Below are 55,090 nucleotides of genomic sequence, written 5' to 3'. Positions count from 1 at the left end.
GGAGCAGGCCGGCGATCTGGCCGAAATGGGAGACACGCTGGCTCTCAGCTGGAACGGCAAGGGCTATGCCTTCAGTCGGCTGGACGACGACGGCGAATGGCAGCCGGTGACCGAGGAGCTGCTGGCCGCGCACGAGTGGCCGGACGGCATATCGGGCGAGGGCGCGCTGCAGGACGGCAAGCCCTGGAAGGGCGACCGGCCGTTGCTGCTGTGGCAGGACGGCCGCGCCGCGGCGCTGGCGCTCAGGCTGGATGGCGCGGGCCGGCGGCTGAGCGTGCTGCAGTCGCCGCTGGGCCGGGTGACGGTGGCGGACGGCTCATGAAGCGGCAGCAAGGCTTCACCCTGTTCGAGGTATTGGTCGCGCTCGCCATCATCGCGGTGGCGCTGGGCGCGCTGCTGCGCGCCACGGGCCTCGCCGCCGACAACGCGGAAGGCATGGAGCGCCGGATGCAGGCCAACTGGGAAGCGCAGAATCAGATCGCGATGCTGCAGGCGCTGCGGCAGTTTCCGGAGCCGGGCCAGCAGGCCGGAGAAAGCAAGGAAGACGGCGTCGAATGGCGCTGGGAGCGCGAAATCTCGCCGACGCCCAATCCCAATTTCCGCAAGGTGACGGTGCGCATCCTGGCGCCCGGCGCAGGCCATTACGTGCTGGCCGAGATGACCGGTTACCTGCGGCAGCAGGCGGGAGGCGGCGGTTGAGCGCGCGGCGGCAGGGCGGCATGACGCTGCTGGAAATCCTGGTGGCGATGAGCCTGTTGGCCATCCTGTCAGTGATGGGCTACAAGGCTTTCGGCTCGCTGCTGATCGCCCGCGAGCGGCTGATGCAGACCGGCGAGCAGTGGGTGGACGTGGCGCGCGCCTTCCGCCGCCTGGAAAGCGATCTGGGAGGCCAGCAGCCGGTGGCCAACGCGGCCGAGCAGCAGCAGGGATTGACGCTGGGCGCCAGCAGCCTGGTGCTGCAGCCGGACGGCAAGGGCCAGGCGCTGATGCTGGAGGCGGTGTCCACCCGCTACCCCAGCGGACGGGAGCGCATCGTCTACCAGAGCGGCGAGGGCGGCGTCAGTTGGTCGGCCGGAGACGCTGGCGGCGCGTCGCCCATCGTCTACGCGCTGCTGGGGCGGGACATGCGCGTCGATTGGCGGGTATTGCTCAACGACGGCAGCTGGCAGGAGGCGTGGCCGATGGGCGACGCGGCCCAGGGGCGGGTGCCCCGGGCGCTGGAGATGCGGGTGAAGATGCCGGGCAAGCAACAGGCGCGGCGGATATGGGTGCTGCCATGAGGCGGCGGCAATCCGGCATGGCCGTGATCATGGCGCTGCTGATCGTCGCGCTGGCCACTACCGCGGCCAGCCTGGTGCTGTGGCAGCAGGGGTTGTGGTGGCACCAGCTGGAGAACGACAAGAGCCGCGCCCAGTTGCGGCTGGTGGCCGACGCCGGCCTGGGCTGGGCGATGGAAATCCTGCGCTTCAACAACGGGCCGGCCGGCAACGGCGTGGTGGCGCTGTCCCAGCTGTGGGCGCAGCCGCTGCCGCAGACCGAGGCGCAGGGCGTGAAGGTGAGTGGCGCGTTGGAGGATCTGCAGGGCCGTTTCAACATCAATTCGCTGGTGCTCAATGGCCAGACCAACGTCAAGCAGCTGAAGTTCTACAAGCGGCTGCTGAGTTCGCTGGGCTTGCCGAGCAAGTTGTCCGAGCCGTTGCTGAAGGCGCTGCGCGGCGGCAAGGACGAGGACGACAAGCCGTCGGCGGATGGTGCGGCCGCGGCGCCGCAGCCCAATCGCCCGCTGCCGCGGGTAGAGATGCTGCGCTGGCTGCCGGGCTACACGCCCGAAGTGATGGAGAAGCTTTTGCCACACATCGCGGCGCTGCCGCCGTCGGTGACGCAGATCAACGTCAACACCGCGACCGGCGAGGTGCTGAAGGCGATGGTGCCCGGCTTGGGCGACGGCAATATGATGGTGTTGATGAAACAGCGCCAGACCAATTATTTCAAGGACGCCAACGATTTCAAGGCGAGGCTGCCGGGCGGCGGCGTTTCCTTGCAGGACGTGGACATCGGCGCCGGATCCTCTTATTTCCTGTTGAACAGCCGGGCCGGCTACGGCAAGGCCAGGCTGTCGATGCGGGCGATGATTTACAGCAATCAGAACATCGTCAAACTGGTTTGGCGACAAGAAGGCAACAATGGCCGCAGCCCGCAGGCGCGGCCAGGTGGAGACAAACATGACGACGCTGCGACTGTATCTGCGTCCGGGCTGGCCCGATAGCGAGCCCGGCCTGCCCTGGGCCCTGCTGAACGCCCGCGGCGAGCTCTCCGCCCAGGGAGACAGCGCGCCCGGCGGCTGGCCCAAGGCCGACCAGTGCGAGTTGGTACTGCCGGCCGGCCGCACGCTGTTCACCGACGTGAAGCTGCCTGACGCGGTCAAGCAGCCGACGCCGGCCGTGATGGGTTTCGCGCTGGAAGAGGGGCTGGCCAACGATCCCGGCGCCAACCTTTACGCGCTGGGCGAGGCGCTGGCCGGCGGCCGGCGCGCGGTGGCGGTGACCGAGGCGGCCAGTCTGCGGCGCGCGGTGGCCATGCTCAAGAATCTGGGCCGGCTGTGCGACCGCATCGTGCCTGAGGAATGCCTGCTCGCGCCGCCGCCGGCGGACGGCTGGAGCGTGACCCGCCTGGCCGACCGCTGGCTGGTGCGCGCCGCCGCGCCGTACGCTGCCAGCCTGCCGAGAAGCGGGGGACAGATGGAGCACGCCCTGTTCGCCTCGCTGCTGGCGGCGACTCAGCCGGCGCGGCTGCGCTTGCACGGGGTGGACAGCGCCGACGAGGTGCTGGCCCATCTGCCCGGTTGGCAAGGCGAAGCCGCGCGCGGCGACGCGCACGACTGGCGCAGCGGCCGCCGCCACGCGGGTTACGACTTCGCCCAGGGCGATCTGGCCGCCAACCGCTACTGGCGCGACTGGGCGCCGTCACTGAAAAAGACCGGCTGGCTGCTGGGCGGGCTGCTGATCGCGCAGATCGCGCTGACGCTGGGCCAGTCAGGTTGGTACGCGTGGCGGAAGCACAGCCTGTCGCAGCAGATCCGAGCGGCAGCCACGCCGTGGATAGGCGGCCAGGCGCAGCCGGGCAGCAGCGCGCTGGCGATGACGCGGGCAGTGGACAAGCTCAGGCTGAGCCACGGCCAGCCGGCGCGCGACGATCTGGTGGAGCTGATGGGCGCGCTGGCGGCGGTCAGCGGGCGCGAGCTGCAAGTGCGGACGCTGGAGTACGAAGCCGGCAGGCTCAAGCTGCAGGTGGGCGAGGTACCGGCGGAAAGCCTGGCGCGCTGGCGCAAGCTGCTGGCGGCGCGGCAGATCATGCTGGACGCGACGAGCAGCCAGCCAGGCAGCAAGCAACTGGTGGTGGCGCGGGAGCCGTGACGATGAAAGCCTACAAGCAACAATTTCTCGAATACTGGAGCCAGCGCAGCCCGCGCGAGCAGCGGCTGCTGGCGGCGATGGCCGCGGTGCTGGGCGCGACGCTGCTCTATCTGGCGGTATGGGAGCCGGCCAGCTCGTCCCTGCAGCGCAACCGGACGTCGGTCGCGCGGCTGCAGGCCGAGCTGGGCGCGGTGAACGCATTGGCCGACGAGGCCGCCAAGCTCAAGCGCCAACCGGCGCAATCGCCGCTGCCTGCCAAGGAGCTGATCCCGCTGCTGCAGCAGACGGCCAAGAGCCAGGGCCTGTCCGTGGCCGGACTGCAGTTCAACGCCGACGGCGATTCCGGCGTGGCTATGGAGGGCGTGGTCGGCTTCGACGACTGGGTCCGCTTTGTCGGCATCCTGGCCGCGCAGCAGCAGGTGCGGGTGGTCAACGTCAAGGCGGAGGCGCAGCCGGTGCCGGGGCAGGTGAAGATCAAGGCGCTGCTGGCGCACGCGGGGGCGGCGGCATGAGGCGGCGCATTTTGAAGTGGCTGGGATTGGCCCTGTTGTTGCTGGCCGGCCTGTTGTCGTCGCTGCCGGCGAGCTGGCTGTCCTGGCCGGTGTCGCGCTACAGCGACGGGCATTGGAGCGTCAGCGAGGCCAGGGGCACGGTTTGGGACGGCGGCGCGAAGTTGGTCTACCTCGGGCCGGCCGGCGAGGTGCGCAGCATGAGTCCGCTGGCGTGGAAATGGCAGCCCAAGGCCTTGCTGTCCGGCCTGCTGGTCTGGCATCTGGACAGCGCCGGCCAGCCGGGCATGTTGCAGCTCGGTTTCGGCAAGCAGGAGGTCAGGGGGCTGGCCTTGTCGCTGCCGGTGGCGGCGCTGGCCGATTTGTCCAAGACCTGGCAGGCGGCGCGGCTGGGCGGCGAGCTGCAGCTGAACATTCCGCAACTGGCGCGGCAGGGCAAGGATGTCAGCGGCGCGGTGCAGATCGCTTGGCGCGGCGCGTCGTCGCCGTTGACCACGGTGCTGCCGTTTGGCAGCTACCAGCTGGATGTCGCCGGCACGGGCCAGGGGCTGAACCTGAATTTGTCCACGCTGGAAGGGCCGTTGATGCTCAGCGGCCAGGGCGCGTTGCCGGTCGGTGGCGCTTTCCACATGGTCGGCACCGCTGACAGCCCGCAGGACAAGTACGACGCCTTGAAGCCTCTGATGCTGATGCTGGGCCAGCCAGCGGGTCCGACCAGCGTCAGCTGGCAGGTGAAGCCGGGCATGTGACGTTTTTTTGAAAAATGGCGTCTGTCGTATTGTGCAAGTGCAAAATGCGCGGTACTATAGAAAGGTTTAACCAAACGGGACAGGCGCAGGCGCCGAGTCCCGTTATTCACATAAGAATTTTGAAAATCCCAGGGTGTAAAACAACAAAACCGGCGCTGCCGGTTTTTGTGTAAGCGCCCGAGCAATGCAACAGGAGCCAGCCAGTGTCAAACCTCCCCGCAATCCTTGTCTTGGCTGACGGCACGCTTTTCAGAGGTAGTGCTATCGGTGCCGCCGGCCACACGGTCGGCGAGGTGGTATTCAATACCGCCATCACCGGTTACCAGGAGATCCTGACGGACCCCTCCTATACCAGGCAGATCGTCACACTCACTTATCCGCACATCGGCAATGTCGGCGCGAATTCGGAAGACACCGAATCCCGCGCCGTTTTTGCATCAGGGCTGATCATTCGCGATCTGCCGCTGTTGCACAGCAACTTCCGCGCCGAAGATTCGCTGTCCGATTACCTGAAGAAGCACAAGGTGGTGGCGATCGCCGACATCGACACCCGCAAGCTGACCCGCATCCTGCGCGAGAAGGGCGCCCAGGCCGGCTGCATCATGGCCGGCGACATCGACGAGGCCAAGGCCCTGGAACTGGCGCGCGGCTTCGGCAGCATGGCCGGCCAGGATCTGGCCAAGGTCGTCAGCTGCCAGAAACCGTACGCCTGGACCGAGAAGCAATGGAAGCTGGGCGCGGGCTACCAGGTGCAATCGTCCACCCGCTACCACGTCGTGGCCTACGACTTCGGCGTCAAGCACAACATCCTGCGCATGCTGGCCGAGCGCGGTTGCCAGCTGACCATCGTGCCGGCGCAGACGCCGGCCGCAGATGTGCTGGCGATGAATCCGCATGGCGTGTTCCTGTCCAACGGCCCCGGCGACCCGGAGCCGTGCGACTACGCGATTGCCGCGATCCGCGACATCCTGGAGACCAAACTGCCGGTGTTCGGCATCTGCCTGGGCCACCAGCTTTTGGGCCTGGCCACCGGCGCCGCCACTTCCAAGATGAAGTTCGGCCACCACGGCGCCAACCATCCGGTGCAGGATCTGGACAGCGGCCGCGTGATGATCACCAGCCAGAACCACGGCTTCCAGGTGGATGAGACCAGCCTGCCGGCCAATGTCCGCGTCACCCATCGCTCGCTGTTCGACGGCACGGTGCAGGGCATCGCGCTGACCGACCGCCCGGCGTTCTCCTTCCAGGGCCACCCGGAAGCGAGTCCGGGGCCGGAGGACGTGGCCTACCTGTTCGACCGCTTCATCGCGGCGATGGCGGAACGGCAGTAAGGCGGGGTCGAATCATGTTGGGCATTACCGACCTTACCACCTACCTGATAGGAACGCTGATCGTGATCCTGCTGCCGGGGCCGAACGCCATGTACGTGCTGTCGGTGGCGGCGCAGCGCGGCAAGCGCGCGGGTTTCGCCGCCGCCGGCGGCGTGGTCAGCGGCGACTTCATCCTGATGACGCTGGCGGCCACCGGCGCGGCCGGCCTGCTGCAGGCCAACCCGGCGCTGTTCGCGGTGGTCAAGTACATCGGCGGCGGCTATCTGGCCTGGCTGGGCGTCAATATGCTGAAGTCCGGCATCCTGGCCTGGAGCCGCGCGCGCCGAGGCGACGAGTCGCCGGCCAAGGCGTCGGCGCTGTCCGGCGGCCACCCGTACCGCAAGGCGTTGCTGATCAGCCTGATGAACCCGAAGGCCATTCTGTTCTTCGTGTCGTTCTTCGTGCAGTTCGTCGATCCGGCCTATCCGCACCCGGCTGTCACCTTCGCCGCGCTGGGCGCCATTGTCCAGTGCTGCAGCATCGCCAACCTGTCCATGCTGATCCTGTTGGGCGACAAGCTGGCCGCGGCCTTCCGCCGCCGCCGCAAGCTGACGGCGGCGCTGGGCGGCTCGGTGGGCGCGGTGTTCGTCGGGTTCGGCGCCAAGCTGGCGGCGGCCAGCCTGTAAGGTCGAAAGTAAACATGCCGCGCCGCCGGGGAGGGGGCGCGGCCGGAAAAATACAAGTCATCAAAGAGTAGAAGCCATGCCAAAGCGTACCGACATCAAAAGCATTCTGATCATTGGCGCCGGCCCGATCGTCATCGGCCAGGCCTGCGAGTTCGACTACTCCGGCGCCCAGGCCTGCAAGGCGCTGCGCGAGGAAGGCTATAAAGTCATCCTGGTCAACTCCAATCCGGCCACCATCATGACCGACCCGGACATGGCCGACGTCACCTATATCGAGCCCATCAGTTGGCCGGTGGTGGAGAAAATCATCGCCAAGGAGCGTCCGGACGCCATCCTGCCGACCATGGGCGGCCAGACCGCGCTGAACTGCGCGCTGGACCTGGCCAAGCACGGGGTGCTGGAAAAGTACAAGGTCGAGCTGATCGGCGCCACCGAAGACGCGATCGACAAGGCCGAGGACCGCGGCCGCTTCAAGGAGGCGATGGCCAAGATCGGCCTGTCCTGCCCGCTGTCCTTCGTCTGCCACACCATGGAAGAGTCGCTGGACGCGCAGACCAAGGTGGGCTTCCCGACGCTGATCCGCCCGTCGTTCACCATGGGCGGCTCCGGCGGCGGCATCGCCTACAACAAGGAAGAGTTCCTGGCGATCTGCGAGCGCGGCTTCGAAGCCTCCCCCACCCATGAGCTGCTGATCGAGCAGTCGGTGCTGGGCTGGAAGGAATACGAGATGGAAGTCGTTCGCGACAAGAACGACAACTGCATCATCATCTGTTCGATCGAAAACTTCGACCCGATGGGCGTGCACACCGGCGACTCCATCACCGTGGCGCCGGCACAGACGCTGACTGACAAGGAATACCAGATCATGCGCAACGCCTCCCTGGCGGTGCTGCGCGAGATCGGCGTGGATACCGGCGGCTCCAACGTGCAGTTCGCCACCAATCCGGCCACCGGCGAGATGATCGTCATCGAGATGAACCCGCGCGTGTCGCGTTCGTCGGCGCTGGCGTCCAAGGCCACCGGCTTCCCGATCGCCAAGATCGCGGCCAAGCTGGCGGTCGGTTTCACGCTGGACGAGCTGAAGAATGACATCACCGGCGGCGCCACCCCGGCTTCGTTCGAACCGTCGATCGACTACGTCGTCACCAAGATTCCGCGTTTCGCCTTCGAGAAATTCCCGCAGGCCGACGACCGCCTGACCACCCAGATGAAGTCGGTGGGCGAAGTGATGGCCATGGGCCGCACCTTGCAGGAATCGATGCAGAAGGCGCTGCGCGGCCTGGAAACCGGCCTGGCCGGCTTCGACTCGGTGACCTCCGACGAGGCCGCCATCCGCCACGAGCTGGGCGCGCCGGGACCGGAGCGCATCCTGTACGTGGCCGACGGCTTCCGCATCGGCATGAGCCGCGACGACATCCACGCCGTCAGCAAGATCGACCCGTGGTTCCTGGCCCAGATCGAGGACATCATCGGCGAGGAGCGGACGCTGGCGGGCCGCAAGATCGAGGACATGGACTACGCCGAACTGCGTCGCCTGAAGCGCAAGGGCTTCTCCGACCGCCGCTTGGGCGAACTGTTGGGCTCCGACCAGGCCGCCGTGCGCGCCAAGCGCTGGGCGCTGAACCTGCACCCGGTGTACAAGCGCGTCGACACCTGCGCCGCCGAGTTCGCCACCAACACCGCCTACATGTACTCCAGCTACGAGGAAGAGTGCGAGTCCAACCCGTCCGACCGCAAGAAGGTGATGGTGCTGGGCGGCGGGCCCAACCGCATCGGCCAGGGCATCGAGTTCGACTACTGCTGCGTGCATGCGGCATTGAGCCTGCGCGAATCCGGCTTCGAGACCATCATGGTCAACTGCAACCCGGAAACCGTGTCCACCGACTACGACACTTCCGACCGCCTGTACTTCGAGCCGCTGACGCTGGAAGACGTGCTGGAAATCTGCCGCATCGAGAAGCCGTTCGGCGTCATCGTCCAGTACGGCGGCCAGACCCCGCTGAAACTGGCGCGCGCGCTGGAGGCCAATGGCGTGCCCATCATCGGCACCACGCCTGATATGATCGACGCCGCCGAGGACCGCGAGCGCTTCCAGAAGCTGCTGAACGAGCTGGGCCTGAAGCAGCCGCCGAACCGCACCGCGCGCGCGCCGGCCGAAGCGATGAAGCTGGCTGACGAAATCGGCTACCCGCTGGTGGTGCGCCCGTCTTACGTATTGGGCGGCCGCGCGATGGAGATCGTCCATGAGCCGGCCGACCTGGAACGCTACATGCGCGAGGCGGTGAAGGTGTCGAACGACAGCCCGGTGCTGCTGGACCGCTTCCTCAACGACGCCATCGAAGTGGACGTCGATTGCGTGTCCGACGGCGAAACCGTGGTGATCGGCGGCATCATGCAGCACGTGGAGCAGGCCGGCGTTCACTCCGGCGATTCCGCCTGCTCGCTGCCGGCCTACAGTCTGTTCCCGGCGCTGCAGGACGAAATCCGCCGCCAGACCGAGGCGATGGCCCGCGCGCTGAACGTGGTTGGCCTGATGAACGTGCAGTTCGCCATTCAGGGCGACACCATCTACGTGCTGGAAGTGAACCCGCGGGCTTCGCGCACCGTGCCCTTCGTCTCCAAGGTGACCTCCGCGCCGCTGGCCAAGATCGCCGCCCGCGCGATGGCCGGCATCAGCCTGGTCGAGCAGGGTTTCACCAAGGAGGTGATCCCGCCGTTCTACGCGGTGAAGGAAGCCGTGTTCCCCTTCATCAAGTTCCCCGGCGTGGACACCATCCTGGGACCGGAAATGAAGTCCACCGGCGAGGTGATGGGCGTCGGCAAGACTTTCGCTGAAGCCTACGTCAAGGCGCAGCTGGGCGCGGGCGACCGCCTGCCCAAGACCGGCAAGGTGTTCCTGTCGGTGCGCGACTCCGACAAGAACGGCGCCGTCGACGTGGCGCGCGAGCTGCAGCGCCTGGGCTTCGGCGTTTGCGCGACGCGGGGCACCGCCAAGCACCTGACCGATGCCGGCCTGATCGTGCAAGTGGTCAACAAGGTGAACGAGGGCCGTCCGCACATCGTCGACATGATCAAGAACGGCGAGGTGGATCTGGTGATCAATACCGTGGACGAGCAGCGCACCGCGATCCAGGACAGCCATTCGATCCGCCGCTCCGCGCTGCAGGCGCGCGTGCCGCAGTACACCACGCTGTCCGCCGCCAAGGCGGTGTGCGTGGGCCTGAAGCACGCCGAATCCTTCGATGTGTACAGCGTGCAGCAGCTGCACGCGCAGATCGCCGGCTGAAAGGGAGTGGCCGCCGGTAGGCTTTGATGCGGAAGCGATTTGCCGTTACAATTCCGCTCAAACCCGCTCGCGCAAGCCGCCGTCCCGTACGGCGGCTTGTGCTTTTGATGAAGGCGGACAACCGCCTGTGGAGAATACTGTAATGATCAAAGTCCCGTTGACTGTACGCGGCGCCGAGCTTCTGAAGGAAGAGCTGCAACGCTTGAAGAGCGTGGAGCGCCCGTCGGTGATCGAGGCGATCGCCGAGGCTCGCTCGCATGGCGACCTGTCGGAAAATGCCGAGTACGACGCGGCCAAGGAACGCCAGGCCTTCGTGGAAGGCCGTATCGCCGAGCTGGAAGGCAAGCTGTCCAATGCCGTGATCATCGATCCGTCCGAGCTGGACGCCGACGGCCGCGTGGTATTCGGCGCCACGGTCAATCTGATGGACCTGGAAACCGAAGAGAACGTCACTTACCAGATCGTCGGCGACGACGAGGCCGACATCAAGGTGTGCAAGGTGTCGGTCAATTCTCCGATCTCGCGCGCGCTGATCGGCAAGGAAGCGGGCGACGTGGCCGAGGTGGTGGCCCCGGGCGGCATCCGCGAGTACGAAGTGCTCGACGTCAAATACATCTGATCCGGACCGCGCGGCATTGACCGCGCGTTTTTCATCGGCCGCGTCTGTTGCCGAGCATGGGGGTGGAAATGGACGGCTTGCGTGCAGTGGCCAAGACCTTGTGGATTGGCGGTTTGTGGGTGATCGGCCTGATCGTGGCGCCGGTGCTGTTCAAGTCTCTGGACGCGGCGACCGCCGGCATGGTGGCAGGCCGCTTGTTCGCGGCCATCGCCTGGGTTGGACTGGTGTGCGGGGTGTTCCTGCTGGTCGACCAGGTATGGCGCAACGGGGTGGCGGGCCTGAAACAGGGCGCGTTCTGGCTGATAGTCGGCATGCTGGCGTGCACGCTGATCAACCAGTTCGGCGTCGCGCCCATCATCGTCACCTTGAAGCAGCAGATGAACCACGCGGCGGAAGGGCTGTTCGGCGGCGGCTTCGCCACCTGGCATGCGATTTCCAGCCTGATTTACCTGGTGCAGAGCGTGCTCGGCCTCGCCTATATCTGGCGCAGCGAGTGATGGGGCAATAAAAAAGCGGTGGCCCAGCCACCGCTTTTTTTCATCCGCCAGGCGGGAGGGCTCAGCCCTTCATCGCCTGCTTGTTCTTCGGCAGCGCGATGCGTGCCTTGTCGCTGGGACGCCACAGCACCAGCAGCTTGCCGATGTGCTGCACCGGGGCGCAACCCAGTTCTTCGCAGATCTGCTCGAACATGGCGATGCGGGCTTCGCGGTCGTCGCCTTGCACGCGCACCTTGATCAGTTCGTGGGCGTCCAGGCTGATGGCGATTTCGCGCACCACGGACTCGGTCAGACCGTTGTTGCCTACCATCACCACCGGGTCGATGCCGTGCGCCAGACCCTGTAGGTACTTGCGCTGAAACGGCTTGATGTCAATTTTCATGGAAACATGGAATTCAAAGCAAAACGCGATTCTACTAGAATTTGGCTCCAGGCCCAAAGTTTGGGGCTGAAATAACCGAAAAACAACAGGATAGCGCGCCGCCCGGCGCGCATCGGCTATCCTGACGATTGAACCGACAGAAAGCACCGCCGCGTATGGCAAGAAGCAAGAGCAGCAACAGCTGGTTGCAGGAGCACGTCAACGATCCCTATGTGAACATGGCGCAAAAGGACGGCTACCGCGCCCGCGCAGCCTACAAGCTGCTGGAAATCAACGACAAGGACAAGCTGATCCGCCCCGGCACCGTGCTGGCCGACCTGGGCTCCACGCCGGGCAGCTGGTCGCAGGTGGCGGCGCGCATCGTCGGCGATTCGGGCAAGGTGTTCGCGCTGGACATCCTGGAGATGGATCCTGTGCCCGGCGTCGATTTCATCCAGGGCGACTTCCGCGAGGAAGAGGTTTTGCGCGAATTCGAGCAATTGCTGGGCGGACGCGAGCTCGATCTTGTAATTTCAGATATGGCGCCCAATATGTCAGGCATGAGCGCCATCGACCAGGCCAGGAGTTTCCTGCTATGCGAGCTGGCGTTGGAATTTGCGCGCGATCATTTGAAACCCGGCGGACATTTTCTCGTCAAAGTGTTCCAGGGAAGCGATTTCCAGTCCTATCTCAAGGCCATGCGAGAGCTGTTCGACGAGGTGGTGACGCGCAAGCCCAAGGCGTCGCGGGACCGTTCCAGTGAAATCTATCTGCTGGGCAAGGGTCGCCGCTGACATAAAAGGGCGCGCAGCGTACAATCGTAGCCATTCAATACAAGCAACCAAAAAGTCAGGGCACAGAGGAGTCCGCCACTCGTGAACAATATCGGCAAAAACATCGCCATCTGGGTGATCATCGGCTTGGTTCTGATGACCGTCTTCAATCAGTTCAACAAGCGCCAGGACACCCAGAACCAGCTCGAGTACTCGCAGTTCGTCAGCGATGTCGAGTCGGGCAAGGTGCAATCCCTGACCATCGAGGGGCATCCTCTGCGCGGCCAGTGGCTGAAGGGCAAACTGACCGACGGCACCGCGTTCTCCACTTTCGCGCCGTATGACCCGCAGCTGGTCGACGACCTGATCAAGAACAACGTGCGCTTCTCCGCCAAGCCGGAAGAAGAGCCGTCGATGCTGATGAGCATCTTCATCAGCTGGTTCCCGATGCTGCTCTTGATCGGCGTGTGGGTGTTCTTCATGCGCCAGATGCAGGGCGGCGGCAAGGGCGGCGCGTTCTCGTTCGGCAAGAGCAAGGCGCGCATGCTGGACCAGGACGCCAACACCGTGGTGTTCGCCGATGTGGCGGGCTGCGACGAGGCCAAGGAAGAGGTAAAGGAGATCGTCGATTACCTGCGCGATCCTTCCCGCTACCAGAGCCTGGGCGGCCGCATCCCGCGCGGCATCCTGCTGGCCGGCTCTCCCGGCACCGGCAAGACGCTGCTGGCCAAGGCCATCGCCGGCGAGGCCAAGGTGCCGTTCTTCAGCATCTCCGGCTCCGACTTCGTTGAAATGTTCGTCGGCGTGGGCGCGGCCCGCGTGCGCGACATGTTCGAGCAGGCGAAGAAGAACTCGCCGTGCATCATCTTCATCGATGAAATCGACGCGGTCGGCCGCCAGCGCGGCGCAGGCCTCGGCGGCGGCAACGACGAGCGCGAGCAGACGCTGAACCAGCTCTTGGTGGAGATGGACGGCTTCGACACCAATTCCACGGTGATCGTGATCGCCGCGACCAACCGTCCGGACGTGCTGGACCCGGCGCTGCAGCGCCCGGGCCGCTTCGACCGCCAGGTGATCGTGCCGCTGCCGGACATCCGCGGCCGCGAGCAGATCCTGAACGTGCACATGCGCAAGGTGCCGATCGCCGCCGACGTCAACGCCGAGGTGATCGCGCGCGGCACGCCGGGCTTCTCCGGCGCCGACCTCGCCAACCTGATCAACGAGGCCGCCCTGTTCGCCGCCCGCCGCAACAAGCGGCTGGTGGACATGGAGGACCTGGAGTCCGCCAAGGACAAGATCATGATGGGCGCAGAGCGCCGCAGCATGGTGATGACCGAGGAGGAGAAGCGCAACACCGCCTACCACGAGTCCGGCCACGCCGTCGTCGCCAAGCTGCTGCCGAAGTCCGATCCGGTGCACAAGGTCACCATCATCCCGCGCGGCCGCGCGCTGGGCGTGACCATGCAGCTGCCGGAACAGGACCGCTTCGCCTACGACCGCGGCTACCTGATGGACCGTCTGGCCATCCTGTTCGGCGGCCGCATCGCCGAAGAGCTGTTCATGAACCAGATGACCACCGGCGCCAGCAACGACTTCGAGCGCGCGACGCAGATGGCGCGCGACATGGTCACCCGCTACGGCATGTCCGACAAGCTGGGCCCGATGGTGTACGGCGAGAACGAGGGCGAAGTCTTCCTCGGCCGCTCGATCACCACCCACAAGAACCTATCGGAAGCGACGATGCAGCAGGTGGACCAGGAAATCCGCCGCATCATCGACGAGCAGTACGCGCTGGCGCGCCGCCTGCTGGAAGAGAACCGCGACAAGGTGGAGGCGATGACCGCCGCGCTGCTGGAGTACGAAACCATCGACGCCGAGCAGATCAACGACATCATGGAAGGCAAGCCGCCGCGTCCGCCGAAGCCGGGCTCCGGTTTCGCCGCCAAGGCGGATGACAAGCCGGCCGAACCGGAGGAGCCGGCAGCTTCGTCGGCCACCTCGGACCCGGCCCAGGAAGTCTGATCGCCGCATCCTCCATAACCGGGCAAGCCTTCGCGGGCTTGCCCGGTTTTCTTTCAGCTCCCCGCCGCGTCGGCCAGGGACGTCAGCAACGAGAGCCATGATGAAAACCTTGCAATGCGGGCGCTTCGCGCTCGATCTGTCCCGTCCGCTGGTGATGGGCATTCTCAACGTCACGCCGGATTCCTTCTCCGACGGTGGCCGCTTCAACCGCGTCGACGATGCGCTCGCGCGCGCCGAGGCCATGCTGGCCGAGGGCGCGGATATCCTCGACATCGGCGGCGAATCGACGCGGCCCGGCGCGCCCTTCGTCAGCCCGGAGGAAGAGATGGCGCGGGTGATGCCGGTGCTGGAGAAACTGCGCGGCATCGGCGCGCCGCTGTCGCTGGATACCCGCCGCGCCGAGGTGATGCGGGAAGCGCTGCGGCTTGGCGCGGTGGATCTGATCAACGACGTATCGGCGCTGGAGGACGAGGGCGCGCTGCCGCTAGCGGCCGCCAGCCGCGCCGCGGTGTGTCTGATGCACAAGCAGGGCAATCCGGACACGATGCAGAATCGGCCCGAGTACGCCGACGTTGTGGCCGAGGTGGCCGATTACCTGAAACGCCGTCTCCAGCAGTGCCTGGATGCCGGCATCGCCCGCGAGCGGCTGCTGGTCGATCCCGGCTTCGGCTTCGGCAAGACGCTGGAGCACAATCTGGCGCTGCTCTCGCGCTTGGACGAGATTGAGAGGACGGCTGGCGCGCCGCTGCTGGTGGGCCTGTCGCGCAAGTCCATGCTGGGCGCGATCACCGGCGAGGACGCGCCGTCGGAAAGGCTGGGCGCCAGCGTCGGCGCGGCGCTGGAGTCGGCGCGGCGCGGCGCGGCGGTGATACGCGTGCACGACGTCAAGGCGACGCGGCAGGCGCTGCAGCTGTGGCAGGCGCTGCGGGATTGTTGATTTGACGCTGGTTTTCCCCCCGGCGGTAGTGGCAAAATGGCGGGCATCGCGCCTGCCAAGGCCTTGAACCGATACAGAGAATACTGAATGAGTCGCAAATATTTCGGCACCGATGGCGTGCGCGGCGAGGTCGGCAAATTTCCGATCACGCCGGAATTCGTGATGAAGCTGGGTTACGCGGCCGGCCGCGTGCTGGTCAACCATGACAAGGACAGCCGCCCTACGGTGCTGATCGGCAAGGACACCCGGATTTCCGGCTATATGCTGGAAGCGGCGCTGCAGGCGGGCTTCACCGCCGCCGGCGTCAACGTGCTGCTGACCGGCCCGCTGCCGACGCCGGGCATCGCTTACCTGACCCGAGCGCTGCGGCTGGAAGCCGGGGTGATGATTTCCGCTTCCCACAATCCGTTCCAGGATAACGGCATCAAGTTCTTCGCCGAAGGCGGCAACAAGCTGGACGACGCGCTGGAACTGGAGATCGAGGCGATGCTGGAACAGCCGATGGCCACCAATCCGTCGCTGGAGCTGGGCCGGGCCCGCCGCATCGACGGCGCCGCCGAGCGCTACATCGAATTCTGCAAGAGCACGTTCCCCAACGAGCTCAGCCTGAAAGGCCTGAAGCTGGTGGTCGATTGCGCCAACGGCGCCACCTACCATATCGCGCCCAAGGTATTCCACGAGCTGGGCGCGGAACTGGTGGAAATCGGCTGCGAGCCCAATGGCTACAACATCAACGAAAAGGTGGGCGCCACCTATCCCAAGACGCTGCAGGTGGCGGTGCTGGAACACCAGGCCGACTTCGGCATCGCGCTGGACGGCGACGGCGACCGCCTGATCATGGTGGACGCCGCCGGCCGCATCTACGACGGCGACCAACTGATCTACGTGATCGCCAAGGCGCGCGCCGCGCGCGGCGAACTGAAGGGCGGCGTGGTCGGCACCGTGATGACCAATATGGCGATGGAGCTGGCGCTGCAAAAGCAGGATGTGCCCTTCGGCCGCGCCAAGGTCGGCGACCGCTACGTGCTCGAAATGCTGCATGCCGATGGCTGGCAGGTGGGCGGCGAAGCCTCCGGCCACATCCTGTGCCTGGACAAGCACAGCACTGGCGACGGCATCATCTCCAGCTTGCAGGTGTTGGCGGCGGTGCAGCAACTGGGCACGGGCCTGGCAGACATCTGCGCCGACTGGCAGCCTTTCCCGCAGACGTTGATCAACGTCCGTCACAACGGCTGCGACTGGAAGGGCGCTTCCGCCGCTCCGCTGGCGGAGGCGGAGGCCGCTCTGAATGGCCGCGGCCGCGTGGTGCTGCGCCCGTCCGGCACCGAGCCGGTGGTGAGGGTGATGGTGGAGGCCGACGACAAGGCGCTGGCCGACATCTGGGCCAAAGCCATCGCCTCGGCGATCGAGAAGATCGCTTCCTGATCGTTCCGCGCAGCGGGCCGACAAAAATGCCAACCTGTACAGGTTGGCATTTTTTGTGTCAAAAATTTGCTATCCGATAATAATAAACTTGAATGTCATCAATCTGTGGATAGAATTGCCGCACCTCTACTCAGGATGACAAAAAGATGAGAACAATACCCGCATTCACCCTTTCCCGCGTCGCCATCGCCGCTTCGCTGGCGTTGGCCGGCCTGCAGGCGCAGGCAGCCTGCAGCTTGCCCGACGCGCGCATCCACCAGGTTCAGGGCAACGGTCCCCAGAGCCCGATGCAGGGCAAGACCGTCGCCGTGCAGGGCGTGGTCAGCAGCCTGCTGTACGGCAAGGACGGCCCGGTGGGCTTCTTCATCCAGGAAGCGCCGCAGAACCAGGACGCCGATCCCGCAACTTCCGAGGGCATATATGTTTATACCGGCAAGCTGGCCCTGCCGACGTTGAAGGCCGGCGACGCGGTCGGCGTGCGCGGCAAGGTGCTGGAGTTCGGCCGCAAGGGCGACGCGCGCACCGAGACCCAGCTGCAGCCATCGGCCGCGGCCGATGTGCAGCTGTGCGGCTATCAGGGGGAGCTGGCGCCGATCAGCCTGCGCCTGCCGCTGAGCGGCGACGCCGCCCAGCTGGAGTCGTTGGCCGGCATGGTTGTCAAGTTCGAGCAGCCGCTATTCGTCGTCGACAGCTACAACTACGGCCGCTACGGCGAGCTGGCGCTGTCCAGCCAGGCGCGCCAGTGGGTGCCGACCCAGCTATACCGCCCCGGCAGCGCCGAGGCCCAGGCGCTGCGCGCGGCCAATCCGCGCGACCGTCTGCTGCTGGACGACGGCAAGACCTGGCAGAACGCCGACGCCTGGCTGCCGGGACCGGGCGGGCTGTCCGCCGCCAACACGCTGCGGGTGGGGGACCGCCTGGACGGCCTGACTGGCGTGGTGTCGTTCAGCAACGGCGCCTACCGCGTCCAGCCGTTGTATCTGCCGCAGGTTTCCGCTGCCAATCCCCGCGCGGCGGCGCCGGCGCGCAAGGCGGGCCAGCTGCGGGTGGCCAGTTTCAACGTGCTCAATTTCTTCAACGGCGACGGCCTGGGCGGCGGTTTCCCGACCGAGCGCGGCGCCAAGACCCGCGATGACTTCCTGCGGCAGAAGGCCAAGATAGTCAGCGCCATCCGCCAGCTGGACGCCGACGTGCTGGGCTTGATGGAGTTGGAAAACGACGGTTTCGGTCCGCAGTCGGCGGTCAAGGAACTGGTCGACGCGCTGAACGCGGGACAGGATGCTGACAAGCAGTACCGCTTCGTCGATCCCGGCCTACCCAGGATCGGCACCGACGCCATCACTACCGGCATGCTCTACCGTCCGTCGCGGGTGAAGCCCGACGGCGCGGCGCAGGCGCTGACGGTGGGCGATCCGGCCAAGAACCGCCTCAGCCTGGCGCAGACTTTCGCCGCCGACGGCAAGAAGCTGACGCTGGTGGTCAACCATCTGAAGTCCAAGGGCAGCAGCTGCGAGCAGGTCAAGGTGAACGGCGCGCCCGACGCGGATACCGGCGACGGCCAGGGCAATTGCAATCTGACCCGCGTGCAGGCGGCGCAGGACCTCGTGCGCTGGGCGAAGCAGCGCCGCGTCTCTTCCAAAGAGGGCCTGCTGGTGATGGGCGACATGAACGCCTACGCCAAGGAGGACCCGATCCGCGCCTTTGAGGACGGCGGCTTGTCCAATCTGCTGGCGCGTTTCCAGAAGGACGCCTATTCCTACGTTTACCAGGGCGAGTCCGGCAACCTCGACCATGCCTTGGCGGATGCCTCGCTGACGAAATGGGTGGCCGCCGCCGGCGAGTGGCACATCAACGCCGATGAGCCGACCGCGCTGGAATACAGCAGCGAGTTCAAGTCCGCCGCCCAGCGGCAGAATTACTACGCGCCCGACGCCTATCGTTCGTCCGATCACGATCCCTTGTATGTCGACCTGCAACTGGTGCCTATCGCCGGCGCGGATGAGATGGCTCTGGGCATGCTGGGCCTGGCGGGCCTGCTGGCCTGGCGACGCCGCAAGTGAGGCTGCCGCCGGCCAGCTTGCTGCCGGCGCTGCTGCCGCTGCTGACGCCTTGGGGCGAAACGGCGCGGCGCTGGCTGTTTGATCCGGCCGCCGGCGGCGAATGGTGGCGGGCCTTCACCGCCAGCTGGGTGCACGCCGACTGGCGGCACGCGGCGTTGAACAGCGCCAGCCTGCTGTTGCTGGCAGGCCTGGGGGGGCGGCGCGCCGCTTGGCCGCTGTGCGCGCTGGCGCTGTTGCTGCCCTGGCTGATCGCGCTGCAGCAGCTGGCCTTGCCCGAGCCGCAACCGTTTCTCGGCGCGTCGGGCGTGGTGTATGGCTGGTGGGCGGCATTGGCCTGGCTGAAACGGCGCGAAACCGCCGGCCACTGCCTGGTGACGGCGCTGTTGCTGCGCCTGGCCTGGCAGGGGCTGTGGCCTAACCTGGGGCCGGGCGGCGAGCCGGTGCTGTGGTCGGCCCATGTCGGCGGCGCCGTGCTGGCGCCGCTGCTATTGGCCGGCTTCAGCCGAGCGCGATGCGCGGCACCCGCGGCATCACCGCGCTCATCAGCTCGTAGCTGATGGTGCCGGCGGCGGCGGCCACCTTCTCGATCGGCGCGTTCGGTCCCCACAGTTCCACCCGGCTGCCGACGCCGGCCTGGGGCAGGTGGCTGATGTCCACGGTCAGCATGTCCATCGACACCCGGCCAACCAGTTGGCACGGTTGGCCGTCTATCGCCGCCGGCGCGCCGTTGGCGGCTACCCGCGGATAGCCGTCGGCGTAGCCGCAGGCGACCACGCCGATGCGCATCGGCCGGTCCGCGACGAAGCGGCGGCCGTAGCCGATCGCGTCGCCGGGCTGCAGCTGCTGCACGGCGATGATGTCGGCCGACAGCGTCATCGCGGGTTGCAGGCCGAGGTCGGAGCCGGTTTCGTTCTCGAACGGCGAGGCGCCGTACAGCACGATGCCGGGCCGGCCGATGTCGCCATGGGTGTGCGGGTGGCGCAGCAGCGCCGCGGAATTGGCGGCGCAGATTTTCAGCCCACTGGCGGCTGCCAGCGGTTCGAAACGGCTCCATTGCTCGGCCACGCCGTAGTCTTCGTCGGCGGTGGCGAAGTGGGTCATGATGGCGGTCAGCCGCGCGCCCGGCAGCGTTTGCAGCCGGGCTTGCGCTGCGGCGGCCTCCTCAGGGCGGAAGCCCAGCCGGTTCATGCCGCTGTTGACCTTCAGCCAGACCTCCACCGGTCGGTTGGCGGAACCTTTGGCCAGCCAGTCCATCTGTTCTTGTGAGTGGACGGCGCCGCTCAGGCGGTAGTCGGCCATCGCGGTGGCCTCGGCCGCGTCGAACGGACCTTCCAGCAGCGAGATTGGTTGATCGAAACCCGCCTCGCGCAGGCGTACCGCGTCTTCGATATTGAGCAGGGCAAAACCGTCGGCCAGATCGGCCAACGCCTTTGCAGTGTCCAATACGCCATGGCCGTAGGCATTCGCCTTGATCACGGCGTACAGGCTGCGGGCTTGCGAATGCTGGCGGGTGGATAGGAAATTGTGGCGGATGGCCGGGAGGGAAATCTCCAGCCGGATAGGGCGTGTCATGTCAAGAAAGTGTGTGCGAGAGGTGTGCTATTATACACCTCCGTGCATGGACATTAGCCGCCCAGCCGCTTGATTGCGATGATTTGGAACAAAGCCGGCGGACGGAATACTAGATGGATACTCTGCAGATACTTCTCGACTTTTTCGCTGGTTACGGCTACGTGGCCGTGTTTGCGGTGCTGTTGATTTGCGGTTTCGGCGTGCCGATTCCGGAGGACATCACTTTGGTGGCCGGCGGCGTGATTTCCGGCCTGGGCTACGCCAATGTGCACTATATGTTCGTGGTCGGCATGGCTGGCGTGCTGGTCGGCGACGGCATCATGTTCCTGGCCGGACGCATCTTCGGCCACAAGGTGCTGCGCTTCAAGCCCATCGCCCGCATCCTGACCAAGGAGCGCTTCGAGGCGGTGCAGGAGAAGTTCGAGAAATACGGCAACTGGGTGTTGTTCGTCGCCCGCTTCCTGCCAGGCCTGCGCTCCCCGATCTTCATCACCGCTGGCATGACCCGGCGCGTGTCCTACTGGCGTTTCCTGATGATGGACGGCTTCGCCGCGCTGATCTCGGTGCCGGTCTGGGTTTATCTCGGCTATTACGGCGCGGCCAACCGCGATTGGCTGATGATGATGGTGCATCGCGGCCAGGCGGGCATCCTGACCGTGGTGGCGGTGTTGTTGTTGGTGGTCGGCTTCGTATGGTTCAAGCGCCGCCGCCTGTCCTGCGCGAAAAAGTAAGCGGCGCGCCGCATGAAAAAGGCCATCCTCGGGATGGCCTTTTTGCTGGATGGCGGAATGATCAGCCCACCTGCAGCAGCTCCACTTCGAACACCAGCGTCGCGTGCGGCGGGATCACGCCGCCGGCGCCGCGCGCGCCGTAGCCCAGTTCGGACGGGATGGTCAGCTTGCGCTTGCCGCCCACCTTCATGCCTTGCACGCCCTGGTCCCAGCCCTTGATCACGTAGCCGGCGCCCAGTTCGAAGCTGAACGGCTGCATGCGGTCCTTGCTGGAGTCGAACTTGGTGCCGTCAGTCAGCCAGCCGGTGTAGTGAACGGTGACTTCCTGGCCCGCGGCGGCTTCGGCCCCTTCGCCGACCAGCAATTCCTCGATGATCAGTTCGCTCATGCTATTTCCTTCCGGGAGAATGGTGTTGACCGCGGGATTGTAGCAGCCGGCCGGCCGATTTGTGTTTTCCCCTGCGTGGCATATAACGAAAAACAGAGCGTTCGTCTCTATTTTCCACGCGATGCAAGGGGGTGTGCCATGGATGTCACTCACCACGATGTTCCGCCCGTGCGCCCGGTGGCGCGCAAGGTGGAGTTGCGGCAGCCGCTGTTGTGGCTGAAAAGGGGGTTCCGGGATTTTCAGAAGGCGCCGGCCGATTGTCTGTTCTACGGCGCGGTGTTTGTTTTGATGGGTTATCTGCTGGGCGCCTATTTCGAGCAGGCGCCGGAGCTGGTGATCACCTTCGCCACCATTTTCCTGCTGGCCGGCCCTTTCCTCGCCATCGGCCTCTACGATATCGCCAAGCAGATGGAGGCCTTTGACGGCCACGGTCGGGTCAAGCTGTTGCACAGCATGGCCGCCTGGCGCGTCAACATGCCGGGCTTCAGCTTGTACGCGGTGCTGCTGGCGGTGCTGGTGTTCGGCTGGTTCCGCGTGTCGCTGCTGATGTTCGCGCTGTTTTACGATACCGCGGCGCTGCCCAATCTGAACGAGATCGTCGCCGACGCATTCAATCCGGACAATCTGGAATTCCTGATCGCCTATTTCGCCGTCGGCTTCCTGTTCGCCCAACTGGTGTTTTCGGTCAGCGTCGTGGCCATCCCGCTGCTGCTGGACAAAGAGGTGGACACGATCACCGCGATGATCGCCAGCGTGCAGGCTGTGTTCCGCAATCTGCTGACGATGGGCATCTGGGCCGCTATCATAGTCGCGATGACGGTGGTGGGCTTCGTCACCTATTACCTGGGCCTGATCATCATCATGCCGGTGCTGGCGCTGGCCAGCTGGCATGCCTATCGGGATCTGATCACTTTCGAGAGATGACCGCCAAGCAATGACTCATAACGTCGTATTCCTTGACCGGGACAGCTTGCCTGTCCCGGTTCCCGTTTTTGGCTTTCCCGTCCATTACCGCGAATATCCGGCGACTGCCGCCGACCAGGTCGCGGCTCATGCCGCCGAAGCCGACGTGGTGATCAGCAACAAGGTGCCCTTGTCGAGCGGAACGATCGCGCGGCTGCCAAACCTCAAGCTGATCGCCATCGCCGCCACCGGCTACAACCATGTCGATCTGGACGCCTGCCGCGAACGCGGCATCGCGGTATGCAATATCCGCCATTACGGCGACCATACCGTCGCCGAGCACGCGTTCATGCTGATGATGGCGCTGATGAAGAATCTGCCGGCCTATCAGCGCGACGTCGCCGCCGGCGTCTGGAGCCAGTCCCGGCAGTTCTGCCATTTCGGCGCGCCGATACGCGAGGTGCACGGCGCGGTGCTGGCCATTGTCGGCAGCGGCGGCATCGGCGGCCGGCTGGCCGAGATGGCGCGCGCCTTCGGCATGGAGGTGGTGTTTGCCGAGCGCAAGGGCGCGGGGGAAGCCAGGGAGGGGCGGATGCCGTTCGCCGAGGCGCTGGAGCGGGCCGACGTGGTGTCGCTGCACTGCCCGCTGACCGACGAGACCCGCGGCATGATCGCCCAGCCGGAGCTGATGGCGATGAAGCCGGGCGCCATCCTGATCAATACCGCGCGCGGCGGCCTGGTGGACGAGGCCGACCTGGTGGCGGCGCTGAAATATGGGCAGCTGGGGGGAGCGGGCTTCGATGTGCTGAGCAGCGAACCGCCGTCGCCGGACAATCCGCTCTTGAAGGCGCGCTTGCCCAATCTGATCGTCACCCCGCATGTGGGGTGGGCCAGCGGCGAGGCGATGAGCCGCCTGGCCGCGCAGTTGGTCGCCAATATCGAGGCGTTTGCGCGCGGCGAAAAAGTGAACCGCTTGATTTAATCAGCGCGAAGAAATTTTATGATGTCGCTTGGCATTCTTTACCGGATAGCCGGCTTCTCCTGTCATGCTAAGATAGATTTTGTTGTTTTTGTTTAAAAAGAATTGGATTGTGCTTATAAGGTTGACTATTTTTCAAGGGCTCTGCCGGTTCGCCGGCTTGAGCTACCCCGCTTGTTGCACCGTGGACAGTACGCCTGCCACGGTGTTTTTTTGTCCATCGGCCGGAGTCAGTCGCCGATATCGTTGGGATTGACGCGCGGCGCGTCCTCTTCGCCCATGCCCAGCTTGCCGCGGACGCAGGTGATGTAGCGGTTGACGTCGGGGCCGCCGCCGTAGCGCTGGGCATGCCAGATCATCTCGCCCAGGCATTCCATGATCTCGTGCTGGGCGCGGTGCTCGTCGCCGTGGCGCAGCGCCAGCTGCGCGTAAAGCGCGCGGATGCCGAAGGGCTGGTCGATGGAGCGCTGCTCGGCGATGGCCACATGCAGGCCCAGGTGCAGGAAGGGGTTGGTCTCGCCCATGTCCGGGGTCCACTCCTGCTCCATGAACGCCTCCGGGTTTTCCAGGATGGGATGATACTCAGGGTGGTCTATAAGAATGGAGAGGACGATCTGTTCCAGGTCGGACAAGGTCTCGCCGGATTTGGATTTGTGCCAGGTGTCGAAGAAGAAGCGGCGGGCATCCTGGCGGCTGGGGCTGAACAACATCGATAAAGACCTCGGGCGATTGCTGGCGGGGCTCGGCGCGGGCGCGCCGCTTGAACGCAACAGGGTATCTGGGTCGCAGGCGGCTGCCATTCCGGGCTGCGGCATTATACGGGAGGGAGCTAGCCATGACCACGCTCTACGATTTTAGCGCGAAGCGGACCGACGGCGCCGAACAGGCGCTCTCGGCCTACGAGGGCAGGGTGGCGCTGCTGGTGAACACCGCCAGCGAATGCGGCTATACCCGGCAGTACGCCGGCCTGCAGGAGCTGCAGGACTATTTCGCCGGGCAGGATTTCGTCGTGCTCGGGTTTCCCTGCAACCAATTCGGCGGGCAGGAGCCGGGCGGCGAAGATGAGATCGTCGCCTTTTGCCAGGGCCGTTTCGGCGTGACCTTTCCCTTGTTCGCCAAGCTGCAGGTGAACGGCGACGGCGCGCATCCGTTGTGGCGCTGGCTGACCCAGGCCGATTCCGAGCGTCCGCATCCCATCAAGTGGAATTTCACCAAGTTTCTGGTCGACGGCCGGGGGAGGGTGGTGAAGCGCTACGAGCCCGCGGTGGAGCCGCACGAACTGGTCGACGACGTCAAGGCGCTGTTGGCGAGGTGAAAAGCGAACGGCCCGCGCAGGCGGGCCGTGGAGGGAGCCGTGAATGGCTTATTTGCGGCGGAAGACCAGATCCCAAACGCCGTGGCCAAGCTTGATGCCGCGGGCTTCGAACTTGGTCAGCGGGCGGTAGTCCGGGCGCGGCGCGTAGCCGTCGGCGGTATTCTCCAGATCGGCGTTGCCGCTGAGCACTTCCAGAATCTGGATCGCGTAGTCTTCCCAGTCGGTGGCGGCGTGGAAATAGCCGCCCGGCTTCAGTTTTTTGGCCAGCTTGGCCACCAGCGGCGCCTGGATCAGGCGGCGCTTGTTGTGGCGTTTCTTGTGCCACGGGTCCGGGAAGAAAATGTGCACGCCGTCCAGGCTGCCGTCGGCCAGCATGTTGTCCAGCACTTCCACCGCATCGTGGCGCATCAGCCGCAGATTGCTCAGTTCCTTCTCGGCGATCAGCTTGCACAGATTGCCGACGCCGGGGCCGTGCACTTCGATGCCGAGGTAATCATTGCCCGGATTGGCGGCGGCGATCTCGGCGGTGGCGCCGCCCATGCCGAAGCCGATTTCCAGGATCTTGGGCGCGGCGCGGCCGAAAGCCTGTTCCAGGTCTATCGTTTCCGGACGGTACTCTATGCCCCACTTGGGCATGCCTTCATCCATCGCCCGCTGCTGGCCTGCGGACAGATGGCCCTGGCGCAGCACAAAGCTGCGGATCGCGCGTTTGAAAGCCGGATTTTCCATTTTGCTGGCCTGCTGAAAACTCAAAAAAACCGCGATGTTACCGAATCTCGGCGTAGCTTGCGAGTATTGCCGACCGCCGCGGCTCGTCCCGCCGCAGCGCGTCCAGATAATCGAGCACGCTGGGCCAGCGCAGACGGACGGCCAGTTCGCGTCGTATCCGGCCGTTGTCCAGGCGGCGCGATTCGGCCAGGAACGACCATTGCTGGGGCGTAACCCGCGCTTTCACTTCCTCGCGGGGAAGCTGCGGCGGCAGCGGGAGACCCAACGTCTCGCCCAGGCGCCGATACCACATGCCAACCGGCAGCGGCTGGTCGTCGCAGGCGTTGTAGACGCGGATGCCGCTTTTGCGGCGCAGGGCCGCCGCGCACAGCAGGGCCAGATCGTCGGCGTGGATATGGTTGCTCCAGCTGTCTTCGGCGTCGATGATCAGGGGCGCGCCGGTGGCGAAGCGCGACAGCGGCAGCCGCTCGTCGGCGTAGATGCCGGGCGCGCGCAGGATGGTCAGCGCGCAGCCGCGGTTGATGGCGAAGCGGCGCAGCTGGCGTTCGGCGTCGGCGCGGCGCAGCGCGCGCTCGTTGCGCGGACGCGTCGCGGAGGTTTCGTCGAGCGCGCCGCCGCCAGCATCGCCATACACGCCGCTTGTGCTGATGTAGATCAATTGCTGTGGTATGCTGTTCGCTTTTGCCAGCGCGTACAACAACTTGCGCATTCTCGAGTCTGTCCGGCCATGGGCAGGCGGCGGCGCGGTCAGCAGCGCGGCGTCGGCCAGCCCGGCGAGGCGCGCCAGGCTGGGGGCATGGTCCAGATCGCCTATCAGCGGCAAGGCGCCCAGCGCGCGCCAGCGGGCGGCGGCCTCTTCTGTGCGACACAGGGTCAATATCCGCCAACTCCGGCGAAGCTGCGGCAGGGCGCGCCGGGCGACATCGCCGGCGCCGATGACAAGTAAAGTACGCATGGTGTGCATTTTAGCCAGAATTCGGGATTGAGAAACGATTATGACTTGCCAGGTGAAAGTGCTCCCCAGCGGGCATGCATTCAGTGTTGAAGCGCACGAAACCATTCTTGAAGCCGCGCTGCGCCAGGGCGTGGGCCTGCCCTACGGCTGCCGCGACGGCGCTTGCGGCGCCTGCAAGGGCAAGGTGCTGGAGGGCGAGGTGAGCCAGGACGGCTTCCAGGAAAAGGCGTTGTCCGCCGCCGAGCGCGCGCAGGGCATGGCGCTGTTCTGCTGTGCGAAGCCGCAAGGCGACATCAGCATCGAGGCGCGCGAAGTGACCGGCATCGGCGACATCCAGATCAAGACGCTGCCGTGCCGGGTCGAAACGATAGAAAAGATCCACGACGTGGCGGTGCTGAAGCTGAAGCTCCCGGTGTCCGAGCGTTTGCAGTTCTGCGCCGGCCAGTATATCGACATCCTGATGAAGGACGGCAAAAAGCGCAGCTTCTCGATCGCCAATGCGCCGCACGACGATTCCTTCCTGGAACTGCACATCCGCCATCAGCCGGGCGGCTCGTTCTCCGAGTACGTGTTCCATCAGATGAAGGAGCGCGAGATCATGCGCTTCAAGGGCCCGATGGGTTCCTTCTTCCTGCGCGAGGAGTCGGACAAGCCCATCGTGCTGATCGCCAGCGGCACTGGTTTCGCGCCGGTCAAGGGCATCATCGAGCATGCGATCCATCATGGCATCACCCGGCCGATGAAGTTTTACTGGGGCGCCCGCACCAAGGCCGACCTGTACATGGCGGAGCTGGCCGAAGGCTGGGCCGCCGCGCATCCGCACATCAGCTATGTCCCGGTGCTGTCCGAGGCGTTGCCGGAAGACAATTGGACCGGCCGTGCCGGATTCGTGCACCAGGCGGTGCTGGAAGACTTCGCTGATCTGTCGGGTTACCAGGTTTACGCCTGCGGCGCGCCGGTGATGGTGGAGGCGGCCCACGGCACCTTCACCCGCGAGCGCGGCCTGCCGGACGATGAGTTCTTCTCCGACGCCTTCTTCCTGGCCAAGGATATGGGCGGCGGCAAATAAGTAGCACAAACCTTTGATCTGTATATAAAAAGCCCTCGGCTCGCGCCGGGGGCTTTTTATTTGTCCTGCATCAAATCGCCGGGATGGCCGGTTTGACCTGGGTCAATTCCATGGTTTGTCGAGTGGTTATTATGTCGCTGGCAAGTCAATTGAAACCGCATGCCGGTAGGAGGGAACCATGGAGTTGCTGACCCTATTGTTGGCCGACGATGTCGGTCGTTTGAGCCTGTTGACTATCGTGGTCGCCACCGTGGTGGCTTTCGGGGCTTTGTGGGTGATTTTCCGGAACATGAACAAGCCGGGCAAGTAAGGATTACCCCTGTCGTTTTCAGTATTTCCTCTTGATGTGTGTGTTGGCGGATACGGTGGTGGGCCGTATCCGTTTTTTTTGCCCGCCGCGTCGCGAATTTGTTCTGTATCAGACTATTTCTGTTTCGGGCTTTTCGCCCGGCATTCCCTTTCTATGCTTAAGAGTCGCTGGCGCAAGACTGCAAAGGACCTGAGCCAAGGCGCGCTTGCGCTGACGGCCCGTTGCCAGATTGCCGCTGTCTACCGGTAGAGACGTTGAGCAGGCGCTGAGCGCGCATTTCCGCCGTTCCGGATTCAGCTGCTCATGACGCCTTAATGCAAGCCTTGGTCGCATTCCCCGGAAGTCGCAGGATTGATGGCTGGGCCTGCTTGATGCAAATCAACCTAACAACCGACACCTCTGGAAAGCCTTGTTTTTTGGGGTATACCATAATTTCAGATGATAAGAATTTAATAATGTAATGCTCGGTTTACATACCAGATCGGAGAACGAAAATGTCCACTGAAACTGCAACCCAAGCCGGCTTGGCCGAGGGCGCGTCGCCCAGGCTGAAGCTGGGCGCGCTGACGGCGCTGGTCGTCGGCTCCATGATAGGCGGCGGCATCTTTTCCTTGCCGCAGAACATGGCGGCTGGAGCCGGCGCCGGTGCCATCCTGATCGGCTGGGCCATCACCTTTGTCGGCATGCTGGCGCTGGCCTTCGTGTTCCAGATGCTCGCCTCGCGCAAGCCGGAAGTGTCCGGCGGCGTGTATGGCTACGCCAAGGCCGGCTTCGGCGACTACATGGGCTTCAACTCGGCCTGGGGTTACTGGATTTCGGCCTGGATCGGCAACGTCTCCTACTTTGTGGTGATGTTCTCGGCGCTGGGCTTCTGGGTGCCGGCCTTCGGCGACGGCAATACGCCCATCGCCATCGCTTGCGCGTCTGTGGTGCTGTGGGGCCTGCACTTCCTGGTGCTGCGCGGCGTGCACGGCGCGGCCTTCATCAATACCGTCACCACCATCGCCAAGCTGGTGCCGCTGGCCCTGTTCATTCTATTGATCGTGTTCGCCTTCAAGGTCGATACCTTCAACCTGGACTTCTGGGGCAGCGCCAAGCTCGGCTCCATCGTCGACCAGGTGAAGAGCACCATGCTGGTGACGGTGTGGGTGTTCATCGGCATCGAGGGCGCGTCGATGTTCTCCGGCCGTGCCGAGAGCATGAAGGATGTGGGCAAGGCCACCGTGATCGGCTTCTTGCTGACCATCGCGCTCTTGGTCGCCGTATCGGTGCTGTCGCTGGGCGTGATGACCCAGGCTGAACTGGCCGCGCTGAAGAACCCGTCCACCGCCTACGTGTTGCAGAAAGCCTTCGGCACCTTCGGCGCCAACCTGATGAACGCGGGCCTGGTGATCTCCGTCGGCGGCGCGCTGCTGGCCTGGACCTTGCTGGCCGCCGAAGCGCCTTACCTCGCCGGCAAGGACGGCGTGATGCCCAAGGTGTTCGGCACCGTCAACGGCAACGACACCCCGGCCGCCTCGCTGTGGCTGACCAACGGCCTGATCCAGTTGTTCCTGCTGATCACGCTGAAGAGCTCGGCCGGCTACCTGGCGCTGCTGTCGCTGGCCACCTCGATGATTCTGATTCCCTACCTGCTGTGCGCCGGCTACTCCTTGCTGGTGGCCAAGCGCGGCGAGGGCTACGCCCAGGGCGAAAGCACAGCCAAGGAATTTTGGACCGCCGCGCTGGCCACACTGTATGGCGCCTGGCTGATCTACGCCGCCGGTCCCAAGTATCTGTTCCTGTCCATGGTGCTGTACGCGCCGGGCCTGCTGTTCTACCTGTGGGCCAAGAAGGAGCAAGGCCGCAAGCCGTTCAACCTGATCGAAGCCGTGCTGGCCGCCATCGTGGTGGTGATGGCCCTGATCGCGGTCTACATGCTGGCGACCGGCCAGATCGGCCTGTAAGCGAAAGATTTTGAAACCAGTGGGGGCGGATGCCCGCCCCCGAAGTCAGACAAGACTCAAGGAGTAGCGTTATGACCAAGTTTGGTGTTCATTCTGAATGCGGCAAGTTGCGCACCGTGATGGTGTGCCGTCCCGGCCTCGCCCACAAGCGCCTGACCCCCGACAATTGCCATGACCTGCTGTTCGACGACGTGATCTGGGTGGAGCGCGCGCAGAAGGACCATGCCTACATGGTCGAGCAGATGCGCGCCCGCGGCATCGAAGTGATCGAGGTGCATGATGCGCTGGCCAAGGTGCTGGACGACAAGGCCGCCCGCAACTGGATCCTGGACCGCAAGGTCAAGGCCGACAACGTGGGCATCGGCATGCTGTCCGACCTGCGCAGCTGGTTGAACGAAATGCCGTCGTCGCAGCTGGCCGATCATCTGGTGGGCGGCATCGCCAAGTTCGAGCTGCCGTTCGACCCGAAAGGCCTGTTCGGCGGCTACCTGGACCGTTCCGACTTCGTGCTGCCCCCGGTGCCGAACAGCCTGTTCCAGCGCGACCCGTCTTGCTGGATCTATGAAGGCGTGACGCTGAACCCGATGTACTGGCCGGCCCGCCGCCAGGAAACGCTGATCCTGCAATCGATCTACCAGTTCCACCCGTACTTCGCCGGCAAGGTCAACATCTGGTGGGGCGGCTGCGACACCGATCACGGCCCGGCCACGCTGGAAGGCGGCGATGTGATGCCCATCGGCAACGGCGTGGTGCTGATCGGCATGGGCGAGCGCACCAGCCCGCAGGCGGTGGTGCAGGTGGCCAAGCGCGTGCTGCACCGCGAGGGCGGCGCCCGCCGTGTGATCGCCTGCCAGATGCCGAAATCGCGCGCGGCGATGCACCTGGACACCGTGTTCAGCTTCCTCGACATCGACCTGCTGTCGGTATTCCCGGACGTGGTGGATGAAATCACTTGCACCAGCATGTACGCCGGCGACCGCGAAGGCGAGGTCGTCTTCGAACGCCACGAGGGCGTGAAGCTGGTGGACGTGGTGCGCGAGGCGCTGAACCTGAAGGAAATCCGCGTGATCCAGACCGGCGGCGACGCTTACCAGCGCGAACGCGAGCAATGGGACGACGGCAACAATGTGGTGGCGCTGGACCGCCGCGTGGTGGTGGCCTACGACCGCAACACCTACACCAACCGTCTGATGCGCGAGCATGGCGTGGAAGTGATCGAGATCCCGGCTTCCGAACTGGGCCGCGGCCGCGGCGGCGGCCACTGCATGACCTGCCCGATCATCCGCGACGAAGTGAAGGTGTAAGGCTGTTTGACCCGGCCGGCGCGTCCGGCCGGGGGCTGAAAATACTCATCTAGTTTGTTTGCAAAAAGACAGGTTGACCGCTGCCTCCACGGGGACGGCGGCCCGCTTGCCCAGACTCTAATCAGGAGCAACATCATGGCTTTCAATCTGCGCAACCGTAACTTCCTCCGCATGCTGGACTTCACCCCGCGCGAAATCCGCTACATGCTCGACCTGGCCCGCGACCTGAAGCGCGCCAAGTACTCCGGCACCGAACAGCAACACCTGAAGGGCAAGAACATCGCCCTGATCTTTGAAAAGACTTCCACCCGCACCCGCTGCGCCTTCGAAGTGGCCTGCTACGACCAAGGCGCCAACGTCACCTACCTCGGGCCGTCCGGTTCGCAAATCGGCATCAAGGAATCGATGAAGGACACCGCCCGCGTGCTGGGCCGCATGTACGACGCCATCGAATACCGCGGCTTCGACCAGCACATGGTGGAAACCGAGCTGGCCAAGTTCGCCGGCGTGCCGGTGTACAACGGCCTGACCGACGAATGGCACCCGACCCAGATGCTGGCCGACGTGCTGACCATGTGGGAAAACAGCGACAAGCCGATCTCGCAGATCAGCTACACCTACCTGGGCGACGCCCGCAACAATATGGGCAACTCGCTGCTGGTGATCGGCGCCAAGCTGGGCATGGACGTGCGCATCGGCGCGCCCAAGCACCTGTGGCCGACCGACGAGCTGGTGGCCGAGTGCCGCGAGATCGCCGCCAAGACCGGCGCGCGCATCACGCTGACCGAAGACGCCAAAGCCGCGGTCAAGGGCACCGACTTCATCCACACCGACGTCTGGGTGTCGATGGGCGAGCCGGCCGAAGTATGGGCCGAACGCATCAAGCTGCTGAAGCCGTTCCAGGTCAACAGCGCGCTGATGGCCGCCGCGGAAAACCCGCAGGTGAAGTTCATGCACTGCCTGCCGGCCTACCACAACAGCGAAACCAAGGTGGGCAAGGAAATCGCCGCGCAGTATCCGGAACTGGCCAACGGCATCGAAGTGACCGAGGACGTGTTCGAGTCTGAAGCCTGCATCGCCTTCGAGCAGGCTGAGAACCGCATGCACACCATCAAGGCCATCCTGGTGGCTACGCTGGGCGATTAAGCCTGGGCTTGGGCCGGCGAAGTCCGGCCCGATCACACATCAACCGGCCAAGGCCTCCTGACCGGGAGCCTTGGCCGGCGTCGTTGAAAGAATGAGGAAGGAAGAATTATGCGAGTCGTCGTAGCTTTGGGCGGCAATGCCCTGCAGCGTCGTGGCGAGGCCATGACCGCCGACAACCAGCGCGCCAACGTCAAGGTGGCCGCCGAGCAACTGGCCGCCGTGACCCGACTGGGCCACAACCTGGTGATGTGCCACGGCAATGGCCCGCAAGTGGGCCTCTTGGGTCTGCAGAACGATGCCTACGCCCGCCACGTGGACGAAAAAGTCACGCCGTATCCGCTGGACGTGCTGGGCGCGCAGACCGAGGGCATGATCGGCTACATGGTGGAGCAGGAGCTGGGCAATGTGCTGCCGTTCGAGGTGCCGATCGCCACCATCCTGACCCAGACCGAAGTGGACGCCAACGATCCGGCCTTCCAGAACCCGACCAAATTCGTCGGTCCGGTTTATTCCAAGGAAGAGGCCGAGAAGCTGGCCGCCGACAAGGGCTGGGCGGTGAAGGCCGACGGCCAGTACTACCGCCGGGTGGTGCCGAGCCCGAAACCGAAGCGCATTTTCGAGATGCGGCCGATCAAGTGGCTGATCGAAAAGGGCGCGGTGGTGATCGCGGCCGGCGGTGGCGGCATTCCCACCATGTATCAGGGTGACAAGCTGGTGGGCGTGGAGGCGGTGATAGACAAGGATCTGGCGTCCGCGCTGCTGGCGCGCGAGATCGACGCCGATTACTTCGTGATCGCCACCGACGTGAAGAGCGTGTTCGTCGGCTGGGGCACCCCGGAAGCCAAGGCCATCCGCCAGGCGCACCCGGACGAGATGGACAAGCTGGGCTTCGCCGCCGGCTCCATGGGGCCGAAAGTGGAGGCCGCTTGCGAGTTCGCCCGCCTGACTGGCAAGAAAGCGGTGATCGGCGCGCTGGAAGACATCGAGAAGATCGTCAAGGGAGAGGCCGGCACCGTGATCTCCACCGGCAAGCCTGGCATCGAGTGGTACTGAGCGGATAGAGATTCCGCGCCAAGCGAAAGGGCTGCCGACGGCAGCCCTTTTTCATGCCGGCGGCAGGCCGGCTTATTCCGACTTCAACTGGCGGATCAGATCCTCCAGCTCGGCCGGGTCGGGCGGCAGGCCGTCGCGGTCCGGCGCGGGATCGGCGGCCGGCGCTTTGACATTGCCCTGCGCGACGGCGTCGGTGATCTGGTCGTTCACTGCTGTGGGAAGCGCCATGGCCGGTCTCCTTGGTTCAAGTGGTGGGCGGAAGTCCAGATTAGCCGTCTGTCCGGCGAACTGGAATCGTTGCAACTACGCAGTCATTTGCAAGGCCTCCGTCAGGCCCAGTTCGAGCGCGTGGCGCCGCGCCAGGTCCTGGCCGGCGTGATAGCCGGCATCGTACAGCCGCGACAGGTTGGAGTAAGACCAGTCCAGCTCTTCGCTGAATCCTTCCCGGCGGATGTGGGCGTCGAAATTGATCTTCAGCACCTCGGTGCGCGGGTGGCCTTGTTCGTCGCGGTTGTGCAGCGCCTCGAACAGGCGCAGGTCGTCGCGGGCGATTTCCGTTAGCGGCGCGATGATGGACTGCACCCAGGCGTCGTACAGATTGCGCGGCGGATGCAGCAGCTTGCTGCTGCCCAGCACGTCGAACACGATGGTGTAGTCGATATGGGGGTGCAGCTCGAATAGCCGCTTGAAGTTCAGCGTGTCTATCGCCGCGCCCTCGATGTAATAGTCGTCTCCCAGCTTGTACGGCGGGTAGATGAAGGGAAAGGACAGCGCCGCGAGGAAATGCTCGTGGGTGACTTCGCTCTTGCCCCAGCAGCGCATTTCCCCCCGGCTGACGTTGTAGGCGTTCAGGTAGAACTCGCCCGGCAGCGACTGCAGCTTGGAGAAATCCACCACCTGATCGATGAAGGGCACGTGCGCGCACAGGCCCTGGCTGTCGGAGGTGAGGCCGCTGGGGCACAGCGCGGCTAGCGCGAGCGAGGTCCAGTCGGCGAACAGGCGATGGGCCGGGCTGCTGTCGGCCTGCTGCTGTATCGCCTGCAGAAAGGGGTTGCTCGACAGCAGCGAGCGCCAGGTGTCGGCCAGCGGGCCGGGCTTGTTGAATACCTTGTAGTTGACCGGGAACAGGTTGTAGATCCGGTCGGACACGCCCATGTCGGCCAGCCGAGACAGCGCCGTGATGGCGTCGCCCTGGCGCGGGGCAGCGTACAGCAGGCCGACGATGGCGCCGGCGCCGGAGGCGGAAATGATGTCGAACTTGACGCCGGCTTCGGTCAGAGCGACCAGGGCGCCGGCCATCAGCGTGGCGTTGGGCGCGCCGCCGCCCAGCACCAGCGCGATCGAGGGACGTTTGAATTGTGCCATCGCATGCTTCTCCATCGTGGATTGCCATAGGGAAATGCCGCTGGAAAATACAAATGCATGGCTGAAGTATGGCCGGAAAACCGCTTTTTGCAACGCAACATGCAGATGCGCCGCTGTGGCGGAAAAGACGCATCCCTGATGTCATGACGCAGAACAATGAAAGATACCTTGCGATGCAAGGTATCTTGTCATACAGTTCACTCAGACATCCGGGTGCAGCAGTTTACCGATGTTCCTTGTAATGCAAGGTATCGTGTATTGCCAGTCGGTGAGGAAGGCAACAATGAAGACGCAATTGAAAAAAGGCACGCTGGACATGTGCGTGCTGGCGGCGCTGTCCCAGGCCGACAGCTATGCCTACGAGCTGGTCAGCAAGCTGTCGCAGGGCATGGACATCAGCGAAGGCACCATTTACCCCTTGATGCGCAGGCTGCAGAACGAATCGTGGGTAAGCACCTATCTGGTGGAGTCGTCGTCGGGCCCATCGCGCAAGTACTACAAGCTGACCGAGGCGGGCAGGCGCGAGCTGGAGACGATGCGGCGGGAATGGCAGGAGTTTGTGGCCGAAGTGGAAAACGTGCTGCGGGGCGGCCCGGCGGCAGCGACAGAGGGAGCGCAACAATGACACGCAAGGAATTCCTGAGGCAGCTGGAGCAAGCGCTGTCCGGCCTGAAACCGGAGGCGGTGCGCGAGATCCTCGCCGATTACGACGAGTATTTCAGCGACGCGCAGGCCGATGGCCGCGACGAGGCCGAGGTGGTGGAGGCGCTGGGCAGCCCGCAGAAGCTGGCGCGGGAGCTGAAGGCGCAAACCCATTACCGGCAATGGCAGGAGCATCGCTCTTTCGCCAACCTGACGCGGGTGGTGGCGTCGATCGCGGGGCTGGGCGTGCTGAATTTCATCCTGGCCATCCCCTTGCTGGTCTATCTGCTGTTTCTGACAGTGGGCTACATCGCGTCGGTCGGCTTCCTGCTGTCGGGGCTGGCGGTGGTGCTGGCCTGGGGCAGCCACAGCCTGTTCGGCTGGCCGCAGTTCACCAGCGACGGCTCCGGCTGGTATATCGGCCGCTATGGCGACAGCGGCGCCGAAATGGCTTGGCGCAGCGAGAGGGACGACCACTCCGGGCAGGTCTGGATCGACAAGGGCTTGCTGATGCTGGAGCCGGACGATGGCGACCGCTTCGAACTCAAGACCAGCCAGGGCGCGCTGCTGCTGGTGTCCAAGTCTGGCGGCAAGCTGGCGGTCGACGCCAGCCAGCCGGCGGTGCGCGAGCTGGCCCGGATCGATGACGGCCAGGTCAGCATCGACGGCGGCGCGATCCGCGAATTGAAGCTGCGCGAAGACAGCGGGGACGTATTCACCGCCCGGGTCGACGACGGCAAGCGCCTGGAGACGCTGGATGTGTCCGCCGGAGGGACCGTGCTGAAACTGGTGGCCAGCGGGCCGAACGGCAGTATCTCGCTGAAGGATGGCGACAGCACGCTGGAGATTTCCGAGCGCAGCATCGAATTGAAGGACGGCATGGACCACATCCAGATCGATGCGCTGCCGGGCCTGTCGGTGGGCATGAGCGCGCTGGTGGTGGGGCTGATGCTGCTGCTGGGCGGCTCGCTGGGACTGGTGTTCTGCGTGTGGCTGACCCGGCTGACCTGGCGCGCGCTGGTGGCTTACGTGAAGTATCAGATTGAACTGGTGTCCGGCAAGGGCGGCGAAAACGCCGCGGCCTGAACCTTAAACTTGCGATGGGAGTATGGATCATGAAGAACGATGCCTGCCTGCAACAGTTGCAACTGACACTGGTCGAATTGCCGGAAGCCGAATTGCGCAAGATTCTCCGCGATTATCGCGGCTACATCCGCGGCGCGGTGGCCGACCGCGCCAGCGAAAGCCGCTTGCTGGCCGTGCTGGCCGATACCCGCCAGCTGGCCGCCGGGCTTTCCCGCCGATCCGGCCGGGAGAGGCTGGCCATCCATGGCCTGGCGCTGGCCGCCGCGCTGGCTGCCACGCTGGCCGGTTACTGGCTGTTCCTGAATTGAAACGCTTGCTGAGGAAAACCGAGATGAACATCGTCAAGATTGGCTGCGGGCTGCTGCTGCTGGGCAGCGCGGCCGCGCGGGCGGAGGACGCCGCCGGCATCGACAGGCTGAATTTCAACGGTGACGCGCTGAAGCTGGAGCTGAGCGCCGACGCCGCCAGGCCCTACAAGCTGGATGTGGAGAAGCGCAATTGGTCGGACGCCGACTGCAAGGTGACGGTGACCCGGATGGGGGGAGACCTGACCTTCCAGGTCAAGCTGAACAAGCCGGTTGGCGACCGCTGCAAACTGACGGTCCGCGGCAACGTCAAACCCGGCAAGCAGGTGGGCGTGGATATGCGCGCGTTCGACGGCGACCTGAACGGGCGATTCTCCTCGGTGCAGATGCGCGGACAGGCGTTGAAAGTCGATCTGAAAGGCGCTTACGGCGCGGTGGCGCTGAGTGGCGACGCGGTCAAGGCCGAGGTGGACGCCAGCGTCGATGATCTGAAGGCCAAGGGCCAGGCTGTGAATCTGGAATTCGACGGCGCGACCCGCGGCGTGGCGCTGGAAGGGCAGGCGGTGAAGGCCGACCTCAAGCTGCGCGGCGCGCAGCCGGCGGCCAGCGTCGACGTCAAAGGCCAGATGGTGAATCTGGATTTCCATGCCGACCGTCAGGCCAAGCTGGATTACCAGGTCAGCGGACAGGCCAGCAAGGTCAGCGGCGACTGGGCCAGCACGCCCGGCGCGCCGCTGAAACTGAGGGTGGGCGGTTCGGCGGTGAAGGTGTCGCTGGAGCGCAATTGATTACGGTATGACTCCGTGTCCCTTTGCCCGGCAAGCCCGCCGGGCTTTTTTCGTTGCGCCATGAAAAACGGAGCCATCGGCTCCGTTTTCAACATGCGCAGGCGCGAGTCGCGGTCAATGGCCTTCGTAGCTGCAGACGGTGAACAGGTCCAGGCCGCCGTCGCGCACCAGCTGGCCGCCGCCCAGTTCCGGCAGTTCGATGATGGCCGCGGCTTCCAGCACGTCGGCGCCCATGCGCTTGAGCAGCTTGTAGCCAGCCATCATGGTGCCGCCGGTGGCGACCAGATCGTCGATCAGGATCACGCGGTCGCCCGGCTTGCAGGCGTCGGTGTGCATTTCCACCGCGGCGTTGCCGTATTCCAGCTCGTATTCTTCTTCCACCGTGGTGAAAGGCAGCTTGCCCTTCTTGCGGATCGGCACGAAGCCGACGTTCAGCTCATAGGCCAGCACCGAGCCGATGATGAAGCCGCGCGCGTCCAGGCCCGCCACCAGATCCACCTTTTCCATCATGTAGCGATGGACATAGATGTCGATCAGCATGCGGAAGGTTTTCGGATTCTGCAGCAGCGGGGTGATGTCGCGGAACATCACGCCCTGTTGCGGCCAGTTGGGCACGGTGCGGATCCAGCCCTTCAGGTAGCTGGAGTAGTCGAGGTTGCTGAGGTTTTCCATGGGCCTATTGTACTTCGAAATCAAGAGACTGTGCCGACTGGCGTCGTTCAGAAAAAACGGCCCGCCGCGAGCGGCAGGCCGTCGGATGAGCCGATTATTGTGCGTTCAGTGGAAGAAAGCCAGCTTGAAGATCCACAGCGCGGCGATGATCACCACCGCCGGGCGCAGGTCGGAGAAGCGGCCGGCCAGGATCTTGATCACCGCGTAGCTGATGAAGCCGAAAGCGATGCCGTCGGCGATCGAGAAGGTGAACGGCATCGCCAGCGCGGTCATCACCGCCGGGGCGGATTCGGTCAGGTCGTTCCATTCGATTTCGGCCAGGCCACGGGCCATCAGCACGGCGACGTAGCACAGCGCCGGCGCGGTGGCGTAGGCCGGCACGGTGGCGGCCAGCGGCGACAGCCACAGCGCGGCCAGGAACAGCAGCGCCACCACTACGGCGGTCAGGCCGGTGCGGCCGCCGACGGCGGTGCCCGCGGCGGATTCGATGTAGGCGGTGGTGGACGAGGTGCCCATCGCGGCGCCGGCGGTGATGGCGATGGAGTCGGCCATCAGCGCGCGCTTCAGGCGCGGCAGCTTGCCGTCCTTGTCCAAAAGGCCAGCGCGGTGCGACACGCCGACCAGGGTGCCGGTGGTGTCGAACAGGTCGACGAAGAAGAACACGAAGATCACGCCGATCAGGCCGGCGTGCAGCGCGCCCTGGATGTCCATCGCCATGAAGGTGGGCGCCATGCTCGGCACCGGGGCGACGATGCCCTTGAACGGCGACAGGCCGAGCGCGATCGACAGCACGGTCACCACCAGGATGCCGATGATGATGGAGCCAGGCACCTTGCGGTATTCCAGCGCCACGATCAGGAAGAAGCCGAAGATGGCCAGCAGCGCGGTGGGCTTGTGGATGTCGCCCAGCGTCAGATAGGTTTCCGGGTGCGGCGCGATCACGCCGGCGTTCTTCAGCGCGATGATGGCGAGGAACATGCCGACGCCGGCGGAGATGGCGAACTTCAGCGACTGCGGAATCGCGTTGACGATGGCCTCCCGCACCTTGAACAGGCTGACCGCCAGGAACACGATGCCGGAAATGAACACCGCGCCCAGCGCGGTTTCCCACGACAGGCCCATGCCCTTGACCACGCTGAAGGTGAAGTAGGCGTTCAGGCCCATGCCGGGCGCCAGCGCGATCGGGTAGTTGGCCACCAGGCCCATGATGGCGGTGCCCAGCGCGGCTGCCAGACAGGTGGCGACGAACACCGCGTTCAGGTCCATGCCGGTGGACGACAGGATCAGCGGGTTGACCAGGATGATGTAGGCCATGGTCAGGAAGGTGGTGAAGCCGGCTATCACCTCGGTTTTGACCGTGGTGCCGTGCTCCTTGAGCTTGAAAAAGCTTTCCAGCAGTTGCATGAAGAATGACTCCGGGCGGATCGCGCGAGTTCGGAAAACGCGGCATTATCGGCCTCCAGGCGCTCAAACACCTAAATCTTGACGTGAAAATATGTCATTGCTTAACAATGGCAGCCCCGCTGTGATATCCTGAAAAATTACTCTTCGGCAAACGTTTGTATTTATGAGCCAGCTTATCGGGAACATTTACATCGTGGTCGCGCCGTCCGGCGCCGGCAAGACTTCGCTGGTGGCGGCCTTGCTGCAGGCGGAGCCCAGCGTCGAGCTGTCGGTGTCCTACAGCACCCGAGCGGCGCGCAAGGGCGAGGTCGACGGCAAGCACTATCACTTCGTCGACCGCTCGGTGTTCGACGCCATGGTGGAGCGCGGCGACTTCCTCGAGCACGCCGAGGTGTATGGCAACTGCTACGGCACCAGCGCGCCATGGATACGCAGCCGTCTGGAAGCCGGCCAGGACATCCTGCTGGAAATCGACTGGCAGGGCGCCGAACAAGTGCGCGCAGTGTTTCCCGACGCCATCGGCATCTTCATCGCTCCGCCGTCCATCGAAGAGCTGGAGCGCCGCCTGCGCGGCCGCGACACCGATACCGAAGAGGTGATTCTGCGCCGGCTGGCCTCGGCCCGCGCCGAGATCGACAAGATCGACGAATACGACTACATCGTGGTCAACGACGATTTCGAGCGCGCCAAGCTGGACCTGATCAGCATCGTCCGCGCGCAGCGCCTGAAGAGCGGCCCGCAGCGCCGCCGCCTGGCCGACATGTTCCGCCGCATGGGCACCGCCGGCGCGAAATGAAAATAGTTCCGTCCCGCTGTGCCGGACGGGACGAAAATCGATATAGTGAACCCTGTAACCGTCATTTAGCTGAGAGAGATCATGGCCCGTATTACCGTTGACGACTGCCTGGACCGCATCCAGAACCGTTTTGACCTGACCCTGGCCGCCGCCTACCGCGCCCGCCAAGTGGCCTCCGGCGCCAGCTCCTTCGTGGAGCCGGGCCGCCACAAGCCGACCGTGATCGCCCTGCGTGAAATCGCCGCCGGCCACGTCGGCAAAGAACTCCTGAACCGCGGCAAGGCCTGATTGACGCAGCGCGGAGCGTGAAGATGGGCACCGGCATTGAGACAGGCATCGACTACAACGCCCTGATCGACTCCGAAGCGGCGGCGTTCCTGGAGAGCGCCGCTCGCTATCTCAAGCCGGAAGACGTCGAGATGCTCAGGCTGGCCTTCCAGGTCAGCCGCGAAGCGCACGAGGGACAGACCCGCAAGAGCGGCGAGCCCTACATCACCCATCCGCTGGCGGTGGCGACCATGCTCACCGACTGGCGGCTGGACGTGCAGGGCCTGGCTGCCGCGCTGCTGCACGACGTGCTGGAAGACACCGGCGTCACCAAGCCGACGCTGATCGAGAAGTTCGGCAAGATCGTCGCCGATCTGGTGGACGGCCTGTCCAAATTGGAAAGGCTGGAATACCAGACCAAGGAAGACGCCCAGGCCGAAAGCTTCCGCAAAATGGTGCTGGCGATGGCGCGCGACATCCGCGTCATCATCGTCAAGCTCGCCGACCGGCTGCACAATATGCGCACGCTGGATTCGATGCGCGAGGACAAGCGCCGCCGCATCGCGCTGGAAACCCTGGAAATCTACGCGCCGATCGCGAACCGCATCGGCCTGAACAAGGTCTACCGCGAGCTGCAGGACCTGGCGTTCAAGCATCTGCACCCGCACCGCTACAGCGTATTGTCCAAGGCGGTGCGCGCCGCGCGCGGCAACCGCCGCGAAGTGGTCAACAAGATTCTGCTGGCCGTCAGCCAGCGGCTGGTGCAGAGCAATATCGAGGCCACCATCAAGGGCCGCGAGAAGAACCTCTACAGCATCTACAAGAAGATGCAGGAGAAGCACCTGTCCTTCTCCGAGGTGCTGGACATTTACGGCTTCCGCGTCGTCGTCAACGACATCCCGGCCTGCTATCTGGCGCTGGGCGCGCTGCACAGCCTGTACAAACCGATTCCCGGCAAATTCAAGGATTACATCGCCATTCCCAAGGGCAATGGCTACCAGAGCCTGCACACCACGCTGTTCGGCCCTTACGGCACGCCGGTGGAGATGCAGATCCGCACCCGCGAGATGCATAACGTGGCCGAGGCCGGCGTGGCTTCGCACTGGATGTACAAGAGCGGCGAGGGCGTCAACACCGCGCAGCAGCGCACCCACCAGTGGCTGCAGAAGCTCTTGGACATGCAGGAGGAGAGCGACGACGCCGTCGAGTTCCTCGAGCACATCAAGATCGACCTGTTCCCGGACGAAGTCTACGTGTTCACGCCCAAGGGCAAGATCATGGTGCTGCCGCAGGGCTCCACCCCGGTGGACTTCGCCTACGCGGTGCACACCGACGTCGGCCACCGCTGCATCGCCGCGCGCGTCAACCACGCGCTGGTGCCGCTGCGCTCCGCCTTGCGCAACGGCGACACCGTCGAGATCATCACTTCCACCCAGGCCAAGCCCAATCCGTCGTGGCTGGCCTTCGTGCAGAGCGGCCGCGCCCGCTCCGGCATCCGCAACTATCTGAAGAGCCTGCAGCGCGAGGAGGCGGTGGCGCTGGGCGAGAAGCTGCTCAGGCAGGCGGTGGGCGCGCTGGCGTCGACGCCGCTGGCGGTCAGCGACGAGCTGCGCGCCGAGTATCTCGCCGCCTACGGCGAAAAGATGCACGGTTTCGACGACGCGCTGGCCGAGATCGGCGCCGGCAAGCTGCTGCCCATCGTGGTGGCGCGCCGGATGCTGGAGTTGGCCGGCGAGCGGCTGGGCGAGGGCGTGCGCGTCGGTCCGATCACCATTCGCGGCAACGAAGCCGGCATGGTGCAGCTGTCCAGCTGCTGCAATCCGCTGCCCGGCGACGACATTCTGGGGGTGATCACCAAGGGCCAGGGCCTGGTGATACACCGGGTCAGCTGTCCGAACGCGCGCCGCGCCGATCCGGACAAGCTGCTGGAGGTCAACTGGGAGGCGCAGCGCGACCGGATGTTCGGCGTCACCGTCGGCGTGTTGTCGCGCAACGAGCGCGGCGCGCTGGCCGACATCGCAACCGCGATCTCGCAGGCCTCGGCCAATATCGAAAGCGCCGACACCCAGGACAGCAGCCGCGACGGCGACAGCCTGTTCAATATCCACTTCCGCCTGCAGGTGGAGGGGGTGGAGCACCTGGAGCGCGTGCTCGCGGCCGTCCGCCAGTTGGCGGTGGTGCAGCGCGTGGAGAGAAAGTGAGCCAAATGAATCTACGCATCAACGGCGAAGACAGAAGCTTCGCCGGCATCGCCACGTTCGCCGAGCTGGTCGCCGCGCTGGATCTGGCCGGCAAGCGCATCGCGATCGAGCGCAACGGCGAGATCGTGCCCCGCGGCAGCTTCGCCGAGGCGAGGCTGGCCGACGGCGACGAACTGGAAATCGTGGTAGCGGTCGGCGGCGGCTGAGTCCGCTCTCCTGCCGTTCTGACGTCAATGTAAGAAAAGGGAATGCAGGTGGACGATAAACTGGTGATAGCCGGCCGAGAGTACGGTTCTCGCTTGCTGGTGGGGACCGGCAAATACAAGGATTTCGAGCAGACCGCGGCGGCGCTGGACGCCTCCGGCACCGAAATCGTCACCGCGGCGATACGGCGCGTGAATCTGGGCCAGAACGCTAACGAGCCGAATTTGCTGGACTTTTTGCCGCAAAACCGGTATAAACTCCTGCCCAATACGGCGGGATGCTATTCCGCCGAAGACGCCGTGCGCACCTTGCGGCTGGCGCGGGAGCTTCTCGACGACCATCGTTTCGTGAAGCTGGAAGTGCTGGGGGACCCAAACAATCTGTACCCCAATGTGAAGGAAACCCTCAAGGCCGCCGAGGTGCTGGTGGCGGAGGGATTCGATGTCTTGGTTTATACCTCGGACGACCCCATCGTCGCGCGCGAGCTGGAGCAGATCGGCTGCTGCGCGATCATGCCGCTGGCCAGCCTGATCGGCTCGGGCATGGGGATCCTGAATCCGTGGAACCTGCAATTGATCATCGAGCAGTCCAATGTCCCCGTGATCGTGGATGCCGGCGTCGGCACCGCGTCAGACGCGGCGATAGCGATGGAGTTGGGCTGCGACGGCGTGCTGATGAATACCGCGATTGCCGCTGCGCGCAATCCGGTTCAAATGGCGCACGCCATGAAATTGGCCGTGGAAGCTGGCCGAGCCGCCTATCTGGCCGGCCGGATGCCGAAACGTTTTTATAGTGCAGTGCCAAGTTCTCCTAGTGAGGGGGTGATTTCTTCCGTCAAGTCGTGATGTTCATGGCCCAGGCTGGCCGCGCCGAACCGCGCAAAACACCACAAGATGACCTGACGTTGTCGTTTCAGACTTTTACAAATGCAGTAACATTGCTAAAATGCTGTTTTTACAGGCGGCGGCTTTAGCCACGCCCTAAAGAAATCTAAGGACCCTTAAGTAAATGCCGACTATTCGCGTTAAAGAGAACGAACCGTTTGAAGTTGCCCTGCGTCGCTTCAAGCGCTCCGTGGAAAAAACTGGCCTGCTGACCGAACTGCGCGCTCGCGAGTTCTACGAGAAGCCGACCACCGAGCGCAAGCGCAAGCACGCTGCCGCGGTTAAGCGCCACTACAAGCGCATCCGCAGCCAAATGCTGCCGCCGAAACTCTACTAAGAGTTTTCCGGCATCAAGCAGGACCGCAGGCCATGCCTGCGGTTTTGCCATTTGTACTCCCGAATTTCCCCCGCTGCCCGCGCAGCGCCTGATTTCCAAGTGAGCACGACATGAGCCTCAGAGTTCGCATCACCGACGACATGAAGTCCGCCATGAAAGCCAAGGAAGCCGACAAGCTGGGCGCGATCCGCCTGCTGTTGGCTGCCGTCAAGCAGAAAGAGGTGGACGAGCGCATCGAACTGGACGACGCCGGCGTCATCGCCGTCGTCGACAAGATGATCAAGCAGCGTCGTGACTCCATCTCCCAGTATCAGGCCGCCCAGCGCCAGGATCTGGTCGACAAGGAACAGGCCGAGATGGACGTGCTGATGGGCTATATGCCGCAGCAGCTGTCCCAGGCCGAGATCGAGGCGCTGATCGCCAAGGCGGTGGCTGATACCGGCGCCGCCGGCATGCAGGACATGGGCAAGGTGATGGGCGCGCTGCGTCCGCAATTGGCCGGCCGCGCCGACATGGCGCAGGTGTCCGCGCTGATCAAAGCCAAGCTGAGCGCCTGAGGCCTGGGTAGCAGGATTTGATTCCGCAGGATTTCATCGACCAGCTGCTGTCCCGCGTCGACATCGTCGACGTGGTGGACCGCTACGTTCCGCTGAAGCGGGGCGGGCAGAACTATATGGCCTGCTGCCCCTTTCACAAGGAAAAGTCGCCCTCATTTACGGTGAGTCCCAGCAAGCAGTTCTATCACTGCTTCGGCTGCGGCGCGCACGGTTCGGCCATCGGCTTCGTGATGGAGTACCAGGGCATCGGCTTCATCGACGCGGTCAAGATGCTGGCCGAGGGCATCGGCATGCAGGTGCCGAACGAGCGCAACGTCAATCCGGAGGCCAGCCGCAAGGCGCGCGAGAAGCAGGTGTCGCTGGAGCAGCTGATGCAGCAGGCCAGCGATTTCTACCGCCGCGAGCTGAAGGGCGCGGCCAACGCCGTCGCCTACTGCAAGGGGCGGGGGCTGTCAGGCGAAGTCGCTGCCCGCTTCGGCCTGGGCTACTCGCCGGATGGCTGGCAGAACCTGGAAGCCGCGGTCGACAACTACCAGGACGACAAGCTGGTGGAAGCCGGCCTGGTGATCGTGGCCGAGGACAGCGGGCGCCGCTACGACCGTTTCCGCGACCGGCTGATGTTTCCGATCCGCAACCAGCGCGGTGCCATCGTCGGTTTCGGCGGGCGGGTGCTGGGCAAGGGCGAGCCTAAGTACCTGAACTCGCCGGAAACGCCGCTGTTCGAAAAAGGCCGCGAGCTGTACGGCCTGTACGAGGGGCGCCAGGCGATACGGGATAAGAACCGGGTTCTGGTAGTCGAAGGCTATATGGACGTGGTCGCGCTGGCGCAGTACGGCGTCGGCTACGCGGTGGCCACCTTGGGCACCGCCACCACCGGCGAGCACGTGCGCAAGCTGCTCAAGCACGCCGAGCAGGTGTATTTCTGCTTCGACGGCGACGCCGCCGGGCAGAAAGCTGCCTGGCGCGCGCTGGAGAACAGCCTGCCGCAGCTGGTGGACGGCAAGGCGCTGAACTTCCTGTTCTTGCCGACCGAGCACGATCCGGACAGCTATGTGCGCGAATTCGGCGCTGATGCGTTTGAGCAGTTATTGGTTCAGGAAAGCCTGCCGCTGTCGGTGTATTTCACCCGCGAGCTTTGCCGCGGCGTCAATCTCGGCACGCCGGAAGGCAAGGCGGATCTGATCCGCCAGGCGTCGCCGCTGCTGGCCCAGATCGCCGCGCCGGCGCTGGGCTACATGATACGCAAGCGGCTGGCCGAAATGGCCGGCGTGGACGTCGACGAGCTGGACATGCTCACCGGCGGCGGCAAGCCGCAGCGGTCAGAGCGCGGCAGCCGCGGCGGCGGCAAGCGCGAGTACAGGCTGCCGGCGGAGTCGCAGCGGGTGGTCAACACCACCATGGTCAAGAAATTGATCAAGTGGCTGCTGATGAACCCGCAATGGGCGGGCGACGTCAAATTGCCGGACAGCCTGGCGCTGTCGGACGAGCTGGGTTGCTTCGCGATGCTGGCCGAGCGGGTGTTGGAGCACGGCGACGCGCCGAACACCGCGCAATTGATCGAAGGGCTGCGCGGCACGCCGTACGAGGGTTTGATCGACGGCGTGCTGCAGCAGGCGATGCAGGATCCGGACGAGTTCGCCGACCCCAGCGACGATGACCGGCAACTGTTCCAGGACGGCAATGCCAGGCTGCTCAAAATGCTGCATGCGGAACAACTGGAGCGGCTAAAACTGAAGGAACGGCACGAAGGACTGACTTCCGAAGAGACAGTCCTGGTGGGCCAGTTGTTGCGGGAAATGTTCTCGCCGCCGAACTAACGGGTTCGGCGGAAAAGTTCAAGTGGTTGTGTTATAATCAACTGTTTTTTTCGGCTTTTTTTTCAAGCAGGAAGCGAAATGGCGGCCTCTCCCGAAAACCAGAAAGATGTGCAGGACAGCCAAGAGGTGATGAGCCTGGAAGAGCAGCGGAAACGCTTGCGCCAGCTGATCGCCCTGGGCAAAGAGCGTGGGTATCTGACCTACGCCGAAATCAACGACCACCTGCCGGAAGACGTATCCGACGCCGAGCAGATCGAAAACATCGTCACGATGATCGCCGGTCTGGGCATTCAGGTATGCGAGGAAGCGCCTGACGCCGAAACCTTGCTGATGTCTGACGCCACCCCGTCGGTGGCGGATGAAGACGCCGTGGAAGAGGCCGAGGCGGCCTTGTCCTCGGTGGACTCCGAATTCGGCCGCACCACCGACCCGGTGCGCATGTACATGCGCGAAATGGGTTCGGTCGAGCTGTTGACCCGCGAGGGTGAGATCGAGATCGCCAAGCGCATCGAAGACGGTCTCAAGTACATGATCCAGGCCATCTCCGCCTGCCCCGGCACCATCGCCGAGGTGCTGGAGCTGATGGAGCGCGTGTCGCGCGATGAAATCCGCGTCGACGAAGTCGTGGACGGTTTCATCGACCTCAACGCCCCGACCGAAGACGAAGCCCAATTCGCCGAAGCCGAGGACAGCGACGATCTGCTGGACGAGGAAGAGGAAGAGGAAGAGGACGAGGAAGGCGAGGTCGACGCCGATGCCGACGCCGCGGCCAATCTGGAAGAACTGAAGCAGCACGCGCTGGAGCACTTCGCCGGCGTGCGCATGCTGTTCGACAAGATGGTCAAGGCGCTGGGCTCCAAGGGTCCGCAGAGCAAGGAATACCAGGAGTTGCAGGACGCGATCACCACCGAGTTCATGCTGGTGCGCTTCGCAACCCGCCAGGTGGAAAGCCTCTGCGAGTCGCTGCGCGGCCGCGTCAACGAGATCCGCACTTACGAGCGCGACATCCAGGACATCTGCGTCAGCCGCGTGCGCATGGATCGCGCCCACTTCATCAAGGTGTTCCCGGGCAACGAGATCAACACCGACTGGGTGGAAAGCGAGATCGATTCCGGCAAAGCCTGGAGCGAGGCGCTGACCCGCTTCAAGCACGCGATCATCGAGAAGCAGACCCGTCTGTCCGATCTGCAGGACCGGGCGATGCTGTCGATCAAGGCGCTGAAGGAAATCAACCGCCAGATGTCGGCCGGCGAGTCCAAGGCGCGCCGCGCCAAGAAGGAAATGATCGAGGCTAACTTGCGCCTGGTGATTTCCATCGCCAAGAAGTACACCAACCGCGGCCTGCAGTTCCTGGATCTGATCCAGGAAGGCAACATCGGCCTGATGAAGGCGGTGGACAAGTTCGAATACCGCCGCGGCTACAAGTTTTCGACTTACGCCACCTGGTGGATTCGCCAGGCGATCACCCGCTCCATCGCGGACCAGGCGCGCACCATCCGCATTCCGGTGCACATGATCGAGACCATCAACAAGATGAATCGCATCTCGCGTCAGATCCTGCAGGAAAGCGGCCGCGAGCCGGATCCGGCGGAACTGGCCGAAAAGATGGAGATGCCGGAAGAGAAGATTCGCAAGATCATGAAGATTTCCAAGGAGCCCATCTCCATGGAAACCCCGATCGGCGACGACGACGATTCCCATCTCGGCGATTTCATCGAGGACCAGAACAACCTGGCCCCGTCCGACGCGGCGATGTATTCCAGCCTGAAGGACGCGACCAAGGAAGTGCTGGACACGCTGACGCCGCGCGAGGCCAAGGTTCTGCGCATGCGTTTCGGCATCGACATGAACACCGACCACACGTTGGAAGAAGTGGGCAAGCAGTTCGATGTGACCCGCGAGCGGATCCGCCAGATCGAGGCCAAGGCGCTGCGCAAGCTGCGTCATCCAACCCGTTCCGAGCGTCTGCGCAGCTTCCTGGACAGCGAGCCGGGCGGCCAATAAGCGCACTGCTTGAAACGTCGGAAATCCCCAAGCTCCTTGAATAAAGGGCTTGGGGATTTTTATTTTCCCCTGCTATAATCGCCCACTCTTCAGGGCCTCTAGCTCATGCTTGGTTAGAGCAGCGGACTCATAATCCGTTGGTGCCGAGTTCGACTCTCGGGGGGCCCACCAAATACAAGGGGTTGCGCGCAAGCGCAACCCCTTTCTCTTTTTCTGTTCCCCCGAAACTAGCTGGCTGTTCGCGGTTTTCGTGAGCGAATGGCGTATCCAGCCTGGTGACGACTCCCCCTTCCCACGCAAGAAACCCGCGGCGTTCGCGACTAATCTGCAAACGGCAGGGGGAGAGAGCCATGGAATGCTGGAGAACGATTTGTTGGGCTGGGATGCTGTTGATCTTCGCGCAGCCGGCGCAGGCGGCCGGAGCTTGCGTCTTGAGCGGGGCGCAGGAGGCGGGCCGGCAGGCGTCCTTGCTGGAGCTGTACACCTCGGAGGGCTGCAGCAGCTGCCCTCCGGCCGAAAACTGGCTGTCCGGGCTTGCCATGGCGGGGCTGGACGCGAAGCGGGTGGTGCCGCTGGCTTTCCATGTCGATTACTGGGATGGCCTGGGCTGGCGCGACCGTTTCGCCAGCCCCGATTATTCGCAGCGCCAACGCTGGCGCGCGGCGCTGGCGGGATCGTCGCTGATTTACACCCCGCAGATGCTGGTCAATGGACGCGATTGGCGTTTCTCTGGCTACGATGGCCTGCGGGCTAGCCTTCCAGGCGGGCGGACAGGAGCCGCGCTGCGGGTGAGGGGGCGGCAAGCGGGGGATGGCTTGGACATCGAGGCAGAGGCCGTTCTCGCACCCGGCGAGCCGCCACTGCGCCTGATGCTGGCTCTGTTCGAGGACGGCCTGCAAAGCCGGGTGAGCGCGGGAGAGAATGAGGGCAGGCTGTTGAGGCACGACGCGGTGGCGCGGACCCTGGCCGGTCCTTTTCCGCTGAGCGGCGCCAAAACTACGCTGAAATGGCACTTGCGCTTCGCCGATGGCCAGAGGCCGGGCGCCAGCGGCGCGGCGGTCTGGCTGGAGGACGATCGGGGGCGGGTGCGCCAGGCGCTGGCCGCGCATTGCGCAGGTGGCTGAACAGACAGGTGCGCTTTTCGCCGGGAATGCCGATCCTATGCGGGGTCCAGCCACGATATTCGCGGCATGGATTGTCGTTCCATCAGCCCGAGGAGCCTGCATGATGTCGCCAGCCGAAGCCCGCAGCATAGTGGAAGCCCTCGCCATTGGAGTGGATCCGCTCAGTGGCGAGCTGTTGTCGCAACACGCCGTTCTCCGGCAGCCGGAAGTGGTGCGCGCGCTATTCCTGGCCAGCCGGGCGTTGGAAGCCGCCCTGCGCGGCGATGAGGAGCGGGAGGATGGCGAGGCTGCGCCGGCAGCGTTTGTGCCGTCTGTTGTCGCAGCCAGCCGGCGCCGCGCGCGAGCGCTAGCCGCCTGATCCCGATTGCAAACAAAAAACGGAGCGCTGAGGCTCCGTTAGGCAATGCCTGCGCTATAACGCGGCGCCGGGAGACACTCCCTTGGGCAGCAGCAGCCACAGGCTGCCTTGTTGCTTCATCCGGCCGGCGTACATGCCGGCCTCGGTGCCGTAGCCCCAGAACAGATCGGCGCGCAGCGCGCCCTTGATCGCGCTGCCGGTATCCTGGGCATGCACCAGCCGGGTCAGCGGCTCGCTGGAGTGGGGCCAGGTGGTGGACAGATAGACCGGCGCGCCCAGCGGAATGTAGCGCGGGTCCACCGCGATGCTGTAGCCGCCGGTCAGCGGCACGCCCAGAGCGCCGATCGGCCCGCCGTTGTCGCCTGGCAGCTGCTTGAAGAAGATGTAGCTCTGATTGACCGCCAGCAGCTCGTCGCGGCGCTGCGGGTTTTTCGCCAACCAATCCTTGATTCCCTGCATCGACGCCTGCCCCAGCGTCATTTCGCCCTTGTCCACCAGCCATTTGCCTATCGACTGGTAGGGATAGCCGTTCTGGTCGGCGAAGCCGACGTGCAGGAAGCTGCCGTCGTCCAGCTGGATGCGGCCTGAGCCCTGCACCTGCAGGAAGAACAGCTCCACCGGGTCTTCCACCCAGGCGATCACCGGCGCGCTGCCGGCGATGCTGCCCTGGTTGATCTGGCCGCGGGTGAAGTAGGGCAGCAGGCGGGAGCCGGACAGTCTGCCCTTCATGCGGATGCCGCGCGGGTCGGCGGGGAAGTCGGCCGGGTTGATCTCGATATTGCCGCCTGTTGCCAGCGCCAGCCGGCCGGGACCGGTCTGTTTGGCGCGCAGCACGCCGCGATTGCGCTGGCTCATGGGCACATCAACGCTGACCATGTCGCGCGGCGCGCCGTAGACCGGCCACGGCGTGCGATCGGAGCGGTTGAGGCTGCCGTTGAGCAGCGGCTCGTAGTAACCGGTGATCAGGCCGCTGTCGCGGCCGCCGTCGCGCAGCTTCCAGGCGGTGAAGCGGTTTTCGAAGAAGCGGCGCGCGGCGTCGGCGTCATTGTCCGCCAGCGCGCCGGCCTCGCGGCAGACGCCGCTCCAGGCTGGTTTCTTCTGCAGCGTGCGGCAGCTTTGGCGCAGACCTTGAATCGAATCACCGACGGCCTGGTCGTTCCAAGCGGGCAGCGCCGCCGGGCTGGCGCTGTCGGCGCCGGCCGGAATGGTGGGCGCGGGACGTCCGGGCGTGACGGACGGGGTGGTGGTGCAGCCGGCCAGCGCCAGCAAGGCCAGCCATAGCGGCCAGCTTTTCTTGAACAGTGTCTGCTTCATGCTTGAGGCCGGATGGCCTTCCCGTGGTAGATGGTCTGGATTGTAACCTGATGGACGGCCCAGCGTGATGCCGGGCAGATGTGAAGTCATGGAGCTGAAACAAAACCGAAAAGTTTCATCGTTAACATGGACGGGTCCCATGGATAGGGCCGTCGGCGTGGATGCCGAACGGCCATCGTCGCGAGAAATTTGGAGAAAACGATGAAACGAATCGCAAGCCGTACCCTGCTGTTGGCCGCTCTGGCCTGCTCCGGCGCTTTCGCCGCCCACGCCGTTTACGCCGAAGAAGCTGCCGCCGCCGCGCCGACCGACGAGCAGCTGGCCGTCAGCGTCAAGCAAGCTTTGGATGCGGAGCCGGCGCTGAAGCCGCTGGATCTGAAGGTGTCGAGCAAGAAGGGCGAAGTGACGATCGAAGGCGCGATGACCGACGATCAGCAGATGTTCCAGGCTGGCCAGGCGGCCGAGAAGGTACCGGGCGTCAAGTTCGTCATCAACAAGATGGAACAGAAGGGCTGAGTCCGGCCTTGGGTTGACGGAATGTGCGAAAAAGCCGGACTTAGTCCGGCTTTCTTGCGTTCTGCGTTGGGCCGCTCAGGCTTCCAGCGCCAGCAGCTCGGCCATGGTCTGGCGGCGGCGGATCAGCCTGGGCTCGCCTCCGTCCACCAGCACCTCGGCCAGCAGCGGCCGGCTGTTGTAGTTGGACGACATCGATGCGCCATAGGCGCCGGCGTCGTGGAACACCATCAGGTCGCCGACCGCCGCCGGCGGCAGCGGCCGGGTTTCCACAGCGCCGCCTTCCTGCTGGGTGAACACGTCGCCGGATTCGCACAGCGGCCCGGCCACCACGGTATCTTCCGAGCCGGTTTTTTCATGGCCGTCGGCGTCCAGCACGGTGATGTGGTGGTAGCTGCCATACAGCGAGGGCCGCATCAAATCGTTGAAGCCGGCGTCCACCAGCGCGAAGCGGCGGCTCCCCATATTCTTCACCGCGCGAACTTCGGCGAGCAGCGCGCCGGATTCCGCCACCAGGAAGCGGCCGGGCTCGATTTCCAGCCGCACCGGATGGCCGAGGCGCTCGGCAATCCGCCGGCGGGCGGCGTCCCATAATTGGAAATAATGCCCGGTGTCAATGCGCGGCTCGCCGTCGCGGTAGGGGATGGACAGGCCACCGCCGGCGGAGATGGCCTCGATGTCGCAGTCCAGTTTCGCCACCAGATCCACCATCGCGCCGCACACCTGTTCCAGGTGGCCGTAGTCGACGCCGGAGCCGATGTGCATGTGCACCCCGACCAGCCGCAGCTTGAACTGGCGGATGGCCTGCAGCGCCTCGTCCAGATCGCCGTGCCAGATGCCGTGCTTGCTGTTCTCGCCGCCGGTGTTGGTCTTCTGGCTGTGGCCGTGGCCGAAGCCGGGGTTGATGCGCAGCCATACCGGATGGCCGGGCGCGGCTTCGCCCAGCTGGCGCAGCATGTCGATGGAGCCGGCGTTGACCGGGATGTTCTCGGCCACCACTCTGGCCAGCGTCGGCCGGTCCAGCACGTCGGCGGTGAACACGATGTCGGCGTCCTCGCCGCCACCGCGGTAGCCGGCGGCCAGCGCGCGCTCGATCTCGCCCAACGACACCGCGTCCACCTTCACGCCCTCGGCGCGCATCAGCCGCAGGATGTGGGTGTTGGAGTTGGCCTTCTGCGCATAGCGTATGGTGTCGAAGGCCTTCAGCTGAGCGATGCGCTGGCGAATGGCCCCGGCATCGTAGATCCATAGCGGGGTGCCATGCCGGCGGGCGATGGCGGCGAGCTGAAGGTGGTCGAAAGCGTGCATGGCGGATATTCCGGTTAGGGTTTCAAGCCATGATCCGCCTGCTTGATGCAAAAATAAAATAGCAATTTATTGGCATGCCTTTCATTTATGATATGGATTGAATTCAAGAAACGGGAGTGGCCGTGTCGATCAATCTGCGTCACGTCGAGGTATTCCGGGCGGTGATGACCAGCGGCAGCGTCAGCGGCGCCGCGCGCTTGCTGCATACCTCGCAACCGACGGTTAGCCGCGAGCTGGCGCGCTGCGAGCAGCTATTGGGTTTGGCCTTGTTCGAGCGCGGCCACGGCCGGCTGCGGCCTACCCAGCAGGCATTGCAACTGTTCGCCGAAGTGGAGCGCAGCTTCGTCGGCTTGGAGCGCATCGTCGCCAGCGCGGATGCCATCCGCCGGTTCGCCGGCGGCCAATTGGCCATCGCCTGCCTGCCGGTGTTCGCGCAGGCCTTGTTGCCGGCGGCTTGCGCCGATTTCGTCGCCGATTTTCCCGATGTGGGCGTGGACATCAGTCCGCAAGAGTCGCCGTGGCTGGAGGAATGGCTGGCCGCGCAGCGCTTCGACCTGGGCCTGACCGAGCAGCAGCAGGCGCTGGCCGGCTGCCTGGCGCAGCCGCTATGGCAGGGGGACGAGCTGTGCGTGCTGCCGGCGGCGCATCCGCTGGCGGAAAAGCGCAGGCTGGAGGCGCGCGATTTCGCCGGCCTGTCCTTCATCAGCCTGGCGGCCAGCGACAGCTACCGGCAGCAGGTGGATGCCTGGTTCGCGCGCGAAGGCGTGGCGCGGCGGCTGCAGTTGTCCAGCCACAGCGCGGCTTCGGTTTGCGAGATGGTGAGGCTGGGCCTGGGGGTGGCCATCGTCAATCCGCTGACGGCGCTGGCCGAGGCGGGAAGAGGGGTGACGGTGAGGCCGCTGGCCGAGGAGATTCCGTTTTCGGTGCAGCTGGTATTGCCGCAGTTCCGTCCGGCTTCGCCGCTGCCCTTGCGCTTTGTCGATGCCTTGCGTCGGCGGGGTAGCGAGCTGGACAGCAGGCTGGCGGCTTTGTGCGGATGAGGGCTGAAGTTGGTGGGGAATGAATGTTGGTTTGATATAAAAGCAATTATATTGCTTATTTATGGCATTGGATTGTATTTATTCTTTTAATATTCGATTTGGCAGCATTCTGATTTATAAAATACTGTCGCATTCTCGAATCCCGTCCTTGCCATGCGGGTATTTGCGCCTGATTTCTTCTCCCCGCATTGACAGGTCCGACTACTTCGTTCATCAATAGTTCCTGGACGCTATCTTTCATAGAGCAAAAGCGCTATTTGCTATGCTTCTTTGAATGATGGCATGAGTTTGCCTTATTTTTCAGTAGTGACCACTGTCTGTCTCACCCTGGCGTGACTGGCAACGGCCGGCGCCGCGGGTGTCTGCCTTTCCGTCATTCCGCCATGCAGGATTTTTCCTGGGTCCGCGGCAGTTCTGATTACAAGGAACCCATAATGACGTCGTCTGCGCTCAACCCCTTGCGCCAGCCCAAGCCGTTCTATCTGATCTTCTCGATCGAATTCTGGGAGCGTTTCGGTTTCTATGGCCTGCAGGGCATCCTGGCCGTTTACCTAGTGAAGGCCTTGGGCCTGCGCGAGGCTGATTCCTTCACGCTGTTTTCCTCCTTCATCGCGCTGGTGTATGGCCTGATCGCCGTCGGCGGCTGGCTGGGCGACAAGGTGCTGGGCACCAAGCGCACCATCCTGCTGGGCGCGCTGGTGCTGACCGCCGGCTACATGATGGTCACTGCGTCGGCCGACCACATCAGCCTGCTCTATCTGGGCATGGGCACCATCGCGGTGGGCAACGGCCTGTTCAAGGCGAACCCGTCGTCGCTGCTGTCCAAGTGCTACGAGGAGAACGATCCCCGCCTGGACGGCGCTTTCACCATGTACTACATGGCGATCAATATCGGTTCGCTGCTGTCGATGCTGGCCACGCCGTGGCTGGCCGACCGTTTCGGTTACGCCCACGCTTTCGCGCTGTCCGTGGTGGGCATGCTGATCACTGTCGTCAACTTCGTTTTCATGCAGGGCTGGGTCAAGGACTACGGCTCCGACGCCGATTTCCGCAAGCC

General features: G+C 64.5%; 58 protein-coding genes and 1 tRNA gene (2 of these 59 cut by a window edge). 47 read left to right on the top strand and 12 right to left on the bottom strand.

Going from position 1 to position 55,090, the window contains the following annotated elements; genetic code table 11:
* From VA599_RS04245 to VA599_RS04190, 12 genes are all read left to right on the top strand, one after another.
* Window positions 1-322, top strand: partial view of a prepilin-type N-terminal cleavage/methylation domain-containing protein gene (locus tag VA599_RS04245; protein ID WP_115617776.1) — the 3' portion only. The gene continues 155 nt to the left of window position 1, outside the view; the window shows 322 of its 477 coding nt (coding positions 156-477); its start codon lies beyond the left edge, outside the window; it ends in the stop codon at window positions 320-322.
* Window positions 319-699: a type II secretion system minor pseudopilin GspI gene (gene gspI, locus VA599_RS04240; RefSeq protein WP_021478712.1), complete on the top strand. Its 381-nt coding sequence runs from the start codon at window positions 319-321 to the stop codon at window positions 697-699. Before VA599_RS04245 ends, gspI begins: the two co-directional genes overlap by 4 nt.
* A complete protein-coding gene (locus VA599_RS04235) occupies window positions 696-1,280 on the top strand; it encodes a type II secretion system protein GspJ (protein WP_346787743.1) in 585 nt (194 codons plus the stop codon). Before gspI ends, VA599_RS04235 begins: the two co-directional genes overlap by 4 nt.
* Window positions 1,281-1,297: 17 nt before the next feature.
* Entirely contained in the window at window positions 1,298-2,266 is a 969-nt protein-coding gene (gene gspK, locus VA599_RS04230; protein ID WP_346787742.1) for a type II secretion system minor pseudopilin GspK, read from the top strand.
* Window positions 2,223-3,413: a type II secretion system protein GspL gene (gene gspL / locus VA599_RS04225; protein ID WP_346787741.1), complete on the top strand. Its 1,191-nt coding sequence runs from the start codon at window positions 2,223-2,225 to the stop codon at window positions 3,411-3,413. The genes gspK and gspL overlap by 44 nt, the downstream gene beginning before the upstream one ends.
* A gap of 2 nt (window positions 3,414-3,415) precedes the next feature.
* Complete coding sequence (locus VA599_RS04220; protein WP_346787740.1) at window positions 3,416-3,925, top strand: type II secretion system protein M; 510 nt, start codon at window positions 3,416-3,418, stop codon at window positions 3,923-3,925.
* Window positions 3,922-4,671 (top strand): type II secretion system protein N, encoded by a 750-nt coding sequence (locus VA599_RS04215; RefSeq protein WP_346787739.1) that lies wholly within the window; start codon window positions 3,922-3,924, stop codon window positions 4,669-4,671. The genes VA599_RS04220 and VA599_RS04215 overlap by 4 nt, the downstream gene beginning before the upstream one ends.
* Before the next feature lie 203 nt (window positions 4,672-4,874).
* Window positions 4,875-6,002 carry a glutamine-hydrolyzing carbamoyl-phosphate synthase small subunit gene (gene carA, locus VA599_RS04210; RefSeq protein WP_021478718.1) on the top strand — a complete coding sequence of 376 codons (1,128 nt, stop codon included), beginning with the start codon at window positions 4,875-4,877 and terminating at the stop codon, window positions 6,000-6,002.
* Between the two features lie 14 nt (window positions 6,003-6,016).
* Window positions 6,017-6,667, top strand: a complete 651-nt coding sequence (gene leuE / locus VA599_RS04205) for a leucine efflux protein LeuE (protein WP_346787738.1) — start codon at window positions 6,017-6,019, stop codon at window positions 6,665-6,667.
* A 76-nt stretch (window positions 6,668-6,743) separates the two neighbouring features.
* On the top strand, window positions 6,744-9,953 hold the full coding sequence (gene carB, locus VA599_RS04200; RefSeq protein WP_346787737.1) for a carbamoyl-phosphate synthase large subunit: 3,210 nt from the start codon (window positions 6,744-6,746) through the stop codon (window positions 9,951-9,953).
* 142 nt (window positions 9,954-10,095) lie between these two features.
* A complete protein-coding gene (gene greA, locus VA599_RS04195) occupies window positions 10,096-10,572 on the top strand; it encodes a transcription elongation factor GreA (protein WP_021478721.1) in 477 nt (158 codons plus the stop codon).
* Window positions 10,573-10,640: 68 nt separating this feature from the next.
* A complete protein-coding gene (locus VA599_RS04190) occupies window positions 10,641-11,069 on the top strand; it encodes a DUF4149 domain-containing protein (RefSeq protein ID WP_021478722.1) in 429 nt (142 codons plus the stop codon).
* A 61-nt stretch (window positions 11,070-11,130) separates the two neighbouring features.
* Here VA599_RS04190 and yhbY read toward each other — a convergent pair whose 3' ends face one another.
* Window positions 11,131-11,451, bottom strand: a complete 321-nt coding sequence (gene yhbY / locus VA599_RS04185; protein WP_021478723.1) for a ribosome assembly RNA-binding protein YhbY — start codon at window positions 11,449-11,451, stop codon at window positions 11,131-11,133.
* A 155-nt stretch (window positions 11,452-11,606) separates the two neighbouring features.
* Between yhbY and rlmE the strand changes: the two genes are divergently transcribed.
* The 6 genes from rlmE to VA599_RS04155 all read left to right on the top strand — a co-directional run bounded on the left by rlmE (window position 11,607) and on the right by VA599_RS04155 (window position 19,204).
* A complete protein-coding gene (gene rlmE, locus VA599_RS04180; RefSeq protein ID WP_046155563.1) occupies window positions 11,607-12,224 on the top strand; it encodes a 23S rRNA (uridine(2552)-2'-O)-methyltransferase RlmE in 618 nt (205 codons plus the stop codon).
* A gap of 81 nt (window positions 12,225-12,305) precedes the next feature.
* The gene (ftsH, locus tag VA599_RS04175; protein ID WP_021478725.1) at window positions 12,306-14,225 is read left to right on the top strand and encodes an ATP-dependent zinc metalloprotease FtsH; all 1,920 of its coding nucleotides are present in this window, start codon (window positions 12,306-12,308) and stop codon (window positions 14,223-14,225) included.
* A 100-nt stretch (window positions 14,226-14,325) separates the two neighbouring features.
* Window positions 14,326-15,162 carry a dihydropteroate synthase gene (gene folP, locus VA599_RS04170; protein WP_429838505.1) on the top strand — a complete coding sequence of 279 codons (837 nt, stop codon included), beginning with the start codon at window positions 14,326-14,328 and terminating at the stop codon, window positions 15,160-15,162.
* Window positions 15,163-15,249: 87 nt separating this feature from the next.
* Entirely contained in the window at window positions 15,250-16,587 is a 1,338-nt protein-coding gene (gene glmM / locus VA599_RS04165) for a phosphoglucosamine mutase (RefSeq protein WP_104945262.1), read from the top strand.
* Between the two features lie 146 nt (window positions 16,588-16,733).
* Window positions 16,734-18,647: an ExeM/NucH family extracellular endonuclease gene (locus tag VA599_RS04160; protein ID WP_346787735.1), complete on the top strand. Its 1,914-nt coding sequence runs from the start codon at window positions 16,734-16,736 to the stop codon at window positions 18,645-18,647.
* Complete coding sequence (locus tag VA599_RS04155) at window positions 18,644-19,204, top strand: rhomboid family intramembrane serine protease (protein ID WP_346787734.1); 561 nt, start codon at window positions 18,644-18,646, stop codon at window positions 19,202-19,204. The genes VA599_RS04160 and VA599_RS04155 overlap by 4 nt, the downstream gene beginning before the upstream one ends.
* Here VA599_RS04155 and alr read toward each other — a convergent pair.
* Window positions 19,146-20,219 (bottom strand): alanine racemase, encoded by a 1,074-nt coding sequence (gene alr / locus VA599_RS04150; RefSeq protein ID WP_346787733.1) that lies wholly within the window; start codon window positions 20,217-20,219, stop codon window positions 19,146-19,148. The genes VA599_RS04155 and alr overlap by 59 nt on opposite strands.
* 113 nt (window positions 20,220-20,332) lie before the next feature.
* Between alr and VA599_RS04145 the strand changes: the two genes are divergently transcribed.
* Window positions 20,333-20,950 (top strand): DedA family protein, encoded by a 618-nt coding sequence (locus VA599_RS04145; protein ID WP_021478731.1) that lies wholly within the window; start codon window positions 20,333-20,335, stop codon window positions 20,948-20,950.
* Window positions 20,951-21,011: 61 nt separating this feature from the next.
* On the opposite strand, the gene VA599_RS04140 is transcribed toward VA599_RS04145, so the two are convergent.
* Window positions 21,012-21,338: an FKBP-type peptidyl-prolyl cis-trans isomerase gene (locus tag VA599_RS04140; protein ID WP_046155559.1), complete on the bottom strand. Its 327-nt coding sequence runs from the start codon at window positions 21,336-21,338 to the stop codon at window positions 21,012-21,014.
* A gap of 138 nt (window positions 21,339-21,476) precedes the next feature.
* Here VA599_RS04140 and VA599_RS04135 point away from each other — a divergent pair, with 138 nt between their 5' ends.
* Window positions 21,477-22,262, top strand: a complete 786-nt coding sequence (locus VA599_RS04135) for a DUF2189 domain-containing protein (RefSeq protein ID WP_021478733.1) — start codon at window positions 21,477-21,479, stop codon at window positions 22,260-22,262.
* A 10-nt stretch (window positions 22,263-22,272) separates the two neighbouring features.
* Complete coding sequence (locus VA599_RS04130; RefSeq protein ID WP_346787732.1) at window positions 22,273-23,223, top strand: D-2-hydroxyacid dehydrogenase; 951 nt, start codon at window positions 22,273-22,275, stop codon at window positions 23,221-23,223.
* Between the two features lie 227 nt (window positions 23,224-23,450).
* On the opposite strand, the gene VA599_RS04125 is transcribed toward VA599_RS04130, so the two are convergent.
* On the bottom strand, window positions 23,451-23,930 hold the full coding sequence (locus VA599_RS04125; protein ID WP_021478735.1) for a DUF1841 family protein: 480 nt from the start codon (window positions 23,928-23,930) through the stop codon (window positions 23,451-23,453).
* Between the two features lie 125 nt (window positions 23,931-24,055).
* Between VA599_RS04125 and VA599_RS04120 the strand changes: the two genes are divergently transcribed.
* A complete protein-coding gene (locus tag VA599_RS04120) occupies window positions 24,056-24,535 on the top strand; it encodes a glutathione peroxidase (RefSeq protein WP_046155556.1) in 480 nt (159 codons plus the stop codon).
* 48 nt (window positions 24,536-24,583) lie between these two features.
* Here the strand turns inward: VA599_RS04120 and trmB are convergent, their stop codons facing one another.
* Together trmB and VA599_RS04110 are read right to left on the bottom strand one after the other, a co-directional pair.
* Complete coding sequence (gene trmB / locus VA599_RS04115) at window positions 24,584-25,264, bottom strand: tRNA (guanosine(46)-N7)-methyltransferase TrmB (RefSeq protein ID WP_104945256.1); 681 nt, start codon at window positions 25,262-25,264, stop codon at window positions 24,584-24,586.
* A gap of 37 nt (window positions 25,265-25,301) precedes the next feature.
* Window positions 25,302-26,219: an NAD-dependent epimerase/dehydratase family protein gene (locus VA599_RS04110; protein ID WP_104947964.1), complete on the bottom strand. Its 918-nt coding sequence runs from the start codon at window positions 26,217-26,219 to the stop codon at window positions 25,302-25,304.
* A gap of 40 nt (window positions 26,220-26,259) precedes the next feature.
* Between VA599_RS04110 and VA599_RS04105 the strand changes: the two genes are divergently transcribed.
* The 6 genes from VA599_RS04105 (at window position 26,260) to arcC (ending at window position 33,047) form a co-directional block, all read left to right on the top strand.
* Window positions 26,260-27,288: a CDP-6-deoxy-delta-3,4-glucoseen reductase gene (locus tag VA599_RS04105; protein WP_104945255.1), complete on the top strand. Its 1,029-nt coding sequence runs from the start codon at window positions 26,260-26,262 to the stop codon at window positions 27,286-27,288.
* Between the two features lie 178 nt (window positions 27,289-27,466).
* Window positions 27,467-27,598: a DUF3149 domain-containing protein gene (locus tag VA599_RS04100; protein ID WP_021478740.1), complete on the top strand. Its 132-nt coding sequence runs from the start codon at window positions 27,467-27,469 to the stop codon at window positions 27,596-27,598.
* A 494-nt stretch (window positions 27,599-28,092) separates the two neighbouring features.
* The gene (arcD, locus tag VA599_RS04095) at window positions 28,093-29,544 is read left to right on the top strand and encodes an arginine-ornithine antiporter (RefSeq protein WP_021478741.1); all 1,452 of its coding nucleotides are present in this window, start codon (window positions 28,093-28,095) and stop codon (window positions 29,542-29,544) included.
* 71 nt (window positions 29,545-29,615) lie between these two features.
* On the top strand, window positions 29,616-30,848 hold the full coding sequence (locus VA599_RS04090) for an arginine deiminase (protein ID WP_021478742.1): 1,233 nt from the start codon (window positions 29,616-29,618) through the stop codon (window positions 30,846-30,848).
* Window positions 30,849-30,983: 135 nt separating this feature from the next.
* A complete protein-coding gene (locus tag VA599_RS04085) occupies window positions 30,984-31,994 on the top strand; it encodes an ornithine carbamoyltransferase (protein ID WP_021478743.1) in 1,011 nt (336 codons plus the stop codon).
* A 108-nt stretch (window positions 31,995-32,102) separates the two neighbouring features.
* Window positions 32,103-33,047, top strand: a complete 945-nt coding sequence (arcC, locus tag VA599_RS04080) for a carbamate kinase (protein WP_031296900.1) — start codon at window positions 32,103-32,105, stop codon at window positions 33,045-33,047.
* 72 nt (window positions 33,048-33,119) lie between these two features.
* Here the strand turns inward: arcC and VA599_RS04075 are convergent, their stop codons facing one another.
* Together VA599_RS04075 and VA599_RS04070 are read right to left on the bottom strand one after the other, a co-directional pair.
* The gene (locus tag VA599_RS04075; protein WP_166439724.1) at window positions 33,120-33,275 is read right to left on the bottom strand and encodes a hypothetical protein; all 156 of its coding nucleotides are present in this window, start codon (window positions 33,273-33,275) and stop codon (window positions 33,120-33,122) included.
* Window positions 33,276-33,350: 75 nt separating this feature from the next.
* A complete protein-coding gene (locus VA599_RS04070) occupies window positions 33,351-34,412 on the bottom strand; it encodes a patatin-like phospholipase family protein (protein ID WP_346787731.1) in 1,062 nt (353 codons plus the stop codon).
* A 283-nt stretch (window positions 34,413-34,695) separates the two neighbouring features.
* Between VA599_RS04070 and VA599_RS04065 the strand changes: the two genes are divergently transcribed.
* The 4 genes from VA599_RS04065 to VA599_RS04050 are packed head-to-tail and all read left to right on the top strand — an operon-like array spanning window position 34,696 to window position 37,233.
* Window positions 34,696-35,037, top strand: coding sequence for a PadR family transcriptional regulator (locus VA599_RS04065; RefSeq protein WP_021478747.1), 342 nt, complete (start codon window positions 34,696-34,698; stop codon window positions 35,035-35,037).
* Entirely contained in the window at window positions 35,034-36,140 is a 1,107-nt protein-coding gene (locus VA599_RS04060; RefSeq protein WP_158677382.1) for a DUF1700 domain-containing protein, read from the top strand. The genes VA599_RS04065 and VA599_RS04060 overlap by 4 nt, the downstream gene beginning before the upstream one ends.
* 29 nt (window positions 36,141-36,169) lie before the next feature.
* Window positions 36,170-36,448, top strand: coding sequence for a DUF1700 domain-containing protein (locus VA599_RS04055; protein ID WP_021478749.1), 279 nt, complete (start codon window positions 36,170-36,172; stop codon window positions 36,446-36,448).
* A gap of 23 nt (window positions 36,449-36,471) precedes the next feature.
* Window positions 36,472-37,233, top strand: coding sequence for a hypothetical protein (locus tag VA599_RS04050; protein ID WP_021478750.1), 762 nt, complete (start codon window positions 36,472-36,474; stop codon window positions 37,231-37,233).
* A 114-nt stretch (window positions 37,234-37,347) separates the two neighbouring features.
* Here the strand turns inward: VA599_RS04050 and VA599_RS04045 are convergent, their stop codons facing one another.
* Together VA599_RS04045 and VA599_RS04040 are read right to left on the bottom strand one after the other, a co-directional pair.
* Window positions 37,348-37,905, bottom strand: a complete 558-nt coding sequence (locus VA599_RS04045) for an adenine phosphoribosyltransferase (protein WP_021478751.1) — start codon at window positions 37,903-37,905, stop codon at window positions 37,348-37,350.
* A 105-nt stretch (window positions 37,906-38,010) separates the two neighbouring features.
* Window positions 38,011-39,309 (bottom strand): NCS2 family permease, encoded by a 1,299-nt coding sequence (locus VA599_RS04040; RefSeq protein WP_021478752.1) that lies wholly within the window; start codon window positions 39,307-39,309, stop codon window positions 38,011-38,013.
* 163 nt (window positions 39,310-39,472) lie between these two features.
* Here VA599_RS04040 and gmk point away from each other — a divergent pair, with 163 nt between their 5' ends.
* The 12 genes from gmk (at window position 39,473) to VA599_RS03980 (ending at window position 49,858) form a co-directional block, all read left to right on the top strand.
* Window positions 39,473-40,105: a guanylate kinase gene (gene gmk / locus VA599_RS04035; protein ID WP_104945251.1), complete on the top strand. Its 633-nt coding sequence runs from the start codon at window positions 39,473-39,475 to the stop codon at window positions 40,103-40,105.
* Between the two features lie 81 nt (window positions 40,106-40,186).
* Complete coding sequence (gene rpoZ / locus VA599_RS04030; RefSeq protein WP_021478754.1) at window positions 40,187-40,393, top strand: DNA-directed RNA polymerase subunit omega; 207 nt, start codon at window positions 40,187-40,189, stop codon at window positions 40,391-40,393.
* Between the two features lie 23 nt (window positions 40,394-40,416).
* The gene (locus VA599_RS04025) at window positions 40,417-42,573 is read left to right on the top strand and encodes a RelA/SpoT family protein (protein ID WP_046155548.1); all 2,157 of its coding nucleotides are present in this window, start codon (window positions 40,417-40,419) and stop codon (window positions 42,571-42,573) included.
* Between the two features lie 5 nt (window positions 42,574-42,578).
* Window positions 42,579-42,779 (top strand): sulfur carrier protein ThiS, encoded by a 201-nt coding sequence (gene thiS, locus VA599_RS04020; protein ID WP_021478756.1) that lies wholly within the window; start codon window positions 42,579-42,581, stop codon window positions 42,777-42,779.
* Window positions 42,780-42,821: 42 nt separating this feature from the next.
* Window positions 42,822-43,622 (top strand): thiazole synthase, encoded by an 801-nt coding sequence (locus tag VA599_RS04015; protein ID WP_021478757.1) that lies wholly within the window; start codon window positions 42,822-42,824, stop codon window positions 43,620-43,622.
* Between the two features lie 163 nt (window positions 43,623-43,785).
* Window positions 43,786-43,998, top strand: coding sequence for a 30S ribosomal protein S21 (rpsU, locus tag VA599_RS04010; protein ID WP_021478758.1), 213 nt, complete (start codon window positions 43,786-43,788; stop codon window positions 43,996-43,998).
* Window positions 43,999-44,108: 110 nt separating this feature from the next.
* Window positions 44,109-44,555 (top strand): GatB/YqeY domain-containing protein, encoded by a 447-nt coding sequence (locus tag VA599_RS04005; protein ID WP_021478759.1) that lies wholly within the window; start codon window positions 44,109-44,111, stop codon window positions 44,553-44,555.
* 17 nt (window positions 44,556-44,572) lie between these two features.
* Window positions 44,573-46,372, top strand: a complete 1,800-nt coding sequence (gene dnaG / locus VA599_RS04000) for a DNA primase (protein ID WP_021478760.1) — start codon at window positions 44,573-44,575, stop codon at window positions 46,370-46,372.
* Between the two features lie 78 nt (window positions 46,373-46,450).
* On the top strand, window positions 46,451-48,376 hold the full coding sequence (rpoD, locus tag VA599_RS03995) for an RNA polymerase sigma factor RpoD (protein ID WP_021478761.1): 1,926 nt from the start codon (window positions 46,451-46,453) through the stop codon (window positions 48,374-48,376).
* Between the two features lie 92 nt (window positions 48,377-48,468).
* A tRNA-Ile gene (locus VA599_RS03990) sits at window positions 48,469-48,547 on the top strand.
* 260 nt (window positions 48,548-48,807) lie between these two features.
* Entirely contained in the window at window positions 48,808-49,500 is a 693-nt protein-coding gene (locus tag VA599_RS03985) for a DUF1223 domain-containing protein (RefSeq protein ID WP_161627509.1), read from the top strand.
* Window positions 49,501-49,600: 100 nt separating this feature from the next.
* Window positions 49,601-49,858, top strand: coding sequence for a hypothetical protein (locus VA599_RS03980; protein ID WP_346787730.1), 258 nt, complete (start codon window positions 49,601-49,603; stop codon window positions 49,856-49,858).
* A gap of 54 nt (window positions 49,859-49,912) precedes the next feature.
* On the opposite strand, the gene mltA is transcribed toward VA599_RS03980, so the two are convergent.
* Window positions 49,913-51,172 carry a murein transglycosylase A gene (gene mltA / locus VA599_RS03975; protein ID WP_346787729.1) on the bottom strand — a complete coding sequence of 420 codons (1,260 nt, stop codon included), beginning with the start codon at window positions 51,170-51,172 and terminating at the stop codon, window positions 49,913-49,915.
* Window positions 51,173-51,373: 201 nt separating this feature from the next.
* Between mltA and VA599_RS03970 the strand changes: the two genes are divergently transcribed.
* Window positions 51,374-51,688, top strand: a complete 315-nt coding sequence (locus VA599_RS03970; protein WP_346787728.1) for a BON domain-containing protein — start codon at window positions 51,374-51,376, stop codon at window positions 51,686-51,688.
* Window positions 51,689-51,763: 75 nt separating this feature from the next.
* On the opposite strand, the gene lysA is transcribed toward VA599_RS03970, so the two are convergent.
* Window positions 51,764-52,993 (bottom strand): diaminopimelate decarboxylase, encoded by a 1,230-nt coding sequence (gene lysA, locus VA599_RS03965; RefSeq protein WP_346787727.1) that lies wholly within the window; start codon window positions 52,991-52,993, stop codon window positions 51,764-51,766.
* A 122-nt stretch (window positions 52,994-53,115) separates the two neighbouring features.
* On the opposite strand from lysA, the gene VA599_RS03960 reads away from it, so the two are divergent.
* The gene (locus VA599_RS03960) at window positions 53,116-54,033 is read left to right on the top strand and encodes a LysR family transcriptional regulator (protein ID WP_346787725.1); all 918 of its coding nucleotides are present in this window, start codon (window positions 53,116-53,118) and stop codon (window positions 54,031-54,033) included.
* Window positions 54,034-54,467: 434 nt separating this feature from the next.
* A protein-coding gene (dtpA, locus tag VA599_RS03955; RefSeq protein WP_031296906.1) for a dipeptide/tripeptide permease DtpA crosses the window boundary here: on the top strand, window positions 54,468-55,090 show its start. Its footprint extends 865 nt past the window's final position; the window shows 623 of its 1,488 coding nt (coding positions 1-623); the start codon lies at window positions 54,468-54,470; its stop codon lies off the right edge, out of view.

Origin of the sequence: Chromobacterium indicum, from assembly GCF_039708975.1 — a bacterium.
GTDB lineage: Bacteria > Pseudomonadota > Gammaproteobacteria > Burkholderiales > Chromobacteriaceae > Chromobacterium > Chromobacterium piscinae.
Note: the sequence above shows the minus strand (reverse complement) of the source record. Positions and strands in the feature narration are given on the sequence as shown.

What these genes read in the sequence shown, in the direction of transcription:
- VA599_RS04045 (WP_021478751.1), bottom strand. Translation starts at nt 37,905, where the DNA reads ATGGAAAACCTCAGCAACCTCGACTACTCCAGCTACCTGAAGGGCTGG.
- glmM (WP_104945262.1), top strand. Translation starts at nt 15,250, where the DNA reads ATGAGTCGCAAATATTTCGGCACCGATGGCGTGCGCGGCGAGGTCGGC.
- VA599_RS04190 (WP_021478722.1), top strand. Translation starts at nt 10,641, where the DNA reads ATGGACGGCTTGCGTGCAGTGGCCAAGACCTTGTGGATTGGCGGTTTG.
- VA599_RS03970 (WP_346787728.1), top strand. Translation starts at nt 51,374, where the DNA reads ATGAAACGAATCGCAAGCCGTACCCTGCTGTTGGCCGCTCTGGCCTGC.
- VA599_RS04130 (WP_346787732.1), top strand. Translation starts at nt 22,273, where the DNA reads ATGACTCATAACGTCGTATTCCTTGACCGGGACAGCTTGCCTGTCCCG.
- greA (WP_021478721.1), top strand. Translation starts at nt 10,096, where the DNA reads ATGATCAAAGTCCCGTTGACTGTACGCGGCGCCGAGCTTCTGAAGGAA.
- lysA (WP_346787727.1), bottom strand. Translation starts at nt 52,993, where the DNA reads ATGCACGCTTTCGACCACCTTCAGCTCGCCGCCATCGCCCGCCGGCAT.
- VA599_RS04070 (WP_346787731.1), bottom strand. Translation starts at nt 34,412, where the DNA reads ATGGCACAATTCAAACGTCCCTCGATCGCGCTGGTGCTGGGCGGCGGC.
- leuE (WP_346787738.1), top strand. Translation starts at nt 6,017, where the DNA reads ATGTTGGGCATTACCGACCTTACCACCTACCTGATAGGAACGCTGATC.
- VA599_RS04050 (WP_021478750.1), top strand. Translation starts at nt 36,472, where the DNA reads ATGAACATCGTCAAGATTGGCTGCGGGCTGCTGCTGCTGGGCAGCGCG.
- mltA (WP_346787729.1), bottom strand. Translation starts at nt 51,172, where the DNA reads ATGAAGCAGACACTGTTCAAGAAAAGCTGGCCGCTATGGCTGGCCTTG.
- VA599_RS04090 (WP_021478742.1), top strand. Translation starts at nt 29,616, where the DNA reads ATGACCAAGTTTGGTGTTCATTCTGAATGCGGCAAGTTGCGCACCGTG.
- VA599_RS04060 (WP_158677382.1), top strand. Translation starts at nt 35,034, where the DNA reads ATGACACGCAAGGAATTCCTGAGGCAGCTGGAGCAAGCGCTGTCCGGC.
- rpoZ (WP_021478754.1), top strand. Translation starts at nt 40,187, where the DNA reads ATGGCCCGTATTACCGTTGACGACTGCCTGGACCGCATCCAGAACCGT.
- VA599_RS04025 (WP_046155548.1), top strand. Translation starts at nt 40,417, where the DNA reads ATGGGCACCGGCATTGAGACAGGCATCGACTACAACGCCCTGATCGAC.
- rpoD (WP_021478761.1), top strand. Translation starts at nt 46,451, where the DNA reads ATGGCGGCCTCTCCCGAAAACCAGAAAGATGTGCAGGACAGCCAAGAG.
- carB (WP_346787737.1), top strand. Translation starts at nt 6,744, where the DNA reads ATGCCAAAGCGTACCGACATCAAAAGCATTCTGATCATTGGCGCCGGC.
- VA599_RS04100 (WP_021478740.1), top strand. Translation starts at nt 27,467, where the DNA reads ATGGAGTTGCTGACCCTATTGTTGGCCGACGATGTCGGTCGTTTGAGC.
- VA599_RS04145 (WP_021478731.1), top strand. Translation starts at nt 20,333, where the DNA reads ATGGATACTCTGCAGATACTTCTCGACTTTTTCGCTGGTTACGGCTAC.
- VA599_RS04055 (WP_021478749.1), top strand. Translation starts at nt 36,170, where the DNA reads ATGAAGAACGATGCCTGCCTGCAACAGTTGCAACTGACACTGGTCGAA.
- gspL (WP_346787741.1), top strand. Translation starts at nt 2,223, where the DNA reads ATGACGACGCTGCGACTGTATCTGCGTCCGGGCTGGCCCGATAGCGAG.
- VA599_RS04085 (WP_021478743.1), top strand. Translation starts at nt 30,984, where the DNA reads ATGGCTTTCAATCTGCGCAACCGTAACTTCCTCCGCATGCTGGACTTC.
- gspI (WP_021478712.1), top strand. Translation starts at nt 319, where the DNA reads ATGAAGCGGCAGCAAGGCTTCACCCTGTTCGAGGTATTGGTCGCGCTC.
- gspK (WP_346787742.1), top strand. Translation starts at nt 1,298, where the DNA reads ATGGCCGTGATCATGGCGCTGCTGATCGTCGCGCTGGCCACTACCGCG.
- folP (WP_429838505.1), top strand. Translation starts at nt 14,326, where the DNA reads ATGAAAACCTTGCAATGCGGGCGCTTCGCGCTCGATCTGTCCCGTCCG.
- trmB (WP_104945256.1), bottom strand. Translation starts at nt 25,264, where the DNA reads ATGGAAAATCCGGCTTTCAAACGCGCGATCCGCAGCTTTGTGCTGCGC.
- VA599_RS04110 (WP_104947964.1), bottom strand. Translation starts at nt 26,219, where the DNA reads ATGCGTACTTTACTTGTCATCGGCGCCGGCGATGTCGCCCGGCGCGCC.
- VA599_RS04015 (WP_021478757.1), top strand. Translation starts at nt 42,822, where the DNA reads ATGCAGGTGGACGATAAACTGGTGATAGCCGGCCGAGAGTACGGTTCT.
- gmk (WP_104945251.1), top strand. Translation starts at nt 39,473, where the DNA reads ATGAGCCAGCTTATCGGGAACATTTACATCGTGGTCGCGCCGTCCGGC.
- VA599_RS04125 (WP_021478735.1), bottom strand. Translation starts at nt 23,930, where the DNA reads ATGTTGTTCAGCCCCAGCCGCCAGGATGCCCGCCGCTTCTTCTTCGAC.
- VA599_RS04120 (WP_046155556.1), top strand. Translation starts at nt 24,056, where the DNA reads ATGACCACGCTCTACGATTTTAGCGCGAAGCGGACCGACGGCGCCGAA.
- rpsU (WP_021478758.1), top strand. Translation starts at nt 43,786, where the DNA reads ATGCCGACTATTCGCGTTAAAGAGAACGAACCGTTTGAAGTTGCCCTG.
- arcD (WP_021478741.1), top strand. Translation starts at nt 28,093, where the DNA reads ATGTCCACTGAAACTGCAACCCAAGCCGGCTTGGCCGAGGGCGCGTCG.
- VA599_RS04135 (WP_021478733.1), top strand. Translation starts at nt 21,477, where the DNA reads ATGGATGTCACTCACCACGATGTTCCGCCCGTGCGCCCGGTGGCGCGC.
- yhbY (WP_021478723.1), bottom strand. Translation starts at nt 11,451, where the DNA reads ATGAAAATTGACATCAAGCCGTTTCAGCGCAAGTACCTACAGGGTCTG.
- VA599_RS04140 (WP_046155559.1), bottom strand. Translation starts at nt 21,338, where the DNA reads ATGAGCGAACTGATCATCGAGGAATTGCTGGTCGGCGAAGGGGCCGAA.
- rlmE (WP_046155563.1), top strand. Translation starts at nt 11,607, where the DNA reads ATGGCAAGAAGCAAGAGCAGCAACAGCTGGTTGCAGGAGCACGTCAAC.
- VA599_RS04075 (WP_166439724.1), bottom strand. Translation starts at nt 33,275, where the DNA reads ATGGCGCTTCCCACAGCAGTGAACGACCAGATCACCGACGCCGTCGCG.
- VA599_RS03980 (WP_346787730.1), top strand. Translation starts at nt 49,601, where the DNA reads ATGATGTCGCCAGCCGAAGCCCGCAGCATAGTGGAAGCCCTCGCCATT.
- VA599_RS04220 (WP_346787740.1), top strand. Translation starts at nt 3,416, where the DNA reads ATGAAAGCCTACAAGCAACAATTTCTCGAATACTGGAGCCAGCGCAGC.
- VA599_RS04215 (WP_346787739.1), top strand. Translation starts at nt 3,922, where the DNA reads ATGAGGCGGCGCATTTTGAAGTGGCTGGGATTGGCCCTGTTGTTGCTG.
- VA599_RS04065 (WP_021478747.1), top strand. Translation starts at nt 34,696, where the DNA reads ATGAAGACGCAATTGAAAAAAGGCACGCTGGACATGTGCGTGCTGGCG.
- arcC (WP_031296900.1), top strand. Translation starts at nt 32,103, where the DNA reads ATGCGAGTCGTCGTAGCTTTGGGCGGCAATGCCCTGCAGCGTCGTGGC.
- VA599_RS04105 (WP_104945255.1), top strand. Translation starts at nt 26,260, where the DNA reads ATGACTTGCCAGGTGAAAGTGCTCCCCAGCGGGCATGCATTCAGTGTT.
- VA599_RS04160 (WP_346787735.1), top strand. Translation starts at nt 16,734, where the DNA reads ATGAGAACAATACCCGCATTCACCCTTTCCCGCGTCGCCATCGCCGCT.
- VA599_RS04040 (WP_021478752.1), bottom strand. Translation starts at nt 39,309, where the DNA reads ATGCAACTGCTGGAAAGCTTTTTCAAGCTCAAGGAGCACGGCACCACG.
- alr (WP_346787733.1), bottom strand. Translation starts at nt 20,219, where the DNA reads ATGACACGCCCTATCCGGCTGGAGATTTCCCTCCCGGCCATCCGCCAC.
- thiS (WP_021478756.1), top strand. Translation starts at nt 42,579, where the DNA reads ATGAATCTACGCATCAACGGCGAAGACAGAAGCTTCGCCGGCATCGCC.
- VA599_RS04005 (WP_021478759.1), top strand. Translation starts at nt 44,109, where the DNA reads ATGAGCCTCAGAGTTCGCATCACCGACGACATGAAGTCCGCCATGAAA.